We start from the raw sequence: 57,671 nt of genomic DNA, 5'->3' as shown, positions 1-57,671 counted from the left end.
CTGCAATCCCTTCACCTTACTTTGTAAGTCCTTTTGTCCGACGAGCGTAGTCCAACAATACCCTTTCGACTAGTAGTGTTTTGACATCAACATAGAGCAAAACGGACTTGTTAGACCATTTCTTATCGCGAACAGTAAGGTGAAGCGTTTAAGTCATTCCCCGTTGGTACGATCGTCCTTTTCCAGAACGAAAAGTCGCGCTTTCGCCCCGCCAGCATTGGACTGCTCACGCAACTGCCAGGTCTTGGGCAGAGGCAGGAACGGGTCCGCTACTTCCGGGTCCAGGTCACCGATCAGCCAGACCCGGGCGCTGTCCTTCGGCAGATCCGCAAGACGATCCAGATAAACCTCATCGGACACCAGTGTGCCGAAGCCGTAGTGGTTCGGACGTGTCGAGCGCCCGTCGGCGGCAGGCGGTGTATACAAGCGGATTTGCGCATCCGTGCGGTTGTAGTAGACGTAGCTCAGGTACCAGAGCATGTCGCTGGTGACGATCCGGTCGCCGCTGACGAAGTGGTGGTTGATGTGATCGACCATCACGTTGAACTGGTCATTCGGATCGACCGTGGCGTTGGTGTTCACCCCGACCATTTCGATTCCGACAAACGCCACCAGCACCGCCAGCGCGAATACGCGAACGCGGCTGTACAGGCGGTCGATGGCCAGCGCCGCCAGCATCGGCAAACCCAATGCATAAGCCGTCAGATAGCGCTCGATGAACACCGGGCTGATAAACGACACCGCGAACACCAGAAACAACGGCACACCGGTATAGAGCGCCAGCAACACGCTGCCATGGTTCACGCTGCGGTCACGGGCGACGGCCACGCCCGCCAGCGCCAGCATGGCCAGCGGCATGCCGCAAAACAGCAGCAGCGGAAGATGGTCGCCCTCGTTCTGGATCAGCCACAGCCAGATCATCGACGGCAGCGAAGACAGGGTCACCGGATCTTCCCAACCCACATCGCCACCGACCTTGAGTTCCTCCATGTGCTGCGTCAGATCGAGCAGGTTCGGCAGCCACGGCAGGTAGAGCGCGACGATCGCCAGATTGGCCAGCCACCAGTCCTTGCGCTGGATATGCCGCAGGCGATAACCCGGCAACAGGCGGATCAGCCCCAGATACAGCCAGTGGCTCAGCGCCGCCAGCACCGCGAAGTAGTGGGTATACAACGCGGCGCTCATCAGCAGCGCATAGATCACCAGATACCGTCGGCGCTGCGGGCGTCTGACCCAGCAGATCAACGCCAGCGTGGTGCCGACCAGCAACAGGCCGAGCAGCGAGTACATGCGCACTTCCTGGCTGTAGCGCACCGCAGTCGGCAACAGCGCCAGCAGCACCCCGGCGATGATCGCGGCGCGGCGGGTCGCCAGACGATCGACCAGACACATGCCCAGGCCGACCGTGGCGATGCCGGCCAGGGCACTGAGGCTGCGGATCGACAGGATCCCTTCGCCAAACAGTCCGATCCAGCCGTGCAGCAGCATGAAGTACAACGGCGGATGCACATCGAACGCCGCGTGCTCCCAGATACCGCCCAACGTATAGCGCGCCAGCAGCAGGCTGGAGCCTTCGTCACCCCAGATCGCGGCGGCGGTCAGGTCATAAAACCGCACGACGGTCGCCAACAGCAAAATCGGTATCAGCCACTGCTGGCGAACCCAGCGCAGCAGACGCCGGACACCGGCATTCGGTGCGGCAAACGGGTCCTGGGTATCCCCCAGCGGAGTCTCTCGACGCGCTTCCATCAACCTTCCCTTACGGTATTCCGAGTAAAAAACAGCGCCATTCATTGCGCACACTGTAGGCCAGAGCCGAAGCCGACGCGCGGCCGCGACGACGTCCGGCAAGTCCGCCGATCCGGGTCTACGCTACGGCTTGGCGTGACCTGCCCGCGCAAATGGAAGGCGTCAGTAAAACGTTTCGACCTGCCCGGCAACACAGGCTAACGCGCGGCGCGCCAACCACATAACAGAAGGATGAGGAACCATGGAAGTCTTTATGGGTACGATTCAACCGTTCGCCTTCAACTTCGCTCCCAGTGGCTGGGCCCTGTGTAATGGACAGATCCTTTCCATTGCGCAATACAACGCGCTGTTTGCGTTGCTGGGCACTTACTACGGCGGCAACGGCACGACCAACTTTCAGTTGCCCAACCTGCAGGGTCGTGTGCCAATGGCCCAGGGCAACGGTCTGGGCCTGACGCCGCGCGTCATCGGTCAGGTGTCCGGTACGGAAAGCGTCACCGCCACCATTGCCAACATGCCCAACCACACCCACGCGATGACCGGCCTCACCGCCAATACGGCCTTGTCGCTGGCGGTACCCGCCAGCAATCCGGCGACCGTACCGACTGCCACCAATTCCTACATCGGTGCCTCCGGCGGCGGCCCTGGCTCGGCGAACATCTATTCCGACGCCCAGGGCGCCACACCGGTGCCACTCAAAGGGGTGACCACCACCGTCACCGGCGACATTTCCTCCACCGGCGGCAGCCAGCCGCTGGGCATCATGAACCCCTTCCTGGTCCTCAACTTCAGCGTTGCCCTGAACGGTCTCTTCCCGTCGCGCAACTGAGCAATCGTCCGGGGGCCCCGAGCCCCCGGACGTTTCGTTTTTTCTCTGGAGTCAGACCATGCTGCAATCGGTTCAGATCGAACACCTCCAGCCGTTGCTGGGGCAACAACGCACGCTGCACCTGCCGGATGGCACGGCGCTGCCGATTCAACTCGCCCACCTTGAAGAAGTCCCGTCGGCAAAAATGCGCCACAGCGAACGCATGCCCTTCTGCCTCGAATTCAACAGCCTGGAGCCGACGGAATTTGTCGACGGTCTGTGCGCACTGGAGCTGCCGGAGTTCGGCCGGGTGGAGGATATTTTCGTGTCACGAGTGCCGGCGATGGGGCGGGATCCGCAGTTGGGCTATTTCTGTATTTCCTTCAACTGAAACACCGGACTACTGCGGATACCAGACCAACCGCTCCGCCGCCGGATTGCGCTCTTCCACCGCGAATCCCAGCGCCAGGTAATGCTGGCGCGCATGGGGATTATTGGCCCACACCACCGTCGCCACCGGGCAGCGCACTTGCTGCGCGGCTTTTTGTACGCCTTGCAGCACGGTTCGTCCGTAGCCCTTGCCCCGGGCCTGAGGGATAAAGGCGATGTACAACACGCGAATTTCGTTGGGGCCGAAATCGGTGCTCAGCGCGCCAATGGCCGTGCCGAGTTTTTCCACGACGTAGTGCATGGCATTCGGATGGTTTTCACCCATGCCCTGCTCCTGTACCTGAAACTGCTGGGCAACGATTTGCTGCACCTGTTCCTGCTCGCCGTCGATCCATTGCAGATCCGGCCGCGCCGATTGATACAGGCTTTGCAGAAAGGGGCCGTCAGTGGCCCGCGAAGGCCGCACCACCAATCCGTCCGCTGTCAGGTTTTCCGTCATCTTCATGCTCCCTAGAAACCGCTTTCCCTGACCCCCAGCGCCGCCAGCCGACGCCAGGCCACGCCGAGCACCGACTCGCCGCTGCCCTGCAGAACCACCACGCCGCGTAACGGCTGTACCGGCGTCGGTGGCTGATCCAGCGTAGTCAATCGCGCGCCGTATTGCGCCTGCACCGGTTCCGCCCGTTGCTGTTGATCGCGGCGTACGGCAATCGGCCCGTGATGGTCGGACGTCAGGGCTTCCTGATCGACATAGGCCACGCCATTGGTATCGATTTCATCGAGCTTCACGGTGATCGCCGGGTGCATCGGATCGTCGGCGATAAACCGCCCGGTGGCCCCCGGTTTGACCCGCCACAGTTCGGCTTCCGCCACATAACCACGCAGGCGCGAGCCGTCCTCGACCACCCGGGCCAGCGCATCCTTGGTCGATAGCCAGCGACCCGGCGTCAGGTTCGGCAACAAGTCGCGTACCGTGCCGGCGTGGGGTGCCCGCAGCAGCAGACGTTCGCGGCGGGCGCTCAGGCCTCGGTATTCCGCCACGGCTTCGGCGAGGCGTTGTTCGACGATGCCGGCGTCGGCGGCGGTTTCGCTGCGGCCGGCCTGACGACGCATCAGCAATTGTTGAATCTGGATTTCCCGGCGGACGATGGCCTGCCGCGAATCCAGGTCCGGCGACTCCAGTTCGATCAGCACATCGCCCTGAGCGACCTTCTGGCCGTCCGCAACCTTCACCGTTTTGACTCGCGCCGCCACCGGCGCATGCAACGCACTGGCCCGACCGCCCTCGAGCATCGTCGGCAGTTCGACCGCGCTGCGCCACGGCACGATCAGCACCAGCAACAGGCCGAGTACCGCCAGGCTGCTGAGCAGCACGCGCGGGCCGTGGGCCTGTTCGCGGCGGCTCCACCACTGGCGCCACTCACTCATGATCGGCAGAAAAATGAACCACACCAGTTCCACCAGCATCAGGAAGATCCCCAACACCTTGAAAAACAGGTGATAGACCGCCAGCGCGATCCCGAAAAACAACGCCGCACGCCATAACCACGAGCCATACCCCCAGATCAGCAAACGCCGCTGCATCGCCGGCGACCAAGGCTCCGGCGCCGGTGCGCCATAGCCGAACAAGAATTCCCGCAGGCGCCAGCGACAGAAGGCAAATGCCCGACCCTGAAGGTTGTCGACCTCCCACAGATCGCTGAGCAGAAAGTAGCCATCGAAACGCATGAACGGGTTGAGATTGACCACCAGCGTGGTGATCCAGGTCGCACTGGCGAGCATGAACGCCGCAGTGCGCGCCGGGCCGTCCGGCAGCAGTGACCAGACCAGCAACGCGATGCACGCCAGCAGCAATTCCGCCAGCACCCCGCCGGCACCGATCAGCAGTCGCGCACGCCGGTCGTTGACCCGCCAGGCATCGCTGACGTCGGTGTAGAACATCGGCAGCAAGACCATGAACGCCACGCCCATGCTCTGCACCCGACACCCGGCGCGCTTGGTCATGAACGCATGGCCGAACTCGTGGCAGAGCTTGGCGAAGAACAGCGCCACCCCGAACGAAATTGCCCCGCCGAGGCTGAACAGGTGCGGGAAGGTGCCGACGAAGCGCTGCCAGTCCCGCGACACCAGAAACACCCCGAGCCCCAGGGTCGCCGGAAAGCCGTAGCGCAAAATCCTTGGTCCGAAGCGCTGCAACCACGGCCACGCCCGATTGAGAAACGCATCCGGGCGCCACAGTGGAATACGAAAGAACAGATATTGATGGAGCAGGATTTTCCACAGGCTCTGGCGTTGCGCGAGGGCCTTGAGCTGATAGCTGGCGCGTTGCTGATCGTCGAGGGCGCTGATCAGGTCATGTCCGCGCAGAAACGTCAGCAGTTGCTCCAGCTCGACGCCGTCCAGCGGCAAGCCGGGTTCGCGGTTCGCAGCGCGCAGCACTTGCTCGGGATCGCCCAGCGACCAGTGGCGCAACAGGCGCATCGCCGCCGTACCGAGTTTGAAATAGCGCCCGCGCACCGGGTCGGCGAGGGTCCAGCGCGGCGAGCCGTCCAATGCCGGCGCCGCGGGCGACAATTGCAGGTCGGCACGCAGGCTCGGCAGGTTCATTTACAGGCCCACGCTCTGACGCAAACCGGCCAATGGACGGCGCAGCAGATACAGCGCCAGCGGCGCGCGGTCGCCGAAGATCTTCGCCGTGCCGCGCAGGCCGATACGTGGCGGTGCATCGGTAAAATTCGCATCCAGACGATAGGCGAGTTGGCCGCCGGCGGTGGGCTGCGCTTCATACGCCGAACGCTCGAGTCGGGCGACGTGGCGTTGCAGCGGATCGCTGTCGAGGAACAACGCAATGTCAGCGCCCGGCTCCAGCGAAATCGCATCACCCACCGCCAGCTCGATGCGCAATTCGGCCTGGTTCGGGTCGGCGATTTCCATCAATCGCTCGCCAGTCTGCACCGGTTTGCCGGTCCAGCGCTCGGCGTCGGCGAACACCGCAATGCCGTCGCGCTCGGCGCGCACTTCGCTGCGGTTGAGCAGTTCCCGGGCGTAATCCCGCTCGGCGCGTTTCTGCTCGACGCGGGCGGCCAGCAGATCCACCCGTGAGCTGGATTCGGCGTCGGCGAATGCACGTTGGGAATTGGCTTTGAGTTCGGCTTCGGCCACACCGAGCGCACGCTCGGCGACATCGGCCTGGGCCTTGAGGGTGGTGCTTTCGAAGCGCAGCAGCAGATCGCCGGTCTTCACATTCTGATTGGGTTTGACCAGAAATTCGGCAATCACCCCGTCCAGCGGCGCTGCCACCACGCGTCCACCCAAGGGCACCACTTCGGCGGGGGCCAGCACTGACTGGCGCACCGGGATCAACAAACCGAGCAACAGCACAGCGACCACCGCCACCTGGCGTTTGCGGGTCCAGCGCAGCCGCCACGGCTTGCGCGGCTGCAAGGCCAGCCAGGCGTGGCTGTAAGTGTCGCCCAGTTGCGACAACAGCACTTGTTCGGAAGGGTTCCACGGTACGTCGCGAGCCAGCCACAAGCCGCCGAATACCTGACCCTCGCGGTCGATCAGCGGCAACCAGAACACCTGCAGTGCCGACAGACTGCGCCAGTCGCTCTGGATCGATTCGCCGACCATCTCCGGCGAAATTACCCGCGCCACCTTCAGCACATCCTGCTTGAACAGCTGCGCCACGGCCTGCTCGACGAACGCCACGAACGGCGCATTCGGCTCCACCGCGCTGACACCGGTCACCGCCTGCACCTTGCCGGCAATCAGCAGCGCTGCATGTCGATAACCGAACAGCGGCTGCCCGTCATTGACCAGGCTGTAGGCCAGTTGCGACGCATCGCGGGCGGCGCGGGTCTGCCGTTCGAGATCGAGAAACCGCGCGAACACCTGCTCGGCGGCGCCGCTCACCGGGGCGTTCACTTGAGCTCCGGAAAACGCGCGGTGCCGCTCATGCCGGCGAGCAGGCCTTTGGCTTCAGGGAGTGTAGCGACCAGCAACAGCGTCTGGCTGCCCTCATCGATCCGCGCGCCAAGGCGTTTGACCGTAGCGTCGATGGGCTGGCCGGTTTCATCGGGAACAAAACTGAAGGTCTGGCCGGGCTTGAGCTTGGCCATCCAGCGCGACGGCACCAGCAAATGGATTTCCAGGGTACGGTTGTCGACCACATCGAGCAGCGGCGCCCCGGCCGACACGCTTTCGTAGCGTTGCACCTTGCGCTCGACCACTTGCCCGTCGAACGGCGCGACCACGCTGCAGCGTTTGACCTGGACTTGATAAACCTGGGATTGCGCCTGGGTCTCGCTGACCTTGGCCTCGGCCCGGGCTACTTCGAAACGCCCGACAGAATTGAGCGCCGCCAGTTGCCGGTTGTGCGCCAGCTCTTCGCCGGCGCCACGGCTGGCGGCTTGCGCGGCATTCAACTGGGCCTGATAGGCCGAACAGTCGAACTTCGCCAGGGTATCGCCCTTCTTGAACGACTCGCCTTCGCTGAACGGCAACTCGACGATCCGCCCGGACAACTCGCTGGCGAGCGTCGCCTGATCCCGCGCCCGCAACACACCCCGTGCTTCGCTGCTGGCCGAGGCATTGGCGGCCCCAGCGTTATCCTGCAGCGGATCGTCTGGCACAGGCGTTTGCGCCTGAACTGCACACGTTACAAAGGTCAATCCGACAACCCAACCACGAAAACGCCGCATAACCGTTACTCCCTGACGGATGAGCGGAGTCTACGACAGCGGGGTTTAGCGTCAAGCTAAAGGCCATCACTCATTCAAGGGGCTGGCGAAACTCTGTGTAACGACTAAGATCAATTCATCGAAAATATAACCTTGAAGGAATATTCCATAACATTCATATTCGCCCCCCATGAATTGGGATATCGAATACACCGACGAGTTCGGCAACTGGTGGGAAGATCTGACTGAAAACGAGCAGAGCTCGGTGGCTGCGAGCGTCAAATTGCTAGGGCAATTCGGACCTGGCCTGCGCTTTCCACACAGCAGCGCGATCAACGGTGCGCGACATGGCCATCTGCGAGAACTGAGGGTTCAACATGCCGGACGACCGTACCGCATACTTTATGCATTTGATCCGAGACGATGTGCGCTGCTATTGATCGGTGGAGACAAAACCGGTCAGGATCGCTGGTATGAAGTCAATGTCCCGCTCGCCGATCAACTGTACGATGAGCACCTCGATACATTGCGCAAAGAGGGTTACAAAGATGGCTAAGAAATTTGCCGAACTCGAAGCGCGTATGACACCCGAAGCCCGGGCACATGCCGATTCGATCTACGAACAACACATCAAGGAAATGCCGCTAAACGAATTGCGACAGGCCAAGGCTTTGAGTCAAGCGACACTTGCCGAGACCCTGCACATCAATCAGGCGGCGATCTCGAAGATGGAAAGACGCACCGATATGTACATCAGCACGCTACGCAATTACATCCGCGCGATGGGCGGCGAGCTTGAAATCATCGCTACATTTCCTGATGGGCAAATCAAAATCGAAAACTTTGCAGGTTGAGCAGCCAAAACGCTGCACAACCTGCTTTTTTGTTTTCCGCGCGAGCGTCAACGCTGCGCTATCTCCCCCACCGGATACACCGACTCCCATCCCCCGCCCAACGCCCGGTACAACCCGACCATCGCCAGTGAAACGCCAGCGGAGCTTTCCACCCATTGTTCCTGGGTGGCGAGCAGTGCGCCTTGCACGGTCAGGACGTTGACGAAGTCGGCCACGCCTTCGACGTATTGCTGTTGCGCGGTGCGCAGGGCGATCTGGTTCTGGCGCACGGCTTCGGCGAGGCTGTCGCGGCGGCGCTGGCTGGCGTTGTAGGCGGTCAACTGGTCGTCGATCTCGTGCCAGGCGCGCAGCACGGTCTGTTGATAACCGATGGCCGCTTCCTGCTGCTGGGCTTCGCGCAGTTGCAGCACGCCGCGCAGGCGGCCGCCGTCGAACAGCGGCAGGCTGAATTGCGGGCCGATGCCGAAGGCGCGCGAACCCCATGAACCGAAATCACTGAGCTGCATGGCCTGCGAGCCGAGGTTGCCGGACAGGGTGATGCGCGGATAGAAATCGCCCTTGGCAACGCCGATGTTGGCGGTGGCGGCATGCAACCTGGCCTCGGCCTGGCGAATGTCCGGGCGGCGCTCGGCCAGTTGCGACGGCAGGCCGATGGCGACTTGCGGCGGCGACTGCGGAACCGGCGCGTCTGTGGATAATTCTTTGGCCAGCGCCTGCGGCGGCTCGCCCATCAACAGGCTGATGGCGTTGATCAGTTGCGCCTGACGTTGCTCCAGCGCCGGCAGTCGCGATTCGATGGCCGCCACTTGCGCGGCCGCTTCGGCGACGTCGAGATCGGTGGCCACGCCGTCGTTGAGGCGCAGTTGCGAGAGTTTCAGGCTGTGCCGCGCGACATCGAGGTTCTGCTCGGTGACCGCGCGGGTGTTCTGCACCCCGCGCAACTGGATGTAGTTCTGCGCGGTGTCCGCGAGTACCGCCAGCAAGACACCGCGACGGTCGTTTTCCGCCACTTCGAGGTTGGCGTCGGCCGCTTCGGTTTCCCGGCGCACACGGCCCCAGAAGTCCAGCTCCCAGGAGGCGGAGAAACCGGCATCCCACAGGTTGAAAGCGGAATCGCCGTTGTGCCCGGACGGGTCGCTCAGGCCTTCGCCGCTGTTGCGTTTGCGGGCATAACTGCCGGTAGCGGCGGTCGTTGGATAACGGTCGGCGGTGATCACCTGACGTGCGGCGCGGCTTTGTTGCAGACGGCTGCTGGCCAGTTTCAGGTCGAGGTTGCTGCTCACGGCGCGCTGGGTCAGGGCTGAAAGCTGCGCGTCGTGGAAGACTTCCCACCAGCGCTCGTTCAGGGGGTCGCTGACGGCCTGGCTGGGTGCGGATTTGCCGGGTTTGGCCCACTCGGCAATCTGCGTGGCTTCGGGCTTCTGAAAGTCCGGGCCGACGGTGCAGGCTGCCAGCGCCGAAAGGCTCAGGACAATCGTCATGGACTGGACACGATTCATCGCTGCGTCACCTCACGCACCGATGTCGCCGAGCTTTTGGTATCAATGCTCGCCTCCACCGACATGCCCACCCGCAGGCGCTCGGCCAGTGGCTGGCCCGGTTCCAGCAGGATTTTCACCGGAATCCGCTGCACGACTTTGGTGAAGTTGCCGGTGGCGTTGTCCGGTTTGACGGCGGCAAAGGTCACGCCAGTGGCCGGGGCGATGCTTTCGACCCGACCGCTCAGGGCTTCGCCGCCGAGACTGTCGACCCGAACGACCACATCCTGTCCGGGTTGCACATCGGTGAGCTGGGTTTCCTGAAAGTTGGCCACCACATAAGCCTGCTTCAACGGCACCACCGCCAGCAGCTTGCTGCCCGGCGTCACATAGGCGCCGACCCGCACGGCACGCTCGCCGATCATGCCGTCCTGAGGCGCAGTGATGCGCGTGTAGGACAGCTCGAAACTGGCGATTTCCAGTGCCGCCTGCGCCTGTTTCAGGCTGCCTTCGGCGGCATCGCGCTGCGCCGTCAGAATCTCGACCTGTTTGCGCTCCGCCGCCAGTTTGGCCGTGGCGGTGTCCAGCCGCGCAGTCGCCTGATCGATCCGGGTGCGCGCCTGTTGCGCGTTCTGCACGGTGCCGGCACCGACGCCAGCCAGATGGTTGTAGCGGTTCAATTCCTGCTGGGCAAACGCCATTTCTGCCCTGGCCGAGACTACCGACGCCTGCGCCTGGGCGATCACCGAGGTCTGCCGCTCCAGGGTGGCCTTGGCGTTTTGCAATTGAGCCCGGGCAACCACGGTGTGCGCATCGGCTGCTTCAGCGGCGGCGCGCAGGTCGCGATCATCGATCAGCGCCAGCAATTGCCCGGCCTTGACCTGCTGGTTGTCTTCCACCAGCACTTCCTTGATGAACCCTGCCACACGCGGCACCACCAGAGTGAAATCGGCGGAGACGAACGCGTCGTTGGTGTTCTGCTGGGTACGCTTGCCGAACAGGCCGGGCATCGCCAGATACACCAGCACACCGACTGCCAGCGCGGCCGCCACGGCCACCGCGAGTTTTTGCTTTGCTTTAGTCGTCATAAAAAACCTTCTGTTTCAGTCAGGTCGGTGCGCGTGGCGGATAGATCCGCGTCGGCAGCCAGAAAATCAGCAGGATCAGCGCCACCGCGACGCCAGCCATGCACAGATAAAGATCCGAAGAAGTCAGCACCACCGCTTGTTCGTGCAGGCGATGGGCGAGGCCGGGGTCGTTGCTTGCGGCCAGCGGCGAGTTGCCGAGGCGATCAACCAGCATGGTCGAGTGAAAATGCAGGCGCGCGGTGGTCAGCGCCTCGATCACCCCGGTGGCGACCACCGACGCCAGGCCTTTCACGGTGTTGAACCAGGCCGAAGCGAACGGCCCGTCCTGGGGCTGGATGCTGCCGGTGGAGAGCATCAGCAGCGGCAGCACCGCCATCGGCTGACCGAAAATCTGCAGCCATTGCAGGACGTAGAAATTGTCGCGAATCCACACCGAGGTCAGCTGCGACCCGCCCAGGCAGGACAGCACCAGCATGCTCAACCCGATCCCGAGCACCCAGCGGCAATCGACCCAGCGCAGGTTGCACAGCGCCGCCACCAGCGGCAGCGCGATCAGTTGCGGCAACGCCGCCAGCAGCATGATCGGCGCGGTCTGCACCGGCCGGTAACCCTGCACCTGAGCCAGATAACTCGATGGAATCAGCACCACCGCCAGCAGCACCACCAGCACCCCGGCCAGGGTCATCAGGGCGAACGACAGGTTGCGGATGCCGAGCATCTGCAACTTGAAAAACGGAATGGGCTGCGACCATTCATGGATCAGAAACGCCACCAGCAGCAGCGAACCGGCACCCAGCAGCGCGCAAATCAGATTCGACTCGAACCAATCCAGACGATTGCCCTGCAACAGACCGATCACCAGCATGCAGATCGCCGGAAAGCCCAGCAGCAGTCCTTTCCAGTTGAAGGTCTTGAGACGCTCCAGCCGCAGCGGGTCCTGAGGGATGCCGTACGCCACCATCGCCATGGCGATCAGGCACGGCAGGATGATTTGCCAGAAGGTCCATTGCCAGCCGACGTATTCGGTCCACAATCCGGCCAGCGGTGTACCGAGGCCTGGGCCGAACGTGGCAGTCAGGGCGTAACCGGCGAGGCCGTAAAGCTTGAAGTTGGGTGGCAGAAACCGCAGCGCAACGGTCATCAGCATCGGCGGCAACGCACCGCCGGCCAGGCCTTGCAGGATGCGCATCAGCAGCAGGCTTTCGTAGTTCGGGGCGAACGGACAGAGCACCCCGAGCAGGGTGAACAGGCCGATGGCGCACAGGGTGAAGCGACGCAGGGAAAAGGTCACAGAGCACCACGGCGCGAATGCCATGGCCGCCACCGAGGTCGCGGTGTAACTCGCGACCAGCCAGGTGCCTTCGTCGTAGCCGATGCTCAGCGCACCGCGAATGTCGGCCAGGGCAACCTTGGTCACCATCTCGTTGAGACCCGATACCAGCACCGCCAGCAGCACGCCGACCAGACCGATGATGATCCGCGCCCCGAACACCGGTGGCGCGGCGGCCATCGGAGCGGCAGCGGCAATCGGCGCCGTGACCGTCAGGGATGTCATGCAGCAAACTCCGGAGGGAAAAATACCGGAGCATGGTAGAAGGGCTTAGTGCTGACGAAAATTGACTTCTTGGCAGTTTATAAGTGCATCAGACGCAATCATCAGGGCTGCGCTGCGAGCCAGGTTTCATCGCAGCAGGTCTTGAGGGTTTCCCGCAGCCAGCGGTGGGCCGGGTCCTTGTCGAAACGCGGGTGCCAGGCCTGGGTCAGCATCAGTGTCGGCAACGGGATCGGCAGGTCGAACGAGCGCAGTTTCAATCCCAGTCGCCGCACGCTGAGCAGTGCTTCCTTGGGCACCGGCAGGATCAGGTCGGAGTCCGGCAGGGCGAACATTGCCGCATGGAAACTGGGTGCGATTACGGCCACCCGCCGCTCCAGGCCCAGCGCATTCAGTGCCGTGTCGATAGGCCCACGGGCGATGCCCCGGCGGGACATGCTGATGTGGGAAAACCCGGCATAGCGCTCTGCGGTGATCTCGCCATCCAGCAGCGGATGATCCTCGCGCACCAGACCGACGAAGTGGGTGGAAAACAGGTTCTGTATTTTGACTTCCGGGGTCACCGGGCGGGTGTTGCTGACACTCAGGTCGATCCGCCCTTCGCGCAGGGCTTCATCGTCGCCGTCACCCTCGGGGACGAAGCGCAACTCACAGTGCGGCGCCAGTTGATCGAGGGTGTCGAACAGCTTGCCGCCGTACACGCCGACGAAGAAGTCGTTGGCACGAATGCTGAAGCGTCGGCGCAACGTGCCCAGTTCCACGGCATCCGCCGAGCGAAACAGCAACGCCGCCTGCTCGACCACATCGCGCACCTGCTCGCGCAGTTCCAGCGCCTTGGGCGTCGGCACCAGTCCCCGGCCGGCACGTACCAGAATCGGATCGCCGATGGCTTCGCGGATCCGTGTCAGCGTGCGGCTCATGGCCGCCGGGCTCAGGTTCATCCGCCGCGCGGCGCCGACCACGCTGCCCTCGTCGAGCAAGGCGTCGAGGGCGACCAACAGGTTCATGTCCGGGAGTTGCATGCTGAGCACTCGTGACCGATCAGGATTGATTCGCACGCAATGCTAGCAGATCAAATAATCAGCGCTGCATGCCCCAGCGTTTCACCGTCACCCGCTCCAGTGTGTCGAACACCAGGTTTTCCACCAGCAAACCGATGAGAATCACCACCGCCAGACCGGCAAACACCTTGTCGGTGTACAACTCGTTGCGGTTCTGGAAGATGTACCAACCCAAACCACCTTTGCCGCTGGTGGCGCCGAACACCAGTTCGGCGGCGATCAGGGTTCGCCAGGCGAAGGCCCAGCCGATTTTCAGCCCGGCGAGGATCGACGGCAGCGCTGCCGGGATCAGGATGAACAGCACAAAGCGCATGCCCTTCAGACCGTAGTTTCGGCCGGCCATACGCAGGGTTTCCGAGACCCCGAGAAACCCGGCGTAAGTGTTCAGCGCCAGCGCCCACAACACCGAATGCACCAGCACGAAAATCAGGCTGTTCTGGCCCAGGCCGAACCACAGCAACGCCAGCGGCAACAGCGCAATCGCCGGCAGCGGGTTGAACATCGAGGTCAGCGTACTCAGCAGGTCCCGGCCAAACTGGGTCGAGACCGCCAGCGTGGTCAGGGCGAAGGCCAGGACGATACCGATCAAGTAACCCTTGAGCAGCACCACCAGCGAGATCCAGACCTTGCCCAGCAGTTCGCCGCTGAGCAGGCCGTCGTAGAGCGCATGACTGGTCTGCAAGAAGCTCGGCAGCAGCAGGTCATTGTTCTGCACCCGGGCCACCACTTCCCAGAGCACTGCGAGCAGAATCAGGATCACGCTTTTGCGTAGCCACCCCTGTTGCCACAGGCGCTGGCCCAGCGGCAGTTCGCGCTCCACCGGCACGCTGGTCAGCGGTTGCAGAACGGTTTCAAATTCTTGACGTACGGATGATGAATGGCTCATCGGGCGATCCTCCGGGTGGCTCAATAAGCGATGCGAATGTCGTTGAAATCGTGCTCGCGCTCGGTTTCCGGCGACTGCCCTTCATCGAACAGCAAACGGTGAATGCGCCGCGCCGATTCCTGAAACGCCACGCCGCCGAGGCTTTGCAGATCGTATTGATGACTGTGCACTTCTGCCCTCACCCGGCCCGGATGCGGCGACAGCAGCAAGATGCGATTGCCGACCACCAGCGCTTCTTCAATCGAGTGGGTGACGAACAACAGGGTGAAACGCACCTCCTCCCAGAGCAGCAGCAACTCTTCCTGCATCTTGCGCCGGGTCAGGGCGTCCAGTGCAGCGAACGGCTCGTCCATCAGCAGAATCTTCGGCTGCATCGCCAGCGCCCGGGCAATCGCCACCCGCGCCTTCATGCCGCCGGACAAGGTGTGTGGATAGGCATCGGCGAACGCTGCCAGACCGACCTTTTCCAGATAGTGCAGCGCACGCTCTTCGGCTTCCTTTTTCTTCAAGGTGCGCGAGGCCAGCAGCGGAAACATCACGTTCTGTTTGACGGTTTTCCACGGTGGCAGTTGATCGAATTCCTGAAACACCACGATCCGGTCCGGCCCCGGCGCGTCTACGCGCTGGCCTTGCAGACGGATCTCGCCCTCGCACGGCGCAATGAACCCGGCGACGGCTTTGAGCAAGGTCGACTTGCCGCAGCCGGACGGGCCGAGCAGCACGAAACGATCCTGTTGATCGACTTCGAAACTGACTTGGTGGGTGGCGCGCACGACGCGCTGTGGCGTGCGGTATTCGAGGCTGACCTGGTCGACCGCCAGCAGCGCCTGCGCGGTGGCGATCGGGTTGCTGGCCGCGTGGCCTTGCAAAGGGGCGTTCATCTCGATCAGCTCCCTTGCAGCGGTTTGGCGTCCTGGAAGAAGTAATCCTTCCACGATTCAGGTTTGTTCTTGATCGCGCCGACACGGTAGAGGAACTCGGCGAGCGGGTAGGTGTTTTTCGGCGTGACGCTGAATTCGAACTGCGGGTTGTCGATGATTTTCAGCAGCTCGGCGCGGTCGATCCTGGCTTTGGTCACGCGGATATAGGTGTCCGCCGCTGCGCCTTTGTCATTCTGCGCAAACTGCGCGGCTTCGGTCAGGGCTTCGACGAATGCCTTGTAGGTCTTGGGGTTCTCGTTGCGGAATTTCTCGGTGGCGAACAGCACGGTCGGCGAGTTCGGGCCGAGCACATCATAGGAGTTGAGCACCACGTGCACGTTCGGGTTCTGCAGCGCCTGATCCTGGAACGGCGGGTTGGAGAAATGCCCGGTCAGCTCGGTGCCGCCGGCGATCAACGCGGCGGTGGCGTCCGGGTGTGGGACGGCGATGGTGTACTTGTCGAGGCGATTGAATTCCTTGTCACCCCATTGCTTGGCCGCCGCGTATTGCAGGAAGCGCGACTGCACCGAAACGCCAACCGCCGGCACCGCGATGCGGTCCTTCTCGGTGAAGTCGGCGATGGTTTTGACCTTGGGATTGTTGCTGACGAGGTAGTACGGGAAGTTGCCCAGCGAGGCCACGGCCTTGACGTTCTGCTTGCCGTGGGTGCGGTCCCAGATGGTCAGCAACGGCCCGACGCCGGCGCCGGCAATGTCGATGGAACCGGAAAGCAGCGCATCGTTGACTGCCGCGCCGCCCGACAACTGGGTCCAGTCGACCTTGATGTCGAGCCCTTCCTGCTTGCCGTACTTCTCGATCAGTCCCTGATCGCGCACCACGTTGAGCAACAGATAGACAATGCCGAACTGTTCGGCGATGCGGATTTCACCTTCGGCGTGGGCCACGGTCGGCGCCACCAGGCTGCCGGCGATCAGGCTGAAACCGAGGCCGATGGCCGCCGCCAGCGGCGCGAATGGAAGACGTTTGGACATGATCGGATCTCCGGCAAATCAGAAAGGCGCGTCGCCCTGGATGGTGGTGCGATACAGCTTGCGGCGCAGGTGCGCCGGGCAGCCGGCGGCAAGGTGGATCAACGAACGGTTGTCCCAGAACACCAGGTCGTGGGGCTGCCATTGATGGCGATAGATGTTCTGCGGCAGCACGCTGTGGGCGTAGAGCTCATCGAGCAGTTGTTTGCTCTCGTCCTCCGGCAGGCCGACGATGCGAGTGGTGAAACCTTCACTGACGAACAACGCCTTGCGGCCGTTTTCCGGGTGGGTACGAACCACCGGGTGCACGACCTCGGCGACCTGTGCCAATTGCTCCGGGGTCAGGGTCGGGCGCCAGTTGCCTTCGAATTTGGTTTCGCTGTAGCGCGCGGTGTAGGAATGCGCAGCCGAGCGGCCTTCGACCGCTTTGCGCAGCGCGTCGGGCAGGCTGTCCCAGGCTTTGTGCATGTCGGCGAACAGGGTGTCGCCGCCCTCGGGCGGCAGCTCCTGGGCGTGCAGCATCGAGCCGAGGCTCGGCAGCTCTTTATAGGAAAGGTCCGAGTGCCAGAACTTGCCGGCATCACCGAGGCCGATGTTCTGCCCGTTCTCGACGATGTTGGAAACGATGAGGATTTCCGGGTGATCGGCCAGCAGGAACTGCTTGAGCACATGGATCTGCAACACGCCGAAACGGCGGCTGAAGTCGATCTGTTGTTGCGGGGTGATGCGCTGGTCGCGGAACACCACGACGTGGTGATCGAGGTGCGCGCGGTGGATACGGGCGAAGTCCTGGTCGTTGACCGGACGGGTTAGGTCGAGGCCGATGATTTCGGCGCCGACGGCACCGCTGAACGGGCGGATTTCGAAGGTTTGCGGCGCGACAGTCGCGGCGCTTGGGGTAGCAGTAGCTGTGGACATCAATCAATCTCCCACGCACGGCGCGCTCAAGGGCGCGCGCGTCGATCAGAAACTCACGCTGGATTGCGTGTGGGTTCGTGTCGTGCGGCGCGCCGATTGGTCGGCAGGTACGCAGGAGGCTGACTTTATAGCTATAAGAAGCGTTATTTAAATACCATTAACGAATAACGATATGGCGATTGCTTCGGAATGGACTGGATGGTGAGTGACCATTTGCGTCACTTCCGGACGGGATGTGGTGTTGCTACGGACGCCTTCGTCGGATCGCCGCCCGGAGCAAGCCCGCTCCCACACTCGATCGCGTGTCTCTGGAAAAACGCAGTCGAATGTGGGAGCGGGCTTGCTCGCGAAGAGGCCTGAAAGGCCAATAAAGATCTAGCGTTCGTGCAGCGCCTCGGCCCGCGCCCGGATGATCGGCTTGAGCAGGTAGCTCAGCACCGTCTTCTTGCCAGTGATGATGTCCACCGACGCCACCATCCCCGGGATGATCAGCAGCGGCTTCTCGTCAGTGCCGAGATGGCTGCGCTCGGTGCGCAGCTTGATAATGTAGTAGGTGGTTTTCTTGTCTTCATCGGTGATGGTGTCGGCACCGATCTGCTCCAGCTTGGCCTTCAGGCCGCCATAAATGGTGTAGTCATAGGCGGTGAATTTCACCGTGGCGTCCTGCCCCGGATGCAGGAACGCGATGTCCTGCGGGCGGATCTTCGCTTCGACCAGCAAGGTGTCGTCCAGCGGCACGATTTCCAGCAGGTCGCTGCCCGGCTGGATCACGCCGCCGATGGTGTTGACCAGCATCTTGTTGACGATGCCCCGCACCGGCGAGGTGACGAGCGTACGGCTGACCCGGTCTTCCAGCGCTTTGCCGGTGGCCTGGGCCTTGTTCAGGTCGGTGCGCGCTTCGTTGAGCTGGGTCAGGGCGTCGCTGCGGAACTTGCCGCGCGTCTCGTCGATCTTGCGCTGGACTTCCTTGATCGCCGATTCGGCACGCGGGATTGCCAGGGTGGTGGCGTCGAGCTGGCCACGGGTTTCCACTTCGGCACGCTTGAGTCGCAGCACTTCCACCGGCGACACAGCGCCCTGGGCCACCAGCGGCTCGGACATGTTGATTTCCTGGCGTTGCAGGCCCAGTTGCTGGCGGTACTGCGCCTGCTTCGAGGTGAATTCGCGCAGTTCTTGCTGGCGCTGGATCAACTGCTCCTGCAAGCCGCCGACTTCATCGTGCAACTGCTGACGACGGCTGACATACAGCGATTCTTCACTCTTGGCCTGACCCGGCACGGCCTTGAGCACGTCCTCGGGGAAATTCAGCGGCCGGTCATCGACCTCGGCGCTCAGACGCTCGACCCGCAGCAGCATCGATAGGCGGTCGGCCTCGGTTTCGCCAACGTTGGAGGCGAAGCGCGTGTCGTCCAGGCGAACCAGCGGTGCGCCGGCCTCGACGATCTGGCCTTCCTTGACGAACAGCTCGGAGACGATACCGCCCTCAAGGTTCTGGATTTTCTGGATCTTCGACGACGGAATCGCCTTGCCGTCGCCCTTGGTCACTTCGTCGATCACGGCGAAGTTGGCCCACAGCATCAGGAACACGAAGAAACCGATGATCGCCCAGATCGTCAGCCGCACCACGCGCGGTGCGTCCTCGATCAAGGCCTTGTTGACCTCCGGCAGCGGCTGACCCTGCAATGAGGCAGAGCCCTTGAAGTAGCGACGGATCGAATCCTTGAAACCCGACTTAAGCAACACTGATCTGCCCCTTCTTCAACGCTTCCATCACGGCGGCTTTCGGGCCATCGGCGAGAATCTGTCCACGGTCGACCACCAGCAGGCGATCCACCAGCGACAGCAGCGATGCCCGGTGCGTCACCAGCACCACGGTCTTGTTTTCAACAACTGCAGCCAGGCGTTGCTTGAGGCGTTCTTCGCCGGTGTTGTCCATGGCGCTGGTCGGTTCGTCCAGCAGCAGGATCGGCGGATTGAGCAGCAGCGCCCGGGCCAGGGCGACGTTCTGGCGCTGACCGCCGGACAGGTTCTGCCCGCGCTCGCCGACTTGCAGTTCATAACCCTGCGGGTGCAGGCGGGCGAATTCATGCACGCCGGCCAGTTCGGCGGCTTGCAGTACCAGTTCGTCCTCGACGTAACGGGCGCCAGAAATCAGGTTGTCGCGCAGGGTGCCGGCCAGCAGCTGGATGTCCTGCGGCACGTAGCCGATGTTGTAGCGCAGCTCGCTGACGTCGATCTGGCGGATGTCGACGCCGTCCACCAGCAACGCACCATCGTCCGGCTGATACAGGCCCACCAGCAGTTTCGCCAGCGAGCTTTTGCCGGAACCGCTGCGGCCGATGATGCCGATCTTCTCGCCGGGACGGATCACCAGGTTGATGTTTTTCAGCGCCGGGTTCTGTTGATCGGGGTAGGTGAAGTTGAGCTGACGGCATTCGATCGCACCTTGCAGCACCTTGCGGCTCAGCGGGCGTTCTTCGAAATTGCGCTCCTGCGGCAGTTCCATCATCTGGTCGACCGAAGTCATGGTCACCCGCGCCTGCTGGTAACGAGTCAGCAGACCGGACAGCGACGCCAGCGGGCTGAGTGCGCGGCCACTGAGCATGTAGCAGGCGATCAGGCCGCCCATGCTCAGGTTGCCGGCGATGATCTGGTACACGCCGAAGACGATCATGATCACGCCGGCGAGTTGCTGGATCAGCAGGGTGATGTTCATCGCCAGGCCGGAGAGCATTTTCACCCGCAGCTCGAGGCGGCTGAGGGTGCCGATGGTCTGCTCCCACTGGTACTGGCGTTCACTTTCGGCGTTGTTGACCTTCACCGCGTCGAGGCCGGCGAGGGTTTCGATCAGGCTCGACTGACGTTCGGCACCCAGCGCCATGGTGCGCTCCATGGTGGCCACCAGCGGCTTCTGCAAGGCGTAGCCGATCAGCAGGGCAATCGGGAAGGCCAGCACCGGAATCCACACCAGATGCCCGCCGAGAATGGCGATGACGATGAAGATCAGAATGGTGAACGGCAGGTCGATCAGGCTGGTCAGGGTCAGCGAGGCGAGGAAGTCGCGCAGGCTCTGGAACTCGTGGATGTTCTGGGCAAAGCTGCCGACCCGCGCCGGGCGGTATTTCATGGCCATGCCGACGATGCGTTCGAACAGCGTGGCGGAGATGATCAGGTCGGTTTTCTTGCCGGCCAGATCCAGGCACAGACTGCGCAGGCTCTTGAGGATCAGGTCGAACAGGTAGGCGCCGGTGATGCCCAGTGCAAGCACCCACAGGGTCGCCTCGGCCTGGTTCGGCACCACGCGGTCGTAGACGTTCATCACGAACAGCGGGGCTGCCATGGCGATGATGTTGATCAGGAAACTGGCGGCGATGGCGTCGGCATACAGCCAGCGCGAACGCTTGAGGGTGTCGCGGAACCACGAGCGTGCACGCGGGATCAGCGTGCCATGGTTGACGTCGAACTTGTGCTGGGGCTGGGCGAAGAACACTTTGCCGAGGTAGTCGTCGGCCAGCAGCTCACGGTTGACGAGAGACTCGCCGCCATCGGTTTCGCTGAGCAGCACGCGGGCTTCGTTCTCACCCTGCCAGCCCAGCAGGACAGCGCTGCGGCCATCCTTGAGCAGCAACAGCGCCGGCATGGCGATGGCCGGAATTTCTTCCAGCTTGCGTTGCAGTACCCGCCCCTGCAGCCCGGCGCGGGCCGCTGCACGGGGCAACAGTTCGACACTCAGGCGTTGCTTGGGCAGCGGCAGACCGGTGGTCAGCATCGCCGCGCTGGCGGGTTTCTGGTGCAGCATGCAAAGGGCGAGCAGACCATCCAGTAACGGATCGTCGTGCAACGCGCGTGGATCATGACTGAGATGAACTCGACTGACTTCTGATTCCACGCTCGACACTCTTTAACAGTTGAAAAGGGACAACTCAATTCATCCCGGGCAGTTGAACCTTGGGCTTCACGTCGTTCTGCACAACGGATGCCATCGGTGCGACCACTCCCTGGCTCTTGAGCAACTCGCCCATGGTCGCCTTGATTCGGTATTGAGTAAATAACTGAATGTTCTTGATCTCGGCCAGACGGCGCGAAGCGGTGAACAGTTCGTTTTCACTGTCGAGCAAATCCAGCAGGGTTCGCTCGCCGAGGCTGAACTGGCGCTGGTAAGCGGTACGCACTGCGGTGCTGTGGTCAACGTACTGCTGGGCGATCGGCACCTGGGCGTTGGCGTTGTTCAAGGCGTTCCAGGCCAGGCCCAGTTCTTCGTTCAACTGGCGCAGGGCGTTGTTGCGGATGTCCAGCGCCTGGTTCGACAGGTAGGACTTGGATTCCAGGTCGGCCTTGTTGCTGCCACCGGAGTACAGGTTGAAGCGCATACGCAGCATCGCCTGCCATTCATTGTTGTGACCGTTCTGGCCGTCGAGGTCGTTGTCGGCGGTGCGGCCCAGCTCGGCGTCGAAGCGCGGGTAGAAAGTCGACTTGGCGGTTTCGTACTGCTTTTCGGCAGCGGCGATGTCGGACTCGGCCGAACGCAGGATCGGGCTGTTTTCCAGCATCTGCGCGCGGGCCTCATTGAGGTTGGCCGGCATCATCGCCATGAACGGCGCCGGACGCTCCAGCTGATCAGGCATCTGGCCGACGGCGCTGAGGAAGTTGGTTTCCGAGTCGGCCAGGTTGGTCTGCTCGGTGATCAGGTTGTTGCGGGCCTGGGCCATCCGCGCTTCGGCCTGGTCGAGGTCGGCTCCGCTGCCGACGCCGCGCTGGGTGCGCAACTGGATCTGATCGTAGATGCGCTGGTGGCTCTTGAGGTTTTCCTCGGCCAGGCGCACGAATTCGCGACGGGTCAGCACATCCAGGTAAACCTGGGCCACGGTCAGCGCGGTGCGCTCGGAGGTGCCAAGCAAGGCATAGGCGCGGGAGTTGACGGTGGCTTGTTGACGCCCGACTTCGCTGGACGTCGCAAAACCGTCAAAAACCATTTGCGACAGTCGCACACTCGACTCGCCACGGTTCAGGGTTTCCCAGTGATTGCCGCCGCCGTTGGCACGGGTGGTGACGCTGTCGGTGCCTTCACGGCCATAACCGCCGAGCAGATCGACCTTGGGCAGGTATCCACCTTTGGCAGCCTTTAACTGATAATCCGCAGCCAATCGACTGTTGACCCCTGCCTGGATTTCCGGATGGACATCCAGTGCCTGTTGCATGGCTTCCGGTAAGGATTGTGCTTGAGCAAAAGACGCGGCGAGAGCGAAAGGTAGAGCCTTGAACAGGGGCGAACGCATGGTAAGGAATTCCCAAAACTTCTTGTCGTGAATCACAGCAAATAAGGGTGCTGCGTCGGATGATGGCAACCGGAATGACCGTATGTCGGAAAGTTTAAAACCGGAACTGGATCACATGCTCAAGGGCAAGTCGCCGCGTAAATATCAATGTGACATTAGTGGGGCGATTGTTTAGGATGGCATCCATAAGGTCAATAGTTTGGCATAAAGTTAATAGCGAAAGATTCTAGCCAAAATATTGACGAAGATCAGCGTCAAACTTGATTCACATTTTTTTAAAAGTACGTCCAGACTGAATCGGCGCAGAAAAGCCATCAGGTCTATGGAAGTCAACTGAACGTGACACCCGGAGAGTCTTCAATGAGCAGTGTTGTGGCCATCGTCAAAAGCATTGTCGGTCAGGTTTTCGTGGTGTCCCCAGAGGGCGTCCGTCGCGTACTCGTTGAAGGCGACCGTCTGTTCGCCGGCGATCAGGTCGATACCGGCGTTTCCGGCGCGGTGTCCCTGGAACTGGCTGATGGCCGCACCCTCGATCTGGGTCGTGACACCCAATGGAGCGCCGACACTCCGGACTCCACCACCGACCTGGCCGAGGCCACTGCGCAAGCCGCACCGTCCGTTGAAGAGCTGCAACAAGCCATTGCCGCCGGTGCCGACCCGACCACCGACCTTGAGGCCACAGCTGCCGGCGCGACCGCCGCAGGCACTGGCGGTGCTGCCGGGGGTGGCCACAGCTTCGTAATGCTCGATGCGACCGCTGGCCGAGTGGATCCGACCATTGGCTTCCCGACCGCGGGCATCAACTCCGGCGGTCAAACTGCCCAGAACATCACCGGTGGCCAGACCACCGACACCACCACCAACGCCCTGCGCGACTCGACCCTGAGCCTCAGCGCCACGCCGACCATCACCGAAGCCGGCGGCGTGCTGGTGTACACCGCGACCCTGACCCAGGCGCCGCTGACAGACCTGACCGTCACCCTGTCCAATGGCGCGGTGATCGTGATTCCGGCCGGTTCCACCACTGGCACCGTCAACGTGCCGCTGGCCCCGAATGACACGGTCTACAACGACGCCAGCCAGATCAACGTAACCGTCACCGGCACCACCGGCGGCAACGGCATTACCGTCACCGTGCCGACCACCCCGGCCGTGACCCAGGTCACCGACACCATCGACACCACCACCGTCACCCTGACGGCGGGCGGCAGCGTCACCGAAGGTGGCCAGATCACCTACACCGCGACCCTGACCAACCCGGCGCAGACGCCGGTCACCGTCACCCTGTCGAACGGCTCGACCATCACCATCGGCGCCGGCCAGACCACCGGCACCGTCAACGTTCCGACCGCGCCGAATGACGTCTATAACAACGGCAGCACCGTCACCACCACCATCACCGGTGCCACGGGTGGCAACTTCGAGAATCTGGTGCCGAACCCAACGCCAGCCGTCACCAATATCGTCGATTCGGTCGACACCACCAACCTGACACTGACCGCGACCGGCACCGTGGTTGAAGGCGGCCAGATCACCTACACCGCGACGTTGACCAACCCGGCGCAAACGCCGGTCACCGTCACGTTGTCGAACGGCTCGACCATCACCATCGAAGCCGGCAAGACCAGCGGCAGCGTCAACGTGCCGACCGCGCCGAATGACGTCTACAACAACGGCGGCACCGTCAGCACCACCATTACCGGTGCGACCGGCGGCAACTTCGAAAATCTGGTGCCGAACACCACGCCGGCGACCACCACGGTCACCGACTCCATCGACACCACCAATCTGTCGCTGAGCGCCACCGGTTCCGTGGCCGAAGGCGGCTCGATCGTTTACACCGCGACCCTGACCAACCCGGCTGGCACGCCAGTGACCGTGACGTTGAGCAACGGCTCCGTCATCACCATTGAAGCGGGCAAGACCACCGGCACCGTGACCGTTCCGGCACCGGCCGATGACGTTTACAAGGACGCCGGCAAAGTCGAAGTCAGCATTACCGGCACCACCGGCGGCAACTTCGAGAACCTGGTGCCGAGCACCGTTCCCGCCGTGACCGAAGTCACTGACACCATCGACACCACCACGGTGAAACTCACCGCGACCGAAACCGCAGCCGAAGGTGGCACTGTCACCTACACCGCCACCGTTGGCGCGCCGGTGACCGGTTCGCCTGTGACCGTGACCCTGGCCAATGGTCAGCAGATCACCATCGAAGTCGGCAAGACCACCGGCACCGTGACCACCACCGCGCCGAACGATGCCTTGACCGGCAATCCGCCCCTGACCAACTCGATCACTGGCGTAACGGGCGGCAACTACGAAAACCTCGTGGCCGATAAAACCCCGGTTTCGACCACGGTCACCGACACCGTCGACACCACCAACCTGACCCTGAGCGCCACTGGCTCCGTGGCCGAGGGCGGTTCGATCGTCTACACCGCGACCCTGACCAATGCCGCCGGCTCGCCAGTCACCGTGACCCTGTCCAATGGCGCGGTGATCACCATCGAGGCCGGCAAGACCACCGGCACCGTGACCGTTCCGGCCCCTGCCGATGACGTCTACAAAGATGCCGGCAAGGTTGAAGTGACCATCAAGGATGCATCCGGCGGCAATTTCGAGAACCTCGTTCCGAGCACCGTTCCAGCGGTCACTGAAGTCACTGATACCATCGACACGTCGACCGTGAAGCTGACCGCTGACACCTCGGTCGCTGAAGGCGGCACCGTCACTTACACCGCCACTGTTGGCGCACCGGTTACTGGCTCCCCGGTCACCGTGACTCTGGCCAACGGTCAGACCATCACCATCGAAGTCGGCAAGACCACCGGCAGCGTGACCACCACCGCGCCGAACGATGTACTCAACGGCCACGCGCCGCTGACCAACTCGATCACTGACGTGAGCGGCGGCAACTACGAAAACCTCGTGGCTGACAAGACTCCGGTTTCCACTACTGTCACCGACACCGTCGACACCACCAATCTGACACTGAGCGCCACTGGCTCCGTGGCCGAGGGCGGTTCGATTGTTTACACCGCGACCCTGACCAACCCGGCCGGCACCCCGGTGACCGTGACCTTGAGCAATGGCTCGGTCATCACCATCGAGGCCGGTAAAACCACCGGCACCGTGACCGTTCCAGCGCCTGCCGACGACGTCTACAAGGACGCCGGCAAGGTTGAAGTCACGATCACCAATACCGCTGGCGGCAACTTCGAGAACCTGGTGCCAAGCACCGTTCCAGCGATTACCGAAGTCACCGACACCATCGACACCACCACGGTGAAACTCACCGCGACCGAAACCGCAGCCGAAGGTGGCACCGTCACCTACACCGCCACTGTTGGCGCGCCAGTGACCGGATCGCCTGTGACCGTGACCCTGGCCAATGGTCAGCAAATCACCATCGAAGTCGGCAAGACCACCGGCACCGTCACCACCACCGCGCCGAACGATGCGTTGAACGGTCATGAACCGCTGACCAACTCGATCACTGACGTAAGCGGCGGTAATTACGAAAACCTTGTAGCCGACAAGACGCCGGTCAGCACCACAGTGACCGACACCGTCGACACCACCAACCTGACCCTGAGCGCCACTGGCTCCGTGGCCGAGGGTGGCACGATCGTCTACACCGCCACGCTGACCAACCCGGCGGGCACTCCGGTGACAGTGACCTTGAGCAATGGCTCGGTCATCACCATCGAGGCTGGTAAAACCACCGGTACCGTGACTGTTCCAGCTCCGGCCGATGACGTCTACAAGGACGCGGGCAAAGTCGAAGTGACCATCAAGGACGCGTCCGGTGGCAACTTCGAAAACCTGGTGCCAAGCACCGCTCCAGCCGTCACCGAAGTCACTGACACCATCGACACCACCACGGTGAAGCTCACCGCGACCGAGTCGGCAGCTGAAGGTGGCACTGTCACTTATACCGCCACTGTTGGCGCGCCAGTGACCGGATCGCCGGTGACCGTGACCCTGGCCAATGGTCAGCAAATCACCATCGAAGTCGGCAAGACCACCGGCACCGTCACCACCACTGCACCAAACGATGCGTTGAACGGTCATGAACCGCTGACCAACTCGATCACTGACGTAAGCGGCGGTAATTACGAAAACCTCGTCGCCGATAAAGCGCCGGTCAGCACCACTGTGACCGATACCGTCGACACCACCAACCTGACCCTCAGCGCCACTGGCTCCGTGGCCGAGGGTGGTTCGATTGTCTACACCGCCACCCTGACCAACCCGGCCGGCACTCCGGTGACCGTGACCTTGAGCAACGGCTCGGTCATCACCATCGAGGCCGGCAAAACCACCGGCACTGTGACTGTTCCTGCTCCTGCCGATGACGTCTACAAGGACGCCGGCAAGGTCGAAGTCACCATCAAGGATGCGTCCGGCGGCAACTTCGAAAACCTTGTCCCAAGCACCGTCCCGGCTGTCACTGAAGTGACTGACACCATCGATACCTCGACGGTGAAGCTGAGCGCCGATACATCGGTGGCCGAGGGCGGCACTGTCACCTACACCGCGACGGTCAGTGCACCTGTGACCGGCTCGCCAGTGACTGTCACGTTGGCCAACGGCCAGACCATCACTATCGAAGTCGGCAAGACCACCGGCACCGTGACCACCACCGCACCGAATGACGCGCTGAACGGTCATGAACCGTTGAGCAACTCGATCACTGGCGTAAGCGGCGGCAACTACGAAAACCTCGTGGCTGACAAAACTCCGGTCAGCACCACAGTGACCGACACCGTCGACACCACCAATCTGTCGCTGACTGCGACCGGTACCGTGGCCGAGGGCGGTTCGATTGTTTACACCGCGACCCTGACCAACCCTGCCGGCACCCCGGTGACCGTGACGTTGAGCAACGGCTCCGTCATCACCATCGAAGCGGGCAAAACCACCGGCACCGTGACCGTTCCGGCTCCGGCCGATGATGTTTACAAAGATGCCGGCAAAGTCGAAGTCACCATCAAGGATGCGTCTGGCGGCAACTTCGAGAATCTAGTGCCGAGCACCGTTCCGGCCGTCACCGAAGTCACCGACACCATCGACACCACCACGGTCAAACTGACTGCGACCGAGTCGGCAGCTGAAGGCGGCACCGTTACTTACACCGCGACTGTCGGTGCTCCAGTCACCGGTTCCCCGGTGACCGTGACCCTGGCCAATGGTCAGCAGATCACCATCGAAGTCGGCAAGACCACCGGCACCGTCACCACCACAGCGCCGAATGATGCGTTGAACGGTCATGAACCACTGACCAACTCGATCACTGGCGTGAGCGGTGGCAACTACGAGAATCTGGTCGCCGACAAGACTCCGGTCAGCACCACCGTGACCGACACCGTCGACACCACCAACCTGACCCTGAGCGCCACTGGCTCCGTGGCCGAAGGCGGTTCGATCGTTTACACCGCGACCCTGACCAACCCGGCCGGCACCCCGGTGACCGTGACCCTGTCGAACGGCGCCGTCATCACCATCGAAGCCGGCAAGACCACGGGCACCGTGAGCGTTCCGGCCCCGGCCGATGACGTCTACAAAGATGCGGGCAAAGTCGAAGCGACCATTTCGACGGCCACTGGCGGCAACTTCGAGAACCTGGTGCCGAGCACTGTCCCGGCCGTCACCGAAGTCACCGACACCATCGATACCACTACGGTCAAACTGACCGCGACCGAATCCGCAGCTGAAGGTGGCACCGTCACCTACACCGCGACTGTGGGCGCACCTGTGACCGGTTCGCCAGTCACCGTTACCCTGTCCAACGGTCAGTCGATCACCATCGAAGTGGGCAAGACCACCGGCACCGTGACCACCACCGCACCTAACGATGCGCTGAACGGCCATGCACCGCTGACCAACGCGATTACTGATGTGAGCGGCGGCAATTACGAGAACCTCGTTGCCGACAAGACCCCGGTTTCGACTACGGTCACTGACACCATCGACACCACCAACCTGTCGCTGACCGCGACCGGCTCCGTGGCCGAGGGCGGCTCGATTGTTTACACCGCCACCCTGACCAACCCGGCCGGCACGCCGGTCACCGTGACCCTGTCGAACGGCGCCGTGATCACCATCGAAGCCGGTAAAACCACCGGCACCGTGAGCGTTCCGGCCCCGGCCGATGATGTTTACAAAGATGCCGGCAAAGTCGAAGTCACCATCAAGGATGCGTCTGGCGGCAACTTCGAGAATCTGGTGCCGAGCACCGTTCCGGCCGTCACCGAAGTCACCGACACCATCGACACCACCACGGTCAAACTGACTGCGACCGAGTCGGCAGCTGAAGGCGGCACCGTTACTTACACCGCGACTGTCGGTGCTCCAGTCACCGGTTCCCCGGTGACCGTGACCCTGGCCAATGGTCAGCAGATCACCATCGAAGTCGGTAAAACCACCGGCACCGTCACCACCACAGCGCCGAACGATGCGTTGAACGGTCATGAACCACTGACCAACTCGATCACTGGCGTGAGCGGTGGCAACTACGAGAATCTGGTCGCCGACAAGACTCCGGTCAGCACCACCGTGACCGACACCGTCGACACCACCAACCTGACGCTGAGCGCGACGCCGGAAGTCAACGAAGGTGGCCAGATCACCTACACCGCGACCCTGACCAACGCCGCCGGCACCCCGGTGACCGTGACGTTGAGTAACGGCGCCGTGATCACCATCGAAGCCGGCAAAACCACCGGCACCGTGACCGTCGACGCACCGAAGGACGACGTCTACAAGGACGCCGGTACCGTTGAAACGACCATCAAGGGCGCCACCGGCGGCAACTTTGAAAACCTGGTCACCAGCACGGCCCCGGCGGTCACCACCGTTCACGACACCATCGACACGTCCACCGTGTCGCTGACCGCTACCGCCAACGTCGCCGAAGGCGAAACCGTGGTCTACACCGCGACCGTGACGGCGCCAGTAACCGGTTCGCCGGTCGTGGTGACCCTGTCCAACGGCCAGACCATCACCATCGCCGTGGGCGAGACCACCGGCACCGTGAACTTCGTCGCGCCGAACAGCCCGCTGGCGGGCGGCAGCTCGCTGAGCGTGACCATCGACAAGGCCACCGGCGGCAACTACGAGAACCTGGCGGTCGACAGCAAACCGGCCAACACCTCGGTATCGGACACTGTCGACACCACCAACCTCAACCTGACCGCCACCGATTCGGTAGCCGAGGGTGGTTCGATTGTCTACACCGCGACTCTGACCAACCCGGCCGGCACCCCGGTGACCGTGACCCTGTCGAACGGCGCCGTCATCACCATCGAAGCCGGCAAGACTACGGGCACCGTGACCGTTCCGGCACCGGCCGATGACGTTTACAAGGACGCCGGCAAAGTCGAAGTCAGCATTACCGGCACCACCGGCGGCAACTTCGAGAACCTGGTGCCGAGCACCGTTCCGGCCGTGACCAACGTCACCGATACCATCGACACCACAACGGTGAAACTCACCGCGACCGAAACCGCTGCTGAAGGTGGCACCGTCACCTACACCGCGACTGTTGGTGCTCCGGTGACGGGTTCTCCGGTTACCGTGACCCTGGCCAATGGTCAGCAAATCACCATCGAGGTCGGTAAAACCACCGGTACCGTGACCACCACCGCGCCAAATGACGCACTGAACGGTCACGAGCCGCTGACCAACTCGATCACCGGCGTGACCGGTGGCAACTACGAGAATCTGGTTGCTGACAAGACTCCGGTCAGCACCACCGTGACCGACACCGTCGACACCACCAACCTGACCCTGAGCGCCACTGGCTCCGTGGCCGAGGGCGGTTCGATCGTCTATACCGCGACCCTGACCAACCCGGCCGGCACCCCGGTGACCGTGACCCTGTCGAACGGCGCGGTGATCACCATCGAAGCCGGTAAGACCACCGGCACCGTAACCGTTCCGGCTCCGGCCGATGACGTTTACAAGGATGCGGGCAAAGTCGAAGCGACCATTTCGACGGCCACTGGCGGCAACTTCGAGAACCTGGTGCCGAGCACCGTTCCAGCAGTTACCGAAGTCACCGACACCATCGACACCACCACGGTCAAACTGACCGCGACCGAGTCGGCGGCTGAAGGCGGTACAGTCACCTACACCGCGACTGTGGGCGCACCTGTGACCGGTTCGCCAGTTACCGTGACCTTGTCCAACGGTCAGCAAATCACCATCGAAGTCGGCAAGACCACCGGCACCGTGACCACCACTGCACCGAACGATGCGCTGAACGGCCATGCACCGCTGACCAACGCGATTACCGACGTCAGCGGCGGCAACTACGAGAACCTGGTGGCTGACAAAACTCCGGTCAGCACCACCGTGACCGATACCATCGACACCACCAACCTGTCGCTGACTGCGACCGGCACTGTGGCCGAAGGCGGCTCGATCGTTTACACCGCCACCCTGACCAACCCGGCCGGCACTCCGCTGACCGTGACGTTGAGCAACGGCGCCGTGATTACCATCGAAGCGGGTAAAACCACCGGCACTGTGACTGTTCCGGCCCCGGCCGATGACGTCTACAAGGACGCCGGCAAAGTCGAAGTCACCATCAAGGATGCAACCGGTGGCAACTTCGAGAACCTGGTGCCTAGCACCGTTCCGGCCGTGACCGAAGTCACCGACACCATCGACACGACGACCGTGAAGCTCACCGCTTCCGAAACCGCCGCCGAAGGTGGCACCGTTACTTACACCGCGACCGTGGGCGCGCCGGTGACTGGCTCGCCAGTGACCGTGACCCTGTCCAACGGTCAGCAAATCACCATCGAAGTCGGCAAGACCACCGGCACCGTGACCACCACGGCACCGAACGATGTGCTGAACGGCCATGCGCCGCTGACCAACGCAATCACCAACGTGAGCGGCGGCAACTACGAAAACCTCGTAGCGGACAAGACTCCGGTCAGCACCACTGTGACCGACACCATCGACACCACCAACCTGTCGCTCACCGCGACCGGCACCGTGGCCGAGGGTGGCCAGATCACCTACACCGCGACCCTGACCAATCCGGCCGGCACTCCGGTGACCGTGACCCTGTCGAACGGCGCGGTGATCACCATCGACGCCGGCAAGACCACTGGCACCGTAACCGTCCCGGCCCCTGCCGATGACGTCTACAAGGACGCCGGCACCGTGGAAGCGACGATCAAGTCCGCGACCGGTGGCAACTTCGAAAACCTGGTGACCAGCACTACGCCAGCTGTAACCAACGTCACCGACACCATCGACACCACCACGGTCAAACTGACCGCGACCGAGTCGGCGGCTGAAGGCGGCACCGTCACCTACACCGCCACCGTCGGCGCACCGGTGACGGGCTCTCCGGTTACCGTGACCCTGTCCAACGGACAGCAAATCACCATCGAAGTCGGCAAGACCACTGGCACCGTGACTACCACTGCGCCGAACGATGCGTTGACCGGCCACGCGCCGCTGACCAATGCGATCACCGGCGTAACCGGCGGTAATTACGAAAATCTGGTGGCCGACAAGACCCCGGTTTCGACCACGGTCACCGACACCGTCGACACCACCAACCTGACCCTCAGCGCCACCAATTCGGTCGCCGAGGGCGGTTCGATCATCTACACCGCCACACTGACCAACGCGGCGGGCACCCCGGTGACCGTGACCTTGAGCAACGGCGCCGTAATCACTATCGAGGCCGGTAAAACCACTGGCACCGTGACGGTTCCAGCCCCTGCCGATGACGTCTACAAGGACGCCGGCACCGTGGAAGCGACGATCAAGTCCGCCACGGGTGGCAACTTCGAAAATCTGGTGACCAGCACGGTTCCTGCGGTGACCCAGGTCACCGATACAATCGACACCACCACGGTGAAACTCACCGCGACCGAGTCGGCAGCTGAAGGCGGCACAGTTACTTACACCGCGACCGTGGGTGCACCGGTGACCGGCTCCCCAGTGACCGTGACCCTGTCGAACGGCCAGACCATCACCATCGAAGTGGGCAAGACCACCGGTACCGTGACCACCACCGCGCCGAACGATGCGCTGACCGGTCATGCTCCGCTGACCAACGCCATCACCAACGTGAGCGGTGGCAACTACGAAAATCTGGTCGCCGACAAGACGCCGGTCAGCACCACCGTGACCGACACCATCGATACCACCAACCTGTCGCTGACCGCGACCGGCACCGTGGCCGAAGGTGGCCAGATCACCTACACCGCGACCCTGACCAACGCAGCGGGCACTCCTGTGACCGTAACGCTGAGCAACGGCGCCGTGATCACCATCGAAGCGGGCAAAACCACCGGCACCGTAACCGTTCCTGCACCAGCCGATGACGTCTACAAGGACGCCGGCACCGTACAGGCCACGATCAAATCCGCCACCGGCGGCAACTTCGAAAACCTGGTGACCAGCAACACACCAGCCGTGACCAAAGTCACCGACACCATCGACACCACCACGGTCAAACTGACCGCGACCGACACCGCTGCCGAAGGTGGCACCGTCACCTACACCGCTACCGTGGGTGCACCGGTCACCGGCTCGCCGGTTGTCGTGACCTTGTCGAACGGCCAGACCATCACCATCGAAGTGGGCAAGACCACCGGCACCGTAACTACCACGGCGCCAAACGATGTGCTGACCGGTCACGCGCCGTTGACCAACGCCATCACCAACGTTTCCGGCGGCAACTACGAAAATCTGGTCGCCGACAAAACACCGGTTTCGACCACCGTCACCGACACCATCGACACCACCAACCTGTCGCTGACCGCGACCGGCACCGTGGCCGAAGGTGGCCAGATCACCTACACCGCGACCCTGACCAACGCCGCTGGCTCGCCAGTGACCGTGACCTTGTCCAACGGTGCTGTCATCACCATCGACGCGGGCAAAACCACCGGCACCGTGACCGTTCCTGCGCCGGCCGATGACGTCTACAAGGACGCCGGCAACGTACAGGCCACGATCAAATCGGCCACCGGTGGCAACTTCGAAAACCTGGTGACCAGCACCACGCCAGCGGTGACCAGCGTCACCGACACCATCGACACCACCACCGTGAAGCTGACGGCGACCACGACAGCGGCCGAGGGTGGCACCGTCACCTACACCGCCACCGTGGGTGCACCGGTTACCGGCTCGCCAGTGACTGTGACCCTGTCGAACGGTCAGCAAATCACCATCGAAGTCGGCAAGACCACCGGCACCGTCACCACCACCGCGCCGAACGACGTGCTGAATGGTCATGCGCCACTGACCAACGCGATCACCGGCGTAAGCGGCGGCAACTACGAGAATCTGGTCGCCGACAAGACTCCGGTCAGCACCACCGTCACCGACACCATCGACACCACCAACCTGTCCTTGAGCGCCACCAACTCGGTCGCCGAGGGCGGTTCGATCATCTACACCGCCACACTGACCAACGCGGCGGGCACTCCGGTAACCGTGACCCTGAGCAACGGCGCCGTGATCACCATCGACGCTGGTAAAACCACCGGCACCGTGACCGTTCCGGCTCCAGCCGACGACGTCTACAAGGACGCCGGTACTGTTCAGGCAACCATCACCAACGCCACCGGTGGCAACTTCGAAAACCTGGTGACCAGCAACACGCCAGCGGTGACCAACGTCACCGATACCATCGACACCACCACCGTGAAGCTGACCGCGACCGCAACAGCGGCCGAGGGCGGCAATGTTGTCTACACCGCGACTGTCGGTGCGCCAGTGACCGGCTCGCCAGTGACCGTGACCCTGTCCAACGGCCAGACCATCACCATCGAAGTGGGCAAGACCACCGGCACCGTGACCACCACCGCGCCGAACGATGCGCTTAACGGCCACGCGCCGTTGACCAACGCCATCACCAATGTCAGCGGCGGCAACTACGAAAACCTTGTAGCCGACAAGACCCCGGTTTCGACCACGGTCACCGACACCATCGACACCACCAACCTGTCGCTGACCGCGACCGGTACCGTGGCCGAAGGCGGTTCGATCGTCTACACCGCAACGTTGACCAACGCTGCGGGCACTCCGGTGACCGTAACCCTGAGCAACGGCGCCGTGATCACCATCGACGCCGGCAAAACCACCGGCACCGTGACCGTTCCGGCGCCAGCCGATGACGTTTACAAAGACGCCGGCACCGTTCAGGCAACAATCAAGTCGGCCACCGGTGGCAATTTCGAAAACCTGGTGACCAGCAACACACCGGCCGTGACCAACGTCACCGACACCATCGACACCACCACGGTCAAACTGACCGCGACCGCAACCGCGGCCGAGGGCGGCAACGTCGTCTACACCGCGACTGTCGGCGCGCCGGTGACCGGTTCGCCAGTGACCGTGACCCTGTCCAACGGCCAGACCATCACCATCGACATCGGCAAGACCACTGGTACCGTCACCACGACGGCACCGAACGACGTGTTGAATGGTCATGCTCCGCTGACCAACTCGATCACCAACGTCAGCGGCGGCAATTACGAAAACCTCGTGGCCGACAAGACGCCGGTCAGCACCACCGTCACCGACACCATCGACACCACCAACCTGTCGCTGACTGCGACCGGCACCGTGGCCGAAGGTGGCTCGATCACCTACACCGCGACCCTGACCAACGCGGCAGGCACCCCGGTGACCGTGACCCTGAGCAACGGCTCGGTGATCACCATCGAGGCCGGTAAAACTACGGGCACCGTGACCGTTCCGGCACCGGCTGACGACGTCTACAAAGACGCCGGCACCGTGCAGGCAACCATCACCAACGCCACCGGTGGCAACTTCGAAAACCTGGTGACCAGCAACACGCCAGCGGTGACCAACGTCACCGACACCATCGACACCACCACCGTCAGCATCACCGGCAGCACCTCGGTGACCGAAGGCCAGACCGCGACCTACACCGTGAGCCTGACCCACCCGGCGCAAACCGAAGTGACCCTGAAAATCGTCTACAGCGGCACCGCCGCCGACGGTTCGGACTTCACCGGCGTGTACACCGTGAAGATCCCGGCGGGCGCCAGCAGCGCGCAGTTCAATGTTGCGACCATCGACGACAAGATCACCGAGGGCACCGAGAACTTCGTGGTCAAGATCGACTCGGCCACCGGCGGCAACTTCGAGAACCTGGCGGTCAGCAGCACCAACGGCAGCGTCAGCACCTCGATCATCGACAACGATGCGCCTCCGGTCCTCGACCTCGACGCCAACAACTCCAGCGGCGCCACCGGGGCCGACTACAAGGTGACCTTCACCGAGAACACTCCGGGTGCGGGCGTGTCGATCGCCGATACCGACATCAGCATCACCGACCCGGACAGCACCATGCTGACCGGCGCCACCATCGTGCTGACCAACCGTCAGCCGGGCGACTCGCTGAACCTGGGCAACAGCGTCAACGGCATCACCATCAATGCCAACAGCAAGGATGGTTCGATCACGCTGACTCTGTCGGGCAACGCGACGCTGGCCGACTACATGCAGCAGATCAAGAACATCACCTTCACCAACAACAGTGAAGATCCGAGCACCGTGCCGCGCATCATCACCGTGACGGTGACCGATGGTGGCAACTACTCCAACGTCGCCACCACCACGGTCAACGTGGTGGCCGTCAACGACGCGCCGGTCGCAGCACCGGTCAACGTCACCGGCACCGAAGACACCCCGCTGATCCTCGGCTGGTCGACCTTCGGCGTCACTGACGTGGACAGCCCGGCCTCGAGCCTGGGCGTGAAAATCACCCAGCTGCCGGGCGAAGGCAAACTGCAGTATCTGGACGGTTCGACCTGGAAAGACGTCGCCACCAACCAGACTTTCAGCAAGGCCGACATCGACGCCGGCAAGCTGCGCTTCCTCCCGGATGCCAACGAATCGGGTGCGAACGGTTATGGCGGCACCGGTCTGGGCAACAACCAGGCTGACTACGCACAGATCAAGTTCCAGCCAACCGACGGCCAGCTGCTGGGCAACACCGGCACGATCAAGATCGACATCACGCCGGTGGCGGATGCGCCGACCCTGTCGGTGGCCGACAACAGCGTGAAGTCCACCGGGCTGATCAAGGAAGTCTGGACCGGCCTGTCGGGCCTGGGCACCGACGGCAGCGGCGCGAACTCGACCACCCTGAAAAACGTGATCGACGGCGCCGGCACCCCGAACTCCAAAGGCAACGTGACCAACGTGCAGTCCGACGGCAACGTCGCAGCGGGCACCGCGTCGAAGACCTCCGGCCTGATCTACCTCGAAGCCGGCAAGACTTACACCTTCACCGGCACCGGCGATGACAGTCTGCTGGTGAACATCGGTGGCAAGAACGTGGCGGCCACGACCTGGGGCGCGGGCGGCAACCTCAACGGTTCGTTCACCCCGACCACCAGCGGCTACTACACCCTGGAGATCTACCACCACAACCAGAGCGGCCCGGGCAGCTACGACGTCAACCTGTCGGTCAACGGCGGCACGGCGATCGACCTGAGCAGTGCCGGCGTGCCGATCTACACCGGCGTACAGGACCTGGTGAACTCCGGTGTAACCGTCTCCGACCTGCACGGCACCAACGGCGAAGGCTATTACGACGGCTACAAACTCAACACCGGCGCCGAAGGCACCACCGTGAAACTGTCGTCGATCAGCACCGCGCTGACCGACACCGACGGTTCGGAAACCCTGAGCATCAAGATCAGCGGCGCACCGGTCGGTTCGGTGCTCAGCGACGGCGCGGGCCACAGCTTCACCGTGACCGCCACCAGCGGCGACGCCAACGTCACCGGCTGGAACCTCGGCAGCCTGACCGTGACCCCGCCGGCCTACTACAACGGCCAGTTCAACCTGACCGTGACCTCGACTTCGACCGAAGCTCTGGGCGGCTCGGCCAGCACCACCGCGACCATTCCGGTCTCCGTGGTGCCGGCGGTCTACAACTCGATTGTCGCCACCTCGGCCGACGACACCGTCACCGGCACCGACGGCAACGACATCATCGTCGCCGACATCGGCGGCCTGACCGTGGTGCCGGGCACCAACTACAACATCGCGTTCATGGTCGACAGCTCGGGCAGCATGAGCACCGCGTCGATCAACGCCGCCAAAGACTCGCTGACGTCGGTGTTCAACACCCTCAAGCAGAGTATGGGCAACAACTCGGGTACGGTGAACATCTTCCTGGTGGACTTCGATACCCAGGTCAACAAGTCGGTGTCGGTGAACCTCAACGACCCGAACGCGCTGACCAAGCTCAAGGCAGTGCTGGACTCGATGACCTCCGGCGGCGGCACCAACTACGAAGACGTGTTCAAGGCTACGGCCAACTTCTTCCAGAGCGCCGAAGCCGTCGCCAACACCGGGGCGAAGAACCTCACGTACTTCATCACCGACGGCCAGCCGACCTACTACCAGAGCGGCGAACAGACCAACCCGACGCTGTACGGCAACGTGAAGCTCGACGACGTGGTGAAGACCAGCAATTACAAGCTGGGCGACAGCTTCAGCACCTACATCGACAGCACGCACTACCTGACCATCAGCACGGCTGGCGCTGTCGTGTTGCAGACGCTTAAAAACGGCAGCTGGAACTGGAGCAACGTGGGCACCATCCACGCCCAGGGCGACGGCACCTACGAGCTGTCGAGCCTGGCAGGCTCCGGCAGCAGCACCAGCCAGGCCACCACTGACAACGCCAACAGCGCCTTCGCACTGCTGGGCAACCTGTCCAATGTGGAAGCCATCGGGATCAACAGCGGTGTCAGCCTCAACGACCTGAAACCGTACGACACCGATCACAACCCGCAGACCAACATCGATCCTAAGGACCTGGCCAACTCGATCATCGGCCACACCGAAGCGACGATGCCGGGCAACGACACGGTCAACGGTGGCGACGGCAACGACATCCTGTTCGGCGATCTGGTGAGCTTCAACGGCATTGCCGGCGAGGGTTACCAGGCGATGCAGGCGTTCGTTGCGCAGCAGACCGGCGTCGATGTCAGCAAAGTCACCACCAGCAACGTGCACCAGTACATCACCGAGCACTATCAGGCGTTCGATGTGTCCGGTGCCCATGACGGCAATGACACGCTGCTGGGTGGCGCGGGCAATGACATCCTGTTCGGAGGGGGCGGCAATGACGTGCTCGACGGCGGCAAGGGCAATGACATCCTGCTCGGCGGCTCCGGCAACGACACGCTGATCGGCGGCCCGGGCAACGACATCCTGATCGGCGGTTCCGGGGCCGACACCTTCGTCTGGAAAGCAGGCGACACCGGCAACGATGTGATCAAGGACTTCAACGCCAGCGAAGGTGACCGCATCGACCTGCGCGACCTGCTGCAGGGCGAGTCCGGCAGCACCATCGACAACTTCCTGAAGATCACCACGGTCGACGGCGTGTCGTCGCTGCAAGTCAGCTCGGCGGGCAAGTTCAACTCCGCCGACGCGGCTGCCGCGACACCGGACGTGACGATCAAGCTGGAAGGCAACAACTGGTCCACTGCCAACATTCACAACCTGATTGCCGGCAGCGATCCGACCATCAAGGTCGACCACAACAACAGCTGATGCGTGAACAAAACGGCCGCTCCAATGGGGCGGCCGTCACGTTTGCGTCTTTCTTCCCGGTGACGATTGCGTCGCCGCACCGCATACTCCCGTGCAGTTGGCTATGCTGCTGACAGCATGACGCCGGTCCATTTCCGAGGGATGCTCAATGTTTTACGTGCAACGCGATGCACAGGGTCAGTTGGTTCGCGTGGAAGCTGCGGCCTGGGCCGAGGCCACGGAAACGCTGCCCGCCGACCACCATGAAATCCAGGCCTGGTTTGCCAACGCGGCCGTGGAAAACAGCCTCAAGCAGCTCAAGCAGAGCGACCTGGAGATGATCCGGGTGCTCGACGACCTGATTCAGGTCCTGACCCAGAAAGGTGTGATCCGCGTCACCGACCTGCCGCCGGCGGCCCAGGCCAAGCTGATGGACCGGACCCAGGCCCGGGAGGCGTTGGGCGGGTTGAGCCAGTTGATTGATGATGAAGAGACAGGGTTGATCTGATCTCTTTTGTCCTGCCTGTTCCCGCGCTGGGCGCGGGAACGGGCAATTCATCACCAGGGTTTTGGCTCACCGAAAAGCTGCCCCTGAACCCCGTACAAGCCCATCTCGCGAATCACCGACAGCTCCCCTTCCGTCTCGACCCGCTCGGCAATCAGCGGCAGATCGATGCTGTGTGCCGCCCGCTGGATCGCCTCGATGAACAGGCGCTTGTCGCTCTCCTGGTCGATCGCGCGAATGTAGCTGCCATCGATCTTCAGGTACGCCAGCCCCAGCCGCGCCAGGTTGCCGATCATGCTGAAGCGCCCGCCGAAGCGTTGCAGGCTCAGGGAGAAACCGAGTTCGCGCAAACGTCGGGTCAACTGTTCCAGCACCGCTTGTTCCGGCAATTGTTCCTCGCCGATTTCCAGGGTCAGGCGCGGCCCCAGATTGGAGTGCGAGCGCAGAATCTCGAAGACTTTGTTCAATGCCTGCGGATCCGCCAGGGTCGCCGAAGACAGGTTCAGCGCCAGGGATTCTTCATGGCCGGCCATTTGCTCCAGCACCCGCTCGAGCATCAGTCGGTCCAGGCGTGCGGTCCAGCCAAAGCGTTCCAGCCACGGCAGGAAGCGTCCGGCGGGAATGGTCTGGCCTTGTTCGTCGAGCAGGCGCGACAGCACTTTGTAATGCAGCACCAGTTGCGTGTCCTGCGCTGCGACTACCGGCTGGAAGAACAGCTCGAAACGCCGCTGATTCAGCGCCTGATCGAGCAGGCGATGCCAGGCGTGGTGATCGTCGCCAACGTCCGCCACCAGACTCTGATCGAGGCACGCCCAATTCTGTTCGCCCTGACCTTCGGCCTGAGCCAGGGCCTGATCGCCGAGGCTGAGTACCGCTTGCGGGGAATCGCCGTGGGCGAACGGTGCCACACCGATAGAGGCCACGGCGGCCACGTCGGTGGCGCCCGTCGCGTGCAGGCTGCCCAGGGCGCTGTCGAGGTTCTGCGCCAGTTGCAGCGCTTCTTCTCGGGTCAGCCCCGGCGCCAGCACGGCGAATTCACCGCCACGGATACGGGTCACGAGGTTCTGGGTTTCCGGGTATTTGGCGCACTCGCGAGAGAGTTGCTGACCGACCGCTTTCAACAATTCATCGGTACGCTGACCGCCGAGACGCTGGTTCAGCCCGGCCAGATCCTTGACCCGCAACAGCAACAGATAACCGGAGCTGGCCTGTTCCGGGTTGCTCACCCGGGCGTTCAGTTGCATCTCGAAGTAGCGCCGATTGGCCAGACCGGTGAGGTTGTCCTGATAGGACTCGGTGCGCAGTTTTTCGCTGCGTTCGGCCTGCTCCTGGAACAGCGCCTTGAGCTTCTCGACCATCTGGTTCATGGCCAGCACCACGCGACGCAGTTCAGGCGTGCGCGGCAGGTCCGGCAGGCTGAGGAATTCGCGACGGGCGATGGCGTGGGACTGCTTGACCATGTAATCCAGCGGCCGCAATTGCCGGCGCAGCAACAGCGCGCCCAGCACCGCACTCACCGCACCGCAGACCAGCAACCAGCCCAGGCTGCCGAGTGCGCTCTGCCAGAGTTTGGCCAGGGCGAACATCGGGTGGCTGACCACCTCGACCCGCGCCGCCTGCTCCCAGCCACGGCTGACCAGTGCATCACCGCCGGCCGGTTCCAGGCCGATCAGTTTGACGAACCAGTCCGGCACGTTGGTGACGGCGGGAATGCCACTGCGCTCGACGATGGTCTGGTCGGTCTTCAGATCGACCACGCGGATGCTCGAGTAATAACCGCTGTCGAAGATCGAACTGACCAGCAGCTCGACCATCGCCGGGTCGTCGATGTTCGGGGTCAGCGACAACGCCAGCGCCGTGGCGGCGTCCTGGGCGTGGGAACGCAACTGGTTGACGTACTGGGTGCGCGAGCTCTCCAGGCTGACCATGAAGCTGCCGGTGAAGGCGACCACGAGGAACAGACAGATAGCGATCAACAGCTGTTTGAACAAGGACATCTGAGCGCGTGCTCCTAGTTAGTCGTCTCGACCGGGAATCCTTCGGCCTGCATTTTTTTCAACACATCCTGCCAGCGTGACAGGCGTTTGGTGTCGCCGACCTTTTTGTTGCCCTTGGCCCCCGGCAGGTAAAGACCTTCGGCATTGAAAGAGTAGACCGGCAGCAAATCGGTTCGCTCGGACGCCGGCTTGATCGGGTCGATCAGGCTGTCGAGCACCAGCGGCATGGCATCGGGACTGGAATAGTAGGTCAACACCATGTGCGCGCGATTCTGGCGCAGGGCCTTGACGTAGGTGATGCGCAACTTGTCACTGGCCACGCCGAGGTGACGCAGGCTGAAATACTTGGCGATCGCGTAGTCTTCGCAGTCGCCGGCGCCCTTCCACAAGGCTTCGATGGGTGTCTCCCAATAATCGACCTGGCCCCACAGGTCGATGTCCTCGACGTAGCGCATCTGTTTGTTGAAAAACAGGTTCACCACTTTGAGCTTTTCCATCTCGCTGACCTGTTTCTGGGTGGCCAGCAGATTCTGCCAGGCATCGATCCGTTGTTGCCCGGCGCCCAGCGGTCCGTACAATGCCGTGGCCTTGCGGCTGATCGCGGAAAAATCCCAATCGGCATGCAGGCCGCCCAGCATGACGCCGGCCAGCAGCAGCGCGCAGGCAAGCCAGCGCACAATCCGTGGGATCGCGAAACGTACCGCCAATGCAAGGCATCCAGGGCAGGAGGAAAGGCGTTTGATGGTGAAGGTTAGCCGAGCAAAAAACAATGGCACCCTGAGATCATCGCCCGCGCGCTAAACTTCAGATGTGACAGGGTTCTTCTACACGGTTTGACAACCTGTAGAGCAATCACTAGTGTCCTTTGGATCCAAATTCCGCAGTCAACAGGGTGTGCAGTTGTGACCCAGAAGCCCAAGCCACTCCACAGCATCAAAGTCGAAGGGCCGATTCCCGCGCATCTGGCGCGCTCGGTCATCGAGGAAACCCTGCGCTCGGCGATTCTCGACGGGCGCCTGCCGTGCGGCACCGCGGTACGCCAGCAGGATCTGGCGGACCTGTTCGGCGTCAGCCGCATGCCGGTACGCGAAGCGTTGCGTCAGCTCGAAGCCCAGGGCCTGTTGAGCGTGGTTGCCCACAAAGGCGCCGTGGTAGCGCCGCTGATCCAGGGTGACGCGACCGAAACCTATGAGCTGCGCATCCTGCTGGAATCCGAAGCCCTGCGCCAATCGATCCCGCTGCTGACCAGCGCCGATCACGAGCGCGCCGCCGGCTACATCGAAGAACTGGAAATCGAGCACGACTACACCGAGATCGGCCGGCTCAACCGCCTGTTCCACATGACGCTTTACAGCAAATCCCCGAACGGCCGTCTGCTGCGGCTGGTCGAGGACGGTTTGAACGAAGAGGAACGCTTCCTGCGCTTCAACCTCGAGGCCATGGGCCTGGGCAAGATCTCCCAGGACGATCACCGCGCTCTGCTGCAAGCCGTGCAGCAACGTGACACCCCGCTCGCAGTGGCGTTGCTGGAGCAGCACCTCAACCGCGGTGTCGAGGTCATCACCCGTTACCTCGCCAGCCCCGCCGCACAAAACCGCAAGACAGCCCGCTGATTCCCACCTTCCGGGTGAGCTCCCGCTCACCCGGCGAATAACCCGCTTACAAATCCCCACGCCAGTCACGCTCAATTGCCGTGGCACTTCGGCGCCTTCGCTCTAACCTCCCCCCTGCTTTGGACAGCCCGGAAATTGCACCGCAAGGAAGTCATTTTCGACGATAGCCGCGGCGCCGATTTACGCGCACCCTTGAATCGCCAACCCAAATAGAACGGGGACGCGCCGCCCCGGCAGCAGTCTCCGCAACAGGAACCTACGGAAGGAGCCTTGTCACGGGAAAAGGAAGATTCGCCGCCGTATCAGGCCAACTTCATCCCCTCAGATCATTTCAATTACTTACTTCAAAAGTTGCTTTGAGTGAGGCATTCACTCTTGTTATTCAATTTTGGCCTTTAAAGGCCGAAAGGAGCAACTACGTCCAAATAAAACTCAACTTAAAAGTTTTATCGGCCCCACTCATACTTGAAAAACAGCAAACTTAAATTAATTAAAAATATACTTGTTAAGTTGTTTTGCGATGTATTAGTTTTTCTACGCCGGGTTTTGTACCGAACCGAAAAGCCGGCAAGCTCCAACAACATGGCCCGCTGCACGTCAGTCCTTACTGACGTTCCGATGTACCAGGCCTCTAGATACAACTTCAACTTTCATCGAAACGAATGAGGCTATCGCTCGCCTGGAAACTATATCCAACGTTGTTAGCCATTGATTGAGCAGTCCCTATATCCCTATAAGCCAGAGGCTCGCATCATGCCAACTAAAGAACAACTCGCCCAAAAGAAAGCCGAACTCAGCGTTCACCCGATCTTTTCCGAAATCGATTCGCTGTCGGTCTTGCGACGCTTCATGGAATCCCATGTCTTTGCCGTATGGGATTTCATGTCGCTGACCAAACGCCTGCAACAGGAACTGACCTGCACCCGCCTGCCGTGGCTGCCACCGCGCGATCCCCATGCCGCACGACTGATCAATGAAATCGTGCTTGGCGAAGAGTCGGACGATCGGCTGTCACACGGACATTACAGTCATTTCGAGTTGTACCTGGATGCGATGCGCGAAGTCGGTGCGAGCACCTCGGCGGTGGAGCGCTTTGTCGCGCTGCAACAGGAGGGCGTGAGCTATGACGTCGCGCTGCAAAGTGTCGAGGTCGACCCGGCTGCCGCGCAGTTCGTCCGCGACACCTTGCACACCGCGCTGCATGCACCGGGGCACAGTGTCGCCGCCGCTTTCCTGCATGGCCGCGAGAGCGTGATCCCGACCATGTTCCAGCGCATGCTCGATGCCTGGGGCATCGGTGTCGAACAGGCGCCGACCTTCCGTTACTACCTGGAGCGACACATCGAAGTCGACTCCGAAGACCACGGTCCGGCCGCCGAGCAACTGCTGGAGCGCCTGGTCGATGGCGATCCGCAGCGTGAGGCCGAGGTCTATGCCAGCGCCATCTCCGCCGTGGAAAGCCGAATCGCGTTGTGGGACGGCTTGCGCCTGAGCATGCGCGAGCCGCTGGCGGAGGTGGCCGAATGAACGCCGCCGACTACCAATCCTTCGCCGACGCCTGGGAAAGCCGCGCCACCATCCGCACCCGGCCGCGCCGCGTGCTGGAGGACGATGCGCGGCTGATCTATCCGCTCAGCCGCCAGCCGTTGGTGCTCAGCGAAACCTTCCTGCGCGAATGTCCGGATCAGCGTGATTTTGCCTTGGTGCAGACGCTGTACAAGTTCATCAACGACGTGGTGATTTTCGAGACCGAGATCGTCGACAAGACCGCCCGCAGCATCGCCAAGAACCGCTTTGCCGTGGCGTTCCCCTTCGCCTGTCGCTACGACGCCATGACCGTCGTCGTGGACGAGGATTACCACGCGCTGGTGGCAATGGATTTCATGCAGCAGACCGTGGCGATGACCGGCATCGAGCCCATCGAGTTGCCGAATGAAATCGAACTGAGCCGGGCGATCCCGGCCGCCGTCGAACTGGCCCCGGAACACCTGCGCAGCGCCGTGGAGCTGATCTGCGTGGCCATCGCCGAGAACACAGTGACCGGCGATGTCGCGGCGTTCGCCCGGGACGACACGGTCAAGCCATCGATCAAGGGCCTGATGGCCGACCACTTGCTCGACGAGGGCCGTCATTCGAGTTTCTGGGCGCGGATGGTGCGCATCTACTGGCACACCGCGAGCGATGCGGATCGCGAATGCATCGCGCAGATCCTGCCGGTGTTCATCGGCCACTACCTGACCAACGACATCCAGAAGTCGTTCGACCTGCGCCTGATCGATGCCTTGCCGGTCAACGATGCGACCCGCCGCGCACTGAAGGACGAGATGGCCGGGCTGGCCTTCCCGATCAATCGCCATCACCCGCTGGTGGGCAACATCGTGCGGTTTTTCCACAACAGCTCACTGCTCGACACACCGTGCGTACAGCACGCCCTGCGCGACTACCTGGTTTGACACGGAGGCTGACATGAGACGTCTCGACATTTTGCTGAAGGGCCGCAGCCAGGCCTTGACCGACCTGGCGCTGGAGCTCGAACAACACGGTCATTCATTGCTGTCGGAAGCGGCTCCGTCGATGGATCTGGTGATCGACGACGGCAGTCTTGCGCCGCAGAACTACGGCAAGACACCGCACCTGACCTTGCGTCTGGGCATCGGTGCAACGGGCGTCGGCGGTTTGCCGGTGCTCGATCTGCTGTGCCTCTGCAACTCGACACTGTTGAGCCGCGTACCCATCGCCGACGAACCCTCCGGCAACGGTCAGGCCCTGCGCCAGCGAACTCTGGCGCTGGTGGTGGACGAAGTGGCACTGCTGGTCAGCCGACTCTCCCGCGAGGCCGAATATTTCCAGCACGCGACGACGGCCCGTGCACCGGACTTCGAGCAGGTGGAAAACCTGCTGTTTCTCGACAGCCTGGCCTATGTGCATCGCTTCAACGCCACGGCCAATCCGGCCTTGTTGCAACGGGCGCAGATCCCGGTGATCGAGCGCCTTCAAGAAAGCCTGATCGAGCATGCCGACCGCCCGGCACTGCACCTCGCCGAGCAGTCGATCAGCTATCGCCAGCTGCATGATCACAGCCGTGCGATCCAGCAGCGGTTGCTGACGATGCTGGAGACACAACCGCAACCGTGGGTGGTGGGGATTTGCCTGCCGAAATGCGATGCGCTGTTTGCTTCGATCCTGGCGGTTCTCGGCAGCGGCGCGGTGTATCTGCCGCTGGAGCCAAGCCATCCGCTTCAGCGCCAGCAGTACATCCTCGAAAACGCCGGAGCGTTGTTGCTGCTGCACGATGGCGAACATCCGCTGAGCGATTCGATGCCGGGGCTGGATGTCTGCCGCATCGACCGCACTGAAGTCGACTCGACGCTACCGCTGATGCTGCGCCGGCCCGAGCTCGGCTCACCCTGCATGGCGCTCTACACCTCGGGCACCACCGGGCATCCGAAGGGTGTGCTGCTCAGTCAGGCGAACCTCGCGCACTTCACCGCGTGGTACGCCGATTACGTGCAGTTGCACGCCGAGAGCCGGGTGCTGCAGTTCTCGTCGCTGAGTTTTGACTCGTCGCTGATCGACATCTTCCCGACCCTGCTCGAAGGCGCGGAACTGGTGGTGCCCGACGACAACCAGCGCCGCGATCCGCTACAACTGGTGGCACTGATCCGCCGTCGGCAACTGACCCACGCGTTCCTGCCGCCAGCACTGCTGAGCATCCTGCCGCTGGAGCAACTGCAAAGCGTCGGACAGATCATGACCGGCGGCGATGTCTGCGAGCCGTTCGTGATCGAGCAACTGACGCGCCAGGGCAAGCTGCACAACCTCTACGGTCCTACCGAAGCCACGGTGTTGATCACCGCGCGGCAGCTGCAACCGGGCGACAGCAATCGCACCCTTGGCGGGCCGATTGCCAACAGTCAGGTGCTGATCCTCGATGACGATCTGCAACCGGTGCCGGAACAAACGGTGGGCGAGCTGTTCATCGTCGGCCCCGGTGTATGCCTGGGTTACCTGAATAATCCGCAGCAGACCGCCGAGCGCTATCTGGACCTGGAGTTGCCGGACGGCCAGCGTCTGCGCGCCTACCGCAGCGGTGACATGGCCAAGTGGGGCGCGGACGGCATCGAGCTGTGCGGACGCCGCGACAATCAGGTGAAGATTCGCGGCTTCCGGGTCGAGCCGGAGGAGATCGAGCGGTGCCTGCGCGAGAGTCAGTTGTATCGGCAGATCGCCGTGGTGATCGACAGTCAGCGGCGGATTCTGGCGTTCCTCGCCCAGCCGCAATCGGACGCCGCCCGCGATGCGCTGAAGGCGCATGCCCAGCAGTTTTTGCCGGACTACATGCAGCCGGTGGCGTGGACGGAGCTGTCGAACATGCCGTTCGCCGCCAACGGCAAAGTCGATCGCAAGGCATTGCTGGAGCTGCCGGTGAGCGTGCAGGACAGCGGCCCCAAATGCCTGCCGGCCAACGCCGATGAAGCGTTGTTGCTGGAGATCTGGGGCGAGTTGCTGGAGTTGCCGACCAGCGACATTTCCACCGATGAAAGCTTCTTCAATCTCGGCGGTCACTCGATTCTGCTGTCGCGCATGCTCCTGCGTCTGCGGGAGGAATTCGGTCGCAGCATTTCGATCAACCGCTTCATCGAACTGCCGACCATCGCCAAGCTCGCCACGCTGGTGCGTGGCACCGATAACAGCGCGGTGCTCAGCGCCCAGGCCATGGCCGACGCCGAGCGACCGCTGGACATCGAGCCGTTGCCGATCAGCCGCATGGGCGATGTGCACAAGGTGATCGTCACCGGCGCCAACAGTTTTGTCGGCGTGCACATCGTCGAGGCGTTGCTGGGATGGGGCGCCAGCGAGGTGGCATGTCTGGTGCGCGACGGCGGCGGGCAAACGGCGGCGCAGCGCTTTGCCCAATCGTTGCGTGAGAACCGGCTGGAGCATCTGGACCTGAATCGGGTGCGGGTCTATTCGGCAGACATCACCCGGCCGCAACTGGGCCTGGCTGATGAGGACTTCGAGCGACTGGATCGCGACTTCGGCGCCCTGGTGCACAACGCGGCCAACGTCAATCACGTCCTCGATTACGAGTCGCTGGCGGCGGACAACGTCGAACCGGTTTTCGAACTGCTGCGGCTGTGCGAAGGGCGCAGCAAGAAGGTGTTCAATTTCGTCTCGACACTGTCAGCCTCCAGCACCGTGGACGACGCAGGCCGGGTGCTGGAGTTGCCCGCCGCACCGACGCCGCCGATCTACATCCGCAACGGCTACAACCTGTCGAAATGGGTCGGCGAACGCATCCTCGAACGGGCGCGGGAACGCGGGGTGCGGGTCAATCTGTATCGACCCGGCAACATCAGTTTCAACAGCCTCAGCGGCGTCTGCCAGCCGCACAAGAACCGTTTGATGCTGATGCTCAAGGGCTCGATCCAGCTCGGTCAGGTGCCGGCCTTCGCGCTGAACTTCGACCTGATGCCGGTGGACTTTCTCGCCCGCTTCATCGCCTTCCACGCCAGCCGTTACTCGGCCGAACGGGCGGTGTTCAACCTGCATAACCCGGAACCCCTGAGCTGGGATACCTACGTCGCGTCGTTCCGCGAAACCGGCAGCGAGTTTTCGCTGGTCAGCGTCGCCGACTGGCAACAGCAACTGGGCCGGGTCGATGCCGACAACGCGCTGTTCGGCGTGCTCGGTTTCTACCTCAACGGCTTCGAGGAAGACATCGGCGACATCTCCCTGATCGGCCACGCCAACGCCCAGGCCGGCGTGCAGCAGATGGGCGCGCACTACCCGGAAAAATCCCCGGCACTGCTGCGTCGCGGCTGCGACTACCTGAAAGAAATCAACTTCATCTGACTCATCAACCAAGGAGCAACACCATGAGCAATCTGCAACCCGACACCCTGATCAAAAACCCTCACGGCTGCCACGTTGTGTCTTCGGTGGAAGTGCCAGTGGACGCCAGACAAGTGTGGACGGTGGTCGGAAAATTCGACGGCTTCGACCGTTTCATTCCGGCGCTGTCTCACATCGAGATGACCGGCGAAGGCGTGTCTTCCCTGCGCAAGAAATTCTTCAAGGATGGCAACGTGGTGGTCGAGCAACTCAACTCCCGGGACGACCAGGCGCTGAGCATGACCTGGACCACGATCTACAATACCTTGGGTGTGGCCAATCTGTGGGCGGCGATGAATGTGGAATCGCTGGACGCGGGCAAGTCGCGGGCGACCTGGACGATCATTGCCGAGCCGGCCAGCGGCGGGCCCGAGGCGCTGCCGGGGTTCAAGGATTTCGTGCAGGGGTTTGCCGATGACGCGATGGGCAATGTGCTGAAGCTGTTTGTGTAAGGCATGAAAAAGCCCGCTGCGGATCACTCCGCAGCGGGCTGTTTTTGACCGCAAGCGATCAGATCTTGAAGCTGTCGACCAGTTGTTTCAAACGGTTGGCCTGCTGCGACAACGCATCGCAATCCTTCAACGTTTCATTGAGGTTGGCCACGCTCTGCTGGTTCAGCAGGTTGATCTGGTTGACGTCGACATTGAGGGTTTCCACCACGGCGGTCTGCTCTTCGGTCGCCGCTGCCACCGATTGGTTCATGCCGTCGATTTCACCGATGCGCTGGGTCACGCTGACCAGTCGCAGACCGGCCTGGTTCGCCACTTCAACGCTCTCTTCGCTGGACGCCTGACTGGCGTTCATGGTGGTCACCGCTTCGCGGGAGCCGACCTGCAGCGAGGTGATCATCTTGTGGATCTCTTCCGCCGATTCCTGGGTACGGTGAGCGAGGTTGCGCACCTCGTCCGCCACCACTGCGAATCCGCGTCCTGCTTCACCGGCACGGGCCGCTTCGATGGCCGCGTTGAGCGCCAGCAGGTTGGTCTGCTGGGAGATGCCTTTGATCACATCGAGAATGTGGCCGATGTTGTCGGTGCTCGCATTCAGGGTTTCGATCTGGGTGCACGACAGGCTGATCTTCTGCGACAGCTCGGTCATCGCCTGAATCGTCTGCTCGACCACCTGACGACCGTCATCGGCCTGCTCGCTCGCGCCGCTGGCGTGTTGCGAAGCATCGGCGGCGTTGCGGGCGATTTCCTGAGTGGCGGCGCCCAGCTGATTGATCGCGGCCGCCACGCTGTTGGTGCGTGCGCTTTGCTCGTCGGAACCGATGATCGAGGCGTTGGAGGATGCCATCACCCGTTGCGACAGGTCGTGTACGTGACGAGTCGCGGAAGACACTTCGGAAATGGACGCGTGAATCCGTTCCACGAACTGGTTGAACGAACTGCCCAGCTCACCGAACTCATCCTTGCTTTCCACGACCAGACGACGGGTCAGGTCACCTTCACCCTGGGCGATGTCCTGCATCGCGCGGCCCATGGTGATCAGCGGACGCATCAGCACAGTGATCAGCAGGCTCAGGAAGACCGCAATCGCACCCACTGCGACAAACATCGCGATCAGTGCCGAGGTACGGAACTGGCTGAGTGCAGCGTAGGCCTTGTCGCGGTCGATCGACAGACCGATGTACCACTCGGCATTCGGCAGACCGGTGACCGGGGTGAACGACAGGATGCGCTCCTGGCCGTTGAGCACCACATTCTGGTTGCCCTTCTGGATGCGCACATCGGCGTTCGGGTAAATGTCCTTGAGGTTCTTCATCACCTGGTCTTTATCCGGGCTGACGATCACCTGACCGTCACCGCTGACCAGGAATGCGTGGCCCAGGCCACCGAAGTCCACCGAGTTGATGATCTTCACCAGGGTTTCCAGACTCAGGTCACCGCCCACTACACCGAGCAGCTCGCCGTTCTTTTTCACCGGCATGGCGATGGTCACCACCAGACCGCCAACGGCGGCCATGTATGGCGGGGTCAGCATGGTCTGGTCAGCGGCCACGGCCTGCTTGTACCACGGGCGCTGACGCGGGTCGTAGCCGTCCGGCATCTTCGCGTCAGGGCGCTGGGTGAACACACCGTTGGCCTGGCCGACATAGGTGAACTGGAAGTTCGAGGTGAAGGCCGGTTGATCGACCAGCCCCGGGAAATCGGCGTTCTTGCCCTGATGAGCGACGTTCTGCGCGAGGTTTTCCAGCACCAGAATCCGCCCGCTCATCCAGTTCTGCACACTGCTGGCGGTCAGGTCGCCGGCCTGCTGGACGGAGGACTGCAGGTTCTGGCGAATGGTGTTTCGCTGCAGATAGTCGTTGTACAAAGTGAACAGCGCGAACGCCAGGACCACGACGCCCGAGGCGGCCAACAGGATTTTATGGCTGAACTTGAGATTCATTTCATGGGACTTCTTATGCCAAAAGTGGGGATGCGTTCCGGATGCAACATTCCATGTACAGCGCAGGCAGCGTTCTGATGGCTGCTCTACTTTGGTGCACGCATGTCTCAACAGTCTGTCGGCACGACTCGGAGAAAACTTAGCGTTTTGTAGGAAATGGACGGCATTTCTGCCAGCTTCCCGCCGAACGGCGTGCCAGAGCGTTCGCCTGTCATTTTTTGATGACTGTTTTGCAGCGTCTGTTGCAAATTCTGTAACCCTTGATGACAATGCGACTAATTATCATTTGTGACGTTCGGGCTGTCGCGTTCATGTCCTCACCTGAGTTTGCAGTACAGGCGCTTTACAGTCGTCATCACGGCTGGCTCAACAGCTGGTTGCGCGTGCGACTGGGCAATGCAGCCGATGCGGCGGATCTGGCGCAGGACACTTTCGTGCGCCTGCTGCAACGCACCGAACGTCTCGAACTCAAGGCGCCCCGCGCGTTTCTGCGCACCATTGCTCGCGGGCTGGTGATCGACCATTGGCGTCGCGAGGAAATCGAACGCGCGTACCTGGAAACCATCGCTCACTTGCCCGAAGCCGAGACACCCAGCGCTGAAGCCCGCGCGCTGGTGATTGAGCTGCTGGAAAGCATCGCCCGCATGCTCGAGGGACTGAAGCCCAAAGTGCGTCAGGCGTTTCTGCTGGCGCAGTGCGAAGGTTTGACCCACAAGCAGATCGCCGAGCAGATGGGTCTGTCCTTGCGCTCGGTGGAACGCTACGTCGCCGATGCGCTGTATCACTGCTACGTGCTGCGGTACGAAAGCTGATGCCGGTGGATAACCTGTCAATCGCCCGCAGCGCCGAGCCACAACAGAAAGTGGTCAAACAGGCGATCCATTGGCTGCTGCGCCTGCGCAATAACCACGGCAATCCACGCCTGAACCACCAATGTGAACAATGGCGCGCCGAACACCATGATCACGAACTGGCCTGGCAACGGGTGCAATCGCTGCAAAACGAATTGACCCACAACCTGCGTGCCGTGCCAGGCGCACAAGTGGCATTCAATACATTGGAAAACAGTGCGCAGGGCCTCGGTCGCCGCCAGGCGTTGAAGCTGCTGTCCGGTGCGTTGTTGATGGGCTCCGCCGCATGGCTGGCCAGAGATACGTCGGCCTGGCAGCAATGGAGCGCCGATTACGCCACCGCCACCGGCGAACGTCGTGGATTCCAGTTGCCTGACGGCACGCGGATAGAACTGAACACGGCCAGCGCCGTGGACCTCGATTACACGGCGCAACAGCGGCTGATCAAACTGACTCGGGGCGAGATCATCGTGACCTGCGGCGCCGGCGGAGGTTCGGTAGTCGATCGACCGCTGCGAGTGCAAAGTCGTCATGGCACCTATGAGCCGTTCGACGCGCGCTTCATCCTGCGTCAGGAAGGTGATTGCACGCGCCTGAGCGTCACCAGTGGCCGGGTGGCGATTCTTTCGCCACGGACGAGTGCTGGCGCTTCCACCGAGGTGCTTGCCGGTCAGAGTTATTTGATCGACCACCATCAGGCGCGCCCTGCTCCGCCGCTGGACATGGATGCCGGCGCCTGGATCGACGGGCTGATCGTGACGCGCAATATGCGCCTGGGCGACTTCCTCAAAGAGGTTGGTCGCTATCGTCCAGGCTTCTTGAGTTGTGCTCCACAAGTCGCCGATCTGCGTTTATCCGGCGTGTTCCGCCTCGATGACACCGACAAGCTGCTGGCGATCCTGCCGCAGACCCTGCCGGTGCAGTTGCGCTATCGCACCCGCTGGTGGGTAACGCTGGAACGAGCGGTCTGAAATTTTTTGGCGGGTTTTCGTGGCACGACCGGCTTAGTCAGTAAGCACTTCAATTCAGCCTTCGCGACTTGCCACGGAAACCTACAATGACTGCGCGCGTTACCTGTAAGAACCCTCTGAATTTCACTGCCGAAACGGGCCTTCTGCGCCAAGCGATTCGGGCCGCGTTGTTCTCCACCGCACTGGGCGTCGGCCTGCTGCCGAACCTGAGCGTCGCGGCGAGCGCCAGTGAGGTCGGCAGCCACCGCTACAACATCGCCGCCGGGCCAATGGGCGAGGCGCTGAATCAGTTTGCGCGCCAGGCCGGCATCACCTTGTCGATGACCCCGCAGCAGACTCAAGGCCGACAATCACCCGGCGTGCAGGGCGAATATTCGACCGATCAGGCGTTGAGTCATCTGCTGGGCGGCTCGGGTCTGGAGGCGGTCAGCCAGGACGGCAGCAGCTACGTCCTGCGCTCGATTGCAGAAGCCGAAGCACTGGCCCTGCCAACCACCGATATCAAAGGCTTCGCCCTCGGCAACGCACTGGGCAGCATGGACGGCTACAACGCGACGCACAGTCAGATCGCCACCAAAACCAGTACCGCGCTGCTGGAAACCTCGCAAAGCGTGTCCGTGGTCACTCGCGAGCAAATGGACGATCAGGGCTCGCAAACCGTGTCCCAGGCCATGCGCTACACCCCCGGTGTGCTGACCAACCCTTACGGCGCCACGCACCGTTACGACTATGTGGCGATGCGCGGCTTCAACGATGGTTCGGTGGATAACATCTACCTCGACGGCCTCAAGTCGATGGGCGACAGCGGCACCTACAGCACGATGCAGGTCGACCCGTATTTCCTCGAGCGCGTCGATATTCTGAAGGGCCCGTCGTCGGTGCTCTACGGCCGTAGCTCCCCGGGCGGTCTGGTGGCACTGACCAGCAAGAAACCGTTGTACGAGGCCTATCACCAGGTTCAGGCCACCGTTGGCACTCAGGGCCAGCGCGGTGTCGGTTTTGACTTCAGCGGCCCGGTCGATGACGACAAGCGCATCGCCTATCGTCTGATCGGTTTAACGGATCAGTCCGACACGCAATTCGACCACAACAAGGAAAAACGCTTCGCCCTCGCGCCGACGGTCAGCATCGATTTCAACGAAGACACTTCGCTGACCCTGCAGGCCTATCTGCAACATGACCCGGATGGCGGCTATCACGGTGGCGTGCCGGCCGACGGCACGATTCATCAGCGCAACGGCAACCGCATCTCGCCGCACTTCTTCGAAGGCGAACCGGGAGTCGATGGCTATTCCCGCGATCAGCAGTCGTTCGGCTATCAGTTCGAGCATCGCTTCAACGACGTCTTCACCGCGCGGCAGAACTTCCGTTACCTCGACTCCAAAGTGAACATGGATCAGGTGTACGCCTATGGCTGGACGTCGCCGACCAGCAGCGAGCTGAACCGCTACTACACCGGCGGTGACGAGCGACTGCACGCATTCATCGTCGACAACATGCTCCAGGCCGAATTCTTCACCGGTGCGACCAAGCACACGGTGCTGATGGGAGCGGATTACCAGCGACGCAAAACCGTGGTCGACTGGACCAGCGGCGGCCTGGCACCGATCAATGCGTTCAATCCGGTGTACGGCAACGCCGCCATCGATATGTACGGCGAGACCAGTTATCTGCGTCGTCTGGAGCAGACCGGGGTTTACCTGCAAGACCTGATTGAAATGGACAAATGGCGCTTCTCGCTCGGGCTACGTCAGGACTGGGTAGAGACGTCTGAGGAAAACCGGATTGCCGAAGCGGACCGCCCGGTCGGCACAGAGATCAGCGACAAGCGCACCAAACTGACGGGCCGTGTCGGGGCGCTATATCTGTTCGATAACGGCCTGGCGCCGTACATCAGCTACTCGGAGTCGTTCAACCCGAACTCCTATGCCGACAGCGCCGGTAATCCACTGGCCCCGACGGATGGTACGCAGTGGGAAGCGGGTCTGAAGTATCAGCCTCCCGGCACCGACAATCTGTTCACGGCCTCGCTGTTTCGCATCGATCAGGAAAACCTGGCAACCAAACTGCCGCAGGAAAACTTCTATCGTGCTGTAGGCGCTGTCCGCTCCCAGGGTCTGGAACTGGAGGCGCACATGCAGCTCACCGACAATCTGAAAGTGCTCGGTAGTTACACTTTCACCGATATCGAATACTCGAAGTCGATGGTCAGCACCCTGAGCACCCCGAGCAATGTGATCGAGAACAAAGGCAACTCGCCAACCCAGGCGCCGCGACACATGGCTTCGCTATGGGCGGACTACAAGTTCGACAGCGCAGTGCTTGATGGCCTACGCGTAGGCGGTGGTGTGCGTTACGTCGGCTATAGCTGGGCGGATGCTGAGAACACCATGAAGGTGCCGTCCTACACATTGTTCGATGCGTCGATCGGTTATGACTTGGGCAAAGTTGGCTTGAAGGGTGTGGACGTACGCCTGAATGCTAACAACCTGACCAACGAATCCTACGTGGCCTCCTGTGCCAGTCTGAACTTCTGCTACATGGGCGAAGAGCGCAACGTCGCGGCCACGGTCAGCTACCAGTTCTAAGCCTTTGTCTTGTGCATAAAAAAGCCAGTCCCTGAGGTTCAGGGACTGGCTTTGTCGTATTCGTGGGGAAAATTTCATGCGTTCGTTTCTGGTTTTACTGCACCGGTACATCGGGTTGGCCACGGCAGTTTTTCTGCTGCTAGCAGGGATCACGGGGAGCATTCTGGCGTTCAACCATAAGCTGGATGAGTGGTTGAACCCAGGGTTTTATGCGGCTTCGACCGAAGGGCAGCGTCTACCGCCAGGTGAGTTGGTCGATGCGGTGCAATCTGCACATCCGAAGATGCAGGTCTGGTACATGGAGTATCCGAATGAGGCAGGCCACACAGCCTTGCTGGCGGCGGTTCCGCGTAATGATCCGGCGACGGGCAAACCGTTCGATGAGCGTAATCAGGTGTTCTACCTGGACCCGGTCAATCGCGAGCAAAAAGGCCAGCGCTATTGGGGCGAGTGCTGTTTTCAGCGAGAGAACTTCATTCCTTTCATTCTTGAGTTCCACTACAACCTGACGCTGCCCGGGAACTCGGGTTTGCTGTTGATGGGATTGGTGGCCATCGCCTGGGTGATCGATTGCTTCATCGCTCTCTGGTTGACGTTACCGCGAGGCAAACCCTTTTGGAGGAAGTGGTCGAGCGCCTGGAAGATCAAGGGCGGGCATGCCTATCGGCTCAACTTCGATCTGCATCGGGCGGGGGGCTTGTGGCTATGGTTGTTATTGCTGCCGATAGCCGTCAGCAGCGTAGCCATGAACTTGCCGAGCCAGGTCTTCAAACCGGTGGTGTCGCTGTTTTCTCCGATTGAACCGAGCGTATATGAGGCCCGAGGTCGAATGCCTGCCGATGAGTTAGGGATCACTCGCTTGAGTTATCAACAGGCCTACGAAAGGGCCCAGCAGGAGGGAAAAAGGTTGGGGCTTACAGCGGCGATCGGCGAGTTGTATTACAGCTTTGAGTACAACTTCTACGGCGCAGGGTTTGGACAGCATGACACCGAGGCCCACGGCAAATCCTGGCTGTTCTTCCACGGTACCGACGGACGATTACTGGGGCAGGAGATTGCAGGAGAAGGGACTTTGGGAGAGCGGTTTTATCGGTTGCAGCTGCCGATACACGGGGGACGGATCATAGGCTTTACCGGGCAAGTGATGATCGCGGTATTGGGTGTTCTGATTGCGGGGTTGTCCGGGACTGGCGTCTATATCTGGTGGCGTAAATGGCGGGCTCGTCGAAGCAGCAAGGCACGCAGAGTGGTTTGAAGATGGGCTTTTTCAGGCTCTGAAACGACAAAACCCCTGTCTGCATTCGCAGACAGGGGTTTCGGAATTTAATCTTGACGATGACCTACTCTCACATGGGGAAACCCCACACTACCATCGGCGATGCATCGTTTCACTTCTGAGTTCGGGATGGGATCAGGTGGTTCCAACGCTCTATGGTCGTCAAGAAATTCTGTGACCAGCCCGTTACCGCAGTAACGTACCGGCAAAAATCGGTGACTTCTACTAAAACAAAACCCCAACTGCTTTCGCAATTGGGGTTTCGGAATTTAATCTTGACGATGACCTACTCTCACATGGGGAAACCCCACACTACCATCGGCGATGCATCGTTTCACTTCTGAGTTCGGGATGGGATCAG

The 57,671-nt window shown here is 62.0% G+C and carries 35 protein-coding genes and 2 rRNA genes (1 of these 37 running past the window's edge); 15 read left to right on the top strand and 22 right to left on the bottom strand.

The window, feature by feature from the left end; all coding sequences use genetic code 11:
• Both CAG02_RS15125 and CAG02_RS15120 read right to left on the bottom strand, forming a co-directional pair.
• Positions 1–15: the beginning of a sulfotransferase gene (locus tag CAG02_RS15125; RefSeq protein WP_085712623.1), read on the bottom strand. 831 nt of this gene lie to the left of the window's left edge; only the first 15 of its 846 coding nucleotides appear in the window; the start codon lies at positions 13–15; the stop codon falls past the left edge of the window.
• A gap of 138 nt (positions 16–153) precedes the next feature.
• Positions 154–1,749 carry a glycosyltransferase family 39 protein gene (locus tag CAG02_RS15120; RefSeq protein ID WP_085712622.1) on the bottom strand — a complete coding sequence of 532 codons (1,596 nt, stop codon included), beginning with the start codon at positions 1,747–1,749 and terminating at the stop codon, positions 154–156.
• A gap of 241 nt (positions 1,750–1,990) precedes the next feature.
• On the opposite strand from CAG02_RS15120, the gene CAG02_RS15115 reads away from it, so the two are divergent.
• Entirely contained in the window at positions 1,991–2,578 is a 588-nt protein-coding gene (locus tag CAG02_RS15115) for a phage tail protein (protein ID WP_085712621.1), read from the top strand.
• Between the two features lie 58 nt (positions 2,579–2,636).
• Complete coding sequence (locus CAG02_RS15110) at positions 2,637–2,948, top strand: hypothetical protein (protein WP_085712620.1); 312 nt, start codon at positions 2,637–2,639, stop codon at positions 2,946–2,948.
• A 9-nt stretch (positions 2,949–2,957) separates the two neighbouring features.
• Here CAG02_RS15110 and CAG02_RS15105 read toward each other — a convergent pair whose 3' ends face one another.
• Genes CAG02_RS15105 through CAG02_RS15090 form a run of 4 tightly spaced genes read right to left on the bottom strand, consistent with a single transcriptional unit; the run spans position 2,958 to position 7,650 of the window.
• Positions 2,958–3,446, bottom strand: a complete 489-nt coding sequence (locus tag CAG02_RS15105; protein WP_371856497.1) for a GNAT family N-acetyltransferase — start codon at positions 3,444–3,446, stop codon at positions 2,958–2,960.
• An 11-nt stretch (positions 3,447–3,457) separates the two neighbouring features.
• Complete coding sequence (locus CAG02_RS15100) at positions 3,458–5,554, bottom strand: biotin/lipoyl-binding protein (protein WP_085712618.1); 2,097 nt, start codon at positions 5,552–5,554, stop codon at positions 3,458–3,460.
• The gene (locus CAG02_RS15095; protein ID WP_085712617.1) at positions 5,555–6,874 is read right to left on the bottom strand and encodes an efflux RND transporter periplasmic adaptor subunit; all 1,320 of its coding nucleotides are present in this window, start codon (positions 6,872–6,874) and stop codon (positions 5,555–5,557) included.
• Complete coding sequence (locus CAG02_RS15090; protein WP_085712616.1) at positions 6,871–7,650, bottom strand: efflux RND transporter periplasmic adaptor subunit; 780 nt, start codon at positions 7,648–7,650, stop codon at positions 6,871–6,873. Before CAG02_RS15090 ends, CAG02_RS15095 begins: the two co-directional genes overlap by 4 nt.
• A gap of 169 nt (positions 7,651–7,819) precedes the next feature.
• Here CAG02_RS15090 and CAG02_RS15085 point away from each other — a divergent pair, with 169 nt between their 5' ends.
• Both CAG02_RS15085 and CAG02_RS15080 read left to right on the top strand, forming a co-directional pair.
• The gene (locus tag CAG02_RS15085) at positions 7,820–8,185 is read left to right on the top strand and encodes a type II toxin-antitoxin system RelE/ParE family toxin (RefSeq protein WP_064382657.1); all 366 of its coding nucleotides are present in this window, start codon (positions 7,820–7,822) and stop codon (positions 8,183–8,185) included.
• Positions 8,178–8,483 carry an XRE family transcriptional regulator gene (locus tag CAG02_RS15080; protein ID WP_064382656.1) on the top strand — a complete coding sequence of 102 codons (306 nt, stop codon included), beginning with the start codon at positions 8,178–8,180 and terminating at the stop codon, positions 8,481–8,483. The genes CAG02_RS15085 and CAG02_RS15080 overlap by 8 nt, the downstream gene beginning before the upstream one ends.
• A gap of 47 nt (positions 8,484–8,530) precedes the next feature.
• Here CAG02_RS15080 and CAG02_RS15075 read toward each other — a convergent pair whose 3' ends face one another.
• From CAG02_RS15075 to CAG02_RS15025, 11 genes are all read right to left on the bottom strand, one after another.
• The gene (locus tag CAG02_RS15075) at positions 8,531–9,982 is read right to left on the bottom strand and encodes an efflux transporter outer membrane subunit (protein ID WP_085712615.1); all 1,452 of its coding nucleotides are present in this window, start codon (positions 9,980–9,982) and stop codon (positions 8,531–8,533) included.
• A complete protein-coding gene (locus CAG02_RS15070) occupies positions 9,979–11,049 on the bottom strand; it encodes an HlyD family secretion protein (protein WP_085712614.1) in 1,071 nt (356 codons plus the stop codon). Before CAG02_RS15070 ends, CAG02_RS15075 begins: the two co-directional genes overlap by 4 nt.
• Positions 11,050–11,068: 19 nt before the next feature.
• Positions 11,069–12,604, bottom strand: a complete 1,536-nt coding sequence (locus CAG02_RS15065) for an MFS transporter (RefSeq protein WP_085712613.1) — start codon at positions 12,602–12,604, stop codon at positions 11,069–11,071.
• 101 nt (positions 12,605–12,705) lie between these two features.
• The gene (locus CAG02_RS15060) at positions 12,706–13,623 is read right to left on the bottom strand and encodes a LysR family transcriptional regulator (RefSeq protein WP_085712612.1); all 918 of its coding nucleotides are present in this window, start codon (positions 13,621–13,623) and stop codon (positions 12,706–12,708) included.
• 58 nt (positions 13,624–13,681) lie between these two features.
• Complete coding sequence (locus CAG02_RS15055) at positions 13,682–14,548, bottom strand: ABC transporter permease (RefSeq protein ID WP_085712611.1); 867 nt, start codon at positions 14,546–14,548, stop codon at positions 13,682–13,684.
• A gap of 20 nt (positions 14,549–14,568) precedes the next feature.
• Complete coding sequence (locus CAG02_RS15050) at positions 14,569–15,429, bottom strand: ABC transporter ATP-binding protein (RefSeq protein ID WP_085712610.1); 861 nt, start codon at positions 15,427–15,429, stop codon at positions 14,569–14,571.
• A 5-nt stretch (positions 15,430–15,434) separates the two neighbouring features.
• Positions 15,435–16,460, bottom strand: coding sequence for an ABC transporter substrate-binding protein (locus tag CAG02_RS15045; RefSeq protein WP_085712609.1), 1,026 nt, complete (start codon positions 16,458–16,460; stop codon positions 15,435–15,437).
• 18 nt (positions 16,461–16,478) lie between these two features.
• Positions 16,479–17,375, bottom strand: coding sequence for a TauD/TfdA family dioxygenase (locus CAG02_RS15040; RefSeq protein ID WP_085712608.1), 897 nt, complete (start codon positions 17,373–17,375; stop codon positions 16,479–16,481).
• A gap of 375 nt (positions 17,376–17,750) precedes the next feature.
• Positions 17,751–19,118, bottom strand: coding sequence for an HlyD family type I secretion periplasmic adaptor subunit (locus CAG02_RS15035; protein ID WP_085712607.1), 1,368 nt, complete (start codon positions 19,116–19,118; stop codon positions 17,751–17,753).
• Complete coding sequence (locus CAG02_RS15030; RefSeq protein ID WP_085712606.1) at positions 19,108–21,264, bottom strand: type I secretion system permease/ATPase; 2,157 nt, start codon at positions 21,262–21,264, stop codon at positions 19,108–19,110. The genes CAG02_RS15035 and CAG02_RS15030 overlap by 11 nt, the downstream gene beginning before the upstream one ends.
• A gap of 34 nt (positions 21,265–21,298) precedes the next feature.
• Positions 21,299–22,651, bottom strand: coding sequence for a TolC family outer membrane protein (locus CAG02_RS15025; RefSeq protein ID WP_085712605.1), 1,353 nt, complete (start codon positions 22,649–22,651; stop codon positions 21,299–21,301).
• A gap of 360 nt (positions 22,652–23,011) precedes the next feature.
• Between CAG02_RS15025 and CAG02_RS15020 the strand changes: the two genes are divergently transcribed.
• Positions 23,012–39,244: an immunoglobulin-like domain-containing protein gene (locus CAG02_RS15020; RefSeq protein WP_085712604.1), complete on the top strand. Its 16,233-nt coding sequence runs from the start codon at positions 23,012–23,014 to the stop codon at positions 39,242–39,244.
• Positions 39,245–39,392: 148 nt separating this feature from the next.
• The gene (locus CAG02_RS15015) at positions 39,393–39,731 is read left to right on the top strand and encodes a tryptophan synthase subunit beta (RefSeq protein WP_085712603.1); all 339 of its coding nucleotides are present in this window, start codon (positions 39,393–39,395) and stop codon (positions 39,729–39,731) included.
• A 50-nt stretch (positions 39,732–39,781) separates the two neighbouring features.
• On the opposite strand, the gene lapD is transcribed toward CAG02_RS15015, so the two are convergent.
• Together lapD and lapG are read right to left on the bottom strand one after the other, a co-directional pair.
• On the bottom strand, positions 39,782–41,725 hold the full coding sequence (gene lapD / locus CAG02_RS15010; RefSeq protein ID WP_085712602.1) for a cyclic di-GMP receptor LapD: 1,944 nt from the start codon (positions 41,723–41,725) through the stop codon (positions 39,782–39,784).
• Positions 41,726–41,739: 14 nt separating this feature from the next.
• Positions 41,740–42,432, bottom strand: coding sequence for a cysteine protease LapG (lapG, locus tag CAG02_RS15005; protein WP_085712601.1), 693 nt, complete (start codon positions 42,430–42,432; stop codon positions 41,740–41,742).
• Positions 42,433–42,627: 195 nt separating this feature from the next.
• Between lapG and CAG02_RS15000 the strand changes: the two genes are divergently transcribed.
• From CAG02_RS15000 to CAG02_RS14980, 5 genes are all read left to right on the top strand, one after another.
• Positions 42,628–43,338 (top strand): GntR family transcriptional regulator, encoded by a 711-nt coding sequence (locus tag CAG02_RS15000; RefSeq protein ID WP_085712600.1) that lies wholly within the window; start codon positions 42,628–42,630, stop codon positions 43,336–43,338.
• 753 nt (positions 43,339–44,091) lie between these two features.
• Positions 44,092–44,865, top strand: coding sequence for a DUF3050 domain-containing protein (locus CAG02_RS14995; protein WP_085712599.1), 774 nt, complete (start codon positions 44,092–44,094; stop codon positions 44,863–44,865).
• A complete protein-coding gene (locus CAG02_RS14990) occupies positions 44,862–45,791 on the top strand; it encodes a diiron oxygenase (RefSeq protein ID WP_085712598.1) in 930 nt (309 codons plus the stop codon). The genes CAG02_RS14995 and CAG02_RS14990 overlap by 4 nt, the downstream gene beginning before the upstream one ends.
• 13 nt (positions 45,792–45,804) lie before the next feature.
• Entirely contained in the window at positions 45,805–49,194 is a 3,390-nt protein-coding gene (locus CAG02_RS14985) for a non-ribosomal peptide synthetase (RefSeq protein WP_085712597.1), read from the top strand.
• Between the two features lie 23 nt (positions 49,195–49,217).
• Positions 49,218–49,685, top strand: coding sequence for an SRPBCC family protein (locus CAG02_RS14980; protein ID WP_085712596.1), 468 nt, complete (start codon positions 49,218–49,220; stop codon positions 49,683–49,685).
• Between the two features lie 58 nt (positions 49,686–49,743).
• Here CAG02_RS14980 and CAG02_RS14975 read toward each other — a convergent pair whose 3' ends face one another.
• Positions 49,744–51,624 (bottom strand): methyl-accepting chemotaxis protein, encoded by a 1,881-nt coding sequence (locus CAG02_RS14975; RefSeq protein WP_085712595.1) that lies wholly within the window; start codon positions 51,622–51,624, stop codon positions 49,744–49,746.
• A gap of 311 nt (positions 51,625–51,935) precedes the next feature.
• Between CAG02_RS14975 and CAG02_RS14970 the strand changes: the two genes are divergently transcribed.
• From CAG02_RS14970 to CAG02_RS14955, 4 genes are all read left to right on the top strand, one after another.
• Positions 51,936–52,436: a sigma-70 family RNA polymerase sigma factor gene (locus CAG02_RS14970; RefSeq protein ID WP_085712594.1), complete on the top strand. Its 501-nt coding sequence runs from the start codon at positions 51,936–51,938 to the stop codon at positions 52,434–52,436.
• Positions 52,436–53,446 (top strand): FecR domain-containing protein, encoded by a 1,011-nt coding sequence (locus tag CAG02_RS14965; protein ID WP_085712593.1) that lies wholly within the window; start codon positions 52,436–52,438, stop codon positions 53,444–53,446. Before CAG02_RS14970 ends, CAG02_RS14965 begins: the two co-directional genes overlap by 1 nt.
• A gap of 86 nt (positions 53,447–53,532) precedes the next feature.
• On the top strand, positions 53,533–56,034 hold the full coding sequence (locus CAG02_RS14960; RefSeq protein WP_085712592.1) for a TonB-dependent siderophore receptor: 2,502 nt from the start codon (positions 53,533–53,535) through the stop codon (positions 56,032–56,034).
• Positions 56,035–56,110: 76 nt separating this feature from the next.
• Positions 56,111–57,289 (top strand): PepSY domain-containing protein, encoded by a 1,179-nt coding sequence (locus CAG02_RS14955; RefSeq protein ID WP_085712591.1) that lies wholly within the window; start codon positions 56,111–56,113, stop codon positions 57,287–57,289.
• A gap of 72 nt (positions 57,290–57,361) precedes the next feature.
• Here CAG02_RS14955 and rrf (CAG02_RS14950) read toward each other — a convergent pair.
• Positions 57,362–57,477, bottom strand: a 5S ribosomal RNA gene (rrf, locus tag CAG02_RS14950).
• A gap of 106 nt (positions 57,478–57,583) precedes the next feature.
• A 5S ribosomal RNA gene (gene rrf / locus CAG02_RS14945) occupies positions 57,584–57,671 on the bottom strand; the annotation flags it as partial.

It is taken from the genome of Pseudomonas sp. R43(2017) (assembly GCF_002112345.1).
GTDB classification, from domain to species: domain Bacteria; phylum Pseudomonadota; class Gammaproteobacteria; order Pseudomonadales; family Pseudomonadaceae; genus Aquipseudomonas; species Aquipseudomonas kribbensis.
The sequence above is the reverse complement of the archived record's forward strand: the minus strand, read 5'-3'. Positions and strand labels throughout refer to the sequence as shown.

Bases quoted from the DNA above. Each gene is read 5' to 3' on its own strand.
- CAG02_RS15120 (WP_085712622.1), bottom strand. From the start codon at position 1,749: ATGGAAGCGCGTCGAGAGACTCCGCTGGGGGATACCCAGGACCCGTTT.
- CAG02_RS15115 (WP_085712621.1), top strand. From the start codon at position 1,991: ATGGAAGTCTTTATGGGTACGATTCAACCGTTCGCCTTCAACTTCGCT.
- CAG02_RS15110 (WP_085712620.1), top strand. From the start codon at position 2,637: ATGCTGCAATCGGTTCAGATCGAACACCTCCAGCCGTTGCTGGGGCAA.
- CAG02_RS15105 (WP_371856497.1), bottom strand. From the start codon at position 3,446: ATGACGGAAAACCTGACAGCGGACGGATTGGTGGTGCGGCCTTCGCGG.
- CAG02_RS15100 (WP_085712618.1), bottom strand. From the start codon at position 5,554: ATGAACCTGCCGAGCCTGCGTGCCGACCTGCAATTGTCGCCCGCGGCG.
- CAG02_RS15090 (WP_085712616.1), bottom strand. From the start codon at position 7,650: ATGCGGCGTTTTCGTGGTTGGGTTGTCGGATTGACCTTTGTAACGTGT.
- CAG02_RS15085 (WP_064382657.1), top strand. From the start codon at position 7,820: ATGAATTGGGATATCGAATACACCGACGAGTTCGGCAACTGGTGGGAA.
- CAG02_RS15080 (WP_064382656.1), top strand. From the start codon at position 8,178: ATGGCTAAGAAATTTGCCGAACTCGAAGCGCGTATGACACCCGAAGCC.
- CAG02_RS15075 (WP_085712615.1), bottom strand. From the start codon at position 9,982: ATGAATCGTGTCCAGTCCATGACGATTGTCCTGAGCCTTTCGGCGCTG.
- CAG02_RS15070 (WP_085712614.1), bottom strand. From the start codon at position 11,049: ATGACGACTAAAGCAAAGCAAAAACTCGCGGTGGCCGTGGCGGCCGCG.
- CAG02_RS15065 (WP_085712613.1), bottom strand. From the start codon at position 12,604: ATGACATCCCTGACGGTCACGGCGCCGATTGCCGCTGCCGCTCCGATG.
- CAG02_RS15060 (WP_085712612.1), bottom strand. From the start codon at position 13,623: ATGCAACTCCCGGACATGAACCTGTTGGTCGCCCTCGACGCCTTGCTC.
- CAG02_RS15055 (WP_085712611.1), bottom strand. From the start codon at position 14,548: ATGAGCCATTCATCATCCGTACGTCAAGAATTTGAAACCGTTCTGCAA.
- CAG02_RS15050 (WP_085712610.1), bottom strand. From the start codon at position 15,429: ATGAACGCCCCTTTGCAAGGCCACGCGGCCAGCAACCCGATCGCCACC.
- CAG02_RS15045 (WP_085712609.1), bottom strand. From the start codon at position 16,460: ATGTCCAAACGTCTTCCATTCGCGCCGCTGGCGGCGGCCATCGGCCTC.
- CAG02_RS15040 (WP_085712608.1), bottom strand. From the start codon at position 17,375: ATGTCCACAGCTACTGCTACCCCAAGCGCCGCGACTGTCGCGCCGCAA.
- CAG02_RS15025 (WP_085712605.1), bottom strand. From the start codon at position 22,651: ATGCGTTCGCCCCTGTTCAAGGCTCTACCTTTCGCTCTCGCCGCGTCT.
- CAG02_RS15020 (WP_085712604.1), top strand. From the start codon at position 23,012: ATGAGCAGTGTTGTGGCCATCGTCAAAAGCATTGTCGGTCAGGTTTTC.
- CAG02_RS15015 (WP_085712603.1), top strand. From the start codon at position 39,393: ATGTTTTACGTGCAACGCGATGCACAGGGTCAGTTGGTTCGCGTGGAA.
- lapD (WP_085712602.1), bottom strand. From the start codon at position 41,725: ATGTCCTTGTTCAAACAGCTGTTGATCGCTATCTGTCTGTTCCTCGTG.
- CAG02_RS14995 (WP_085712599.1), top strand. From the start codon at position 44,092: ATGCCAACTAAAGAACAACTCGCCCAAAAGAAAGCCGAACTCAGCGTT.
- CAG02_RS14990 (WP_085712598.1), top strand. From the start codon at position 44,862: ATGAACGCCGCCGACTACCAATCCTTCGCCGACGCCTGGGAAAGCCGC.
- CAG02_RS14985 (WP_085712597.1), top strand. From the start codon at position 45,805: ATGAGACGTCTCGACATTTTGCTGAAGGGCCGCAGCCAGGCCTTGACC.
- CAG02_RS14980 (WP_085712596.1), top strand. From the start codon at position 49,218: ATGAGCAATCTGCAACCCGACACCCTGATCAAAAACCCTCACGGCTGC.
- CAG02_RS14975 (WP_085712595.1), bottom strand. From the start codon at position 51,624: ATGAATCTCAAGTTCAGCCATAAAATCCTGTTGGCCGCCTCGGGCGTC.
- CAG02_RS14970 (WP_085712594.1), top strand. From the start codon at position 51,936: ATGTCCTCACCTGAGTTTGCAGTACAGGCGCTTTACAGTCGTCATCAC.
- CAG02_RS14965 (WP_085712593.1), top strand. From the start codon at position 52,436: ATGCCGGTGGATAACCTGTCAATCGCCCGCAGCGCCGAGCCACAACAG.
- CAG02_RS14960 (WP_085712592.1), top strand. From the start codon at position 53,533: ATGACTGCGCGCGTTACCTGTAAGAACCCTCTGAATTTCACTGCCGAA.
- CAG02_RS14955 (WP_085712591.1), top strand. From the start codon at position 56,111: ATGCGTTCGTTTCTGGTTTTACTGCACCGGTACATCGGGTTGGCCACG.